The organism is Priestia sp. YIM B13552 (assembly GCF_042787775.1).
Classification (GTDB): domain Bacteria; phylum Bacillota; class Bacilli; order Bacillales; family Bacillaceae_H; genus Priestia; species Priestia megaterium_E.
The window spans coordinates 57,830-104,769 of the sequence record NZ_JBHZOU010000010.1; the positions used below are offsets into that span (position 1 = coordinate 57,830).

Sequence of the window (46,940 nt, forward strand, 5' to 3'; positions counted from 1 at the left end):
AATGTTTCCCGGAAACATAGATGTTTGTTCCACTATCCACTTATGATTAAGATGGTCGAAACATCCTAAAAAATCTCCTTCGAATACCCACTTTTTTTTGCTATTGGTGTTAAGCTTCTTAAAAAGATTACTTATTGCATCATGCGTACTTCGTTTAGGACGAAAACCGTAGGAAGTAGGTTCAAATTTAACCTCCCATTGGGGTTCAAGTGCGTTTTTTACTACGTTTTGATAGACTCGGTCTCGCATCGTAGGAATACCCAAAGGTCTTAGCTTTCCGTTTTTCTTCGGAATAAACGTTCTTTTTGCTGGATTTGGACGATGTCGAAAGACATTGCATTGAACTAGTTGTTGATAAAGTTTGATACGTTCGCTTGGTTTTGAGGCCGTATAGCCATCTACACCAGGTGTTCGCTTACCGTTATTTTGTTGTGTTACTCTGCGAATAGAAAGCAGTAGATTTGCTTTACTCCGAAGGAGTAAACGTTGAAGTTTTCTTACTTTTCTTTGTTGATTTTGTTGTTCGGCACGATAAATTCTTTGTCGTAACTTCGCTACATATTTTTGTATAATACTCCAATCAATAGAGTACCAATCTTTATGCGAGACGTGCGCCGACGCTCGTAGAGAGGTATTCATAACAGCACGCTCCTTTTCGTTAGAAGATAGCCACAAATTTGTTTTCGTGTTGAAGACCAGTGAGAAGTGGGCGCTCTTTCGAGCCTGCTATTGTCTATAAAGACGACAGTATCCGTCCAGTTATACAATATTCTTGTTTTCCTGTTCTCTTTCGAGATAACGGCTTTCGCTTTTTCTCACGTCCCATACCCTCTGCCACTTCGTTTGACTTTACAGTCATCCTACTGCTTATGCAGATGACATAGGGCTTACCAAGTTCCACATTCTACAGATACGATAGGGGTAGGCAGGTTCTTTACTCCGGGTAAGATGCGGGACGCATCAGAGTAGCTTTATGATTCTACTTTTCCTCTTACCAAGACCCAAGCGAGACTTATGCATTATCTTGAGCTAACACTGACGAAGCTTACAAACCTTCACTTTCGTTTACCATACCTATCTTCTCCTAGCAGTATTCTGGACCATGCATTTGTCCTCTGTTTCCACATTTCCTCATGCAACCGACAGACTCGTTACCAAGAATGCCGTTTCGGATGGAGATCATCTTCGCGTCTAGATGAGTAGCGTTAGTTACACTGTAAGAAAGCGACTTCTTGTCGCACCATAAAATGTATTATAAGCACGTTTACTAAAAATACATTTATTTCTTTTTATGGTAAAATAAAAATGATAATGTATAGGGGGATTCATATTGATTAAAAATTTACCTTTGCTAATTTTCATTTTAATAATTGGAGTTAGTACTTCTACAATGAGTACTAATGAGCATTTGCCTATGTTTCTTGAATGGACTTTACCAATAATAAGTATTATTTTTAATGCTACTGCAGTTGTAGGGCTATCCTTACACGTATTCGTATATAAACCTATGAAGCAAGCAGAAGATAACCTAAATGAAGTTATTAAATAAAAGAACTTTGTAAGCCATGAAACGGAGGAATAAAGAAAGTTGAACGATATGTTACATACAAAAAAACTATTTAAAGACATGATGATTTGGGAATGTGTATTATTTATACCTTCACTTTTACTCATGTCATACTTACCTTTAAATAATTTACTAGACATGTTTATTAACGTTATTATCCTTATTTTAAGTGTAATAGGAATATTTGCTATACGTACGTACATAAAAGATCAAAGAACAAATTGTATCGACAAGTAAAAAGAGCACCTTTGAACGGGTGCTCTTTTTTAAATTCAGTTACCATAAAACGTATTATCGGCAACCATAAACAAATAGCAGCTTAATTCAAGCTGCTATTTGTTATACATAATTTCCCTTTATTTGAACATTCTACTTCAGAAGGGCTAAAATATTCACTCTAATATATAAAGGTGGATTCATATAAATGAAAGGTAAAATTCATAAACATAAAGCTTTTCTTGCAATTTTCGGTATTTATGCTCTTCCCTTTACTATTATCTTTTTTACCGATTACTTAGTCCGGATAACTAAGAGAAAGTAGTTTATACTCTTATTGGATAATAAATAGGATTTTGAGCAAACTACACAAGACGCCGTGAGGCATCAGCGAAAATCCTTACTGCAATAGAGCAGAAAAAACCTACCTCTTTGGATTGGGAAGAGATAGGTTTTTTCTATTTTTAAGATGTATACTCCATACATTTTTAGTTTACATAAACACTCTTTCCGGAAGACACTACAAAAAAGAACCCTTGTCGCAGAACGGTTCCGCCGAGGGTTCTTTTTCCGGAGTATGCATCTTTTTATACACTGTTCATTTATCAACGTTTTTTCAGTAGGTGGTTGAGAAACTAATGTATAAGAAGTGCACCTTTTATACATATGCTCGTTTACTACGCTTAATTCCTTGACAAAAGACATCCCAAGTTGAAGAGATTCTTTTCTCTAAACGCTCTAATCTTCCCCCATACAACATCTCTACAAATAATCCATCTAGAATGGTGAGATAGGCTGCCGTAGCAGTATCAGCACTAAATTTAGAATGTAATAAATGATCTTTTTCTTCAAATAATGATTCTAACAAACACTCTAAACTATTCGTTAATCGATAAGATTCACGTATTATCAGCTCTTTGAGTTGTTGTGGAGGAAAATATAATGAATAAAGAAGAATTTGAATTGGCCATTAAACAACTCCCCAATATAAGATATGAATATTTTATTAAAAAGTTGCTGACCATGAAGAAATTTGGGGTTTATATAACTATCGTTGGGCAACAGCACAAGGTATCCATGGTAATATTTTGATTCCTTTCTTTCCAAAAAAATTTTAGCAAAAAATATGAATGTATATTTGCTAAAATAATTCAATATTTTTTGCCAGGATCGTTGTTTTAATTATGGAGATGGATGCTCATCCTTCACTTTTGATTATAATTGATAAACGAAGACTAATATTCATATTTTCAAAAGGATAGTCTGTATTTTAATGTTCATTAGCTTAAAAATGTTAGTACAATTTCGACAAACTCTTTTGGATATTGAAATAAAGAACCATGTCCTGCATGATTAAATATTATTATCTTACTATTAGGAATTCTATTTGATAAGTCATATGAATTTTCTGTTGGAACCATGCGATCATTATCTCCGTTTATTATTAATGTTGGCTGAACAATTTTGGATAGATCTGCAGGCTTCTCTTTACCCCATTTAGTGATTGCATCTAATTGTTTTCTATAAGCTTTTAAACTAATTGTTTTATCTCGATGTTTTTTCCTTTTTTTTATTTGAGTTAGAAATTCCTTAGCCTTTTTCTTACCATTATCTGTGGTTGGAAAAAACAGATAGGTCTTGACGTCTTTAAAAGTCAAGGCAGCACGGACAAGATCAAGATTAGTAATACGGCTGACATTAGAAATCCCTTTTCCTCCTCGAGGTCCCGTACCAACTAATACCACCTTTCTTACCAAGTTTGGTTCTTTTGAAATTAATTCTTGCGCAATCATTCCGCCCATAGACAAAGCAATCAAATCAACCTTTAAAAATCCTAATAGTTTTATAAATGTGATAGCATCATCTGCCATTTGAGGGATGTTGTTTGGTACTTCACCATTGGATAGTCCGACCCCTGTGTTATCAAATGCGATGACCCAATGACTTTTAGCAAGACCATCGATAACCCTTGAATCCCAATTATCAAGATTAGCTGATAGATGTGTCAATAAAATAATAGGGGTTCCTTTTTTTTCTCCTAATTCTCTATACGCATACCTTTTACCATTCTGTTGCTGAATGAATAAGTTAGGTGCGTCAATATAAGAATAATAAATCGACATTGCTCCTCCTCCTACTTACCTTCAAAATTTAATAACCACTTTTCCTTTTGGATGACCATTTGCAACTAAGTTTAGTGCTTCGTTAATGTTATCAATTGTAAAATTAGTAGGATCGATAGCTGGAACAATATTGTTTTCTTCAATAATGTTCGTAATTTTTTCTAACTGCTTTCCATCAGCTCTTACGAAAAGAAAGCGATATTGAACAGCCTGTTTTTTTGCTTTCCTATCAAATTTAGCACCAACTAGTCCAAAAAGGATTTGTTTCCATTTGGGAAAACCTCCATCTATTGCAAACTGCTTATTTGGTCCTGTACGAAGACTTAGTAAGCGACCACCTGATTTGATAATGGACAACTCTCTGTCAAATTCATCTGCACCGAGTGTATCAATAACATAATCAACTTTGTCTAATATTTCCCAATAATTTTCCTTCGTGTAATCTATATATTGATCCGCACCAGCATTCAACGTCCTTTCTTTAGCAGAAGGACTCCCAGAAACAATGACCTTCAATCCCATTTCTTTAGCAATTGGAACAGCCATTTGGCCAAAGCTTCCGGATCCTCCTGGAATGAACACTGTTTGCTCTTTTTTCGCTTCTAACTCTTCTGTTAACCCTTGAAATGCCGTCAAACCAGTTAGAGGTGCAGCAGCTCCAGTGACATAATCTAAATTTTTCGGCAAATGCCAGATGGCTGCTGCATCAACTGCAACATACTCTGCAAATGCTCCAATCTTCTCAATAGGGAGTCTCGTATAAATAGAATCTCCTACCTTAAATTCATGTGCATTTTCACCAACTTTTTCAACTATTCCAGTTAGTTCATTTCCTAATGTAAGAGGCATTTCATAATCTTGAATTAGTTTTACGCTTCCTGTAATATTTAATATTTCAAGTGGGTTGACCGCCGCAGCTTTGACTTTTACCAAGACTTCGTTGTCATCGATTTCTGGGATTGGAATGTCATTTACTTGGGCATGGATATTTTTTGAGTACTTGGTGATCTGAGCTGCTTTCATGAGTGTTTTCATTTTTTTATCAGCACCCTTCCGTTGAGTTGCATTTATTAAGTTTCTTTACCTTATTTTTATTATTTTTGCTGTCTGCTTCATTTTTCTATCCTCAATATAATTCTTTTTATAAGATCTTATGTTATTCCAATCATTTAGGTGGAGGGAATCTTATTTTAGGAGATGTCTGCCTCCCTATTTTAGGATCAACCCACCACCAAAAACTTAAATACTTACAACAGCATCTTTATGATCCATTTGGTACTGTTATTTTTTAGAACGTTCATTCTCAATTGATTAAATTTTTTTGAAACGATACTGTAAAGAAATTTATATTTCTCATCCTCACAGATTATTTCCGTTTCTTTAGTTTAAAACTTTTGGTGACAAATTATGCGCCTAGTATTGGATAAATTTGATCTCTTAATTTGAATTCATAGTTTACATCTACAATCCCTACCACTTTATCTCTGTCATAAAGTTCCATCATAAAACCAGCCATTTGCTTAGCTGTGTGATACATAGGGACATTTGCTTTATAATCAAATTCTTTCATATCACTTGCAGATTTCGCGAATTCTGTTTCCGTCATTGCTGGTGCTAAAATCTTCACCTTCATTTTCGCACCTTTCTGTTCGAGTTCTTTTGCAAGCCCTTCTGTGAATGCACTAACAAAATATTTAGATGCAGAGTAAGTAATACTACCAACATAAATTGCATATCCGAGTGCTGAAGATACGTTAATTAATTGAGTTCCCTCTACATGAGAATAGTCTCGCGCAAATAGTGTAGAAAGGATTGTCAATGACTCTATATTAAGACGTAACATGTTTTCTACCTTATCTAAATTCTGATCTGTTACAGAAGAGGATTCACCAATTCCAGCATTATTAATCCAAGTCTCAATTTGATACTCCTTTAAACTGTTGTACAGTGTATATACCTGATCTGTGACAGATAGATCACTTGTACGAATAATAACATCTAAATCAGGATTTATATTCTGAATGGCTGATTTAAGACCTTCTAATTTATCTAATCTTCTAGCTACAATAATTAAGTTTTTGCCGCGAGCAGCAAATTCTAGGACAGTTTCATATCCTATACCTGAGCTTGCTCCTGTAATAACTGTGTACTTCATATTCATTCTCTCCTTAAAAATATATTCAGATTGGTGTTAATTAGTTTATTTAAATAACAAGATATATCTTAGTCCAGTATTGATAAAGTCAAATCAATAATGGTTTCTAATTCTTTCTTATTATCTGTTGTTTTTGCTAATACTCGTATTCCTACAAGGGAATTATGAATAAATTTAGAAAGCCCTTTGATATCATAGTGTTCAGGGATTTCTCCTTGTTCTTGACCATGTTTCAGTAGATCAAATAATAAGGTTTCGGTCTTTATAAAAGTCTCTGTAACTTTTTCAGATACTTCTTGATCGAGTAACGATAATTCAACTGCTGTGTTTACTGTTAAACACCCTTTTGGCTGTTTATCATTTGGATAAATAACCATTTTAAATAATTTTCGTATAGCCTGCTTAACCGTTAATTCTGGTTTTATGTTATTTTTAATTCTTTCATCCATTACTTCTACATAATGACTTAGGGCTCGAATAAATAAAGTATGTTTATCCCCGAATGTATCATAGATACTTCTACGGTGAATGCCCATATAGTTCACTAAATCTTGCATGGATGTTTTTTCATACCCCTGTTGCCAGAAAAGCTCCATTGCTCTCCTTAATGCTTCTTTTTCATCAAATTCTTTATTTCTAGCCATGTACTCCCACCTTAGAAAGTATTATCTCGTATTTCTGAGAAAATATTTAGAACTATTTGACGCACTTAGAGTGCAACAATTTTATACTATTCATTCTCTCTCAATAAATTCTTTAGGTATTTTGAGAATGATCATTCTTAATTGGGTAAAAAAACTGTTAGATCTAACTTGTTTTGAGTATATCAATTTAAGAACGTTCAGTAAAGAATTTTTAACCAAAAGTTGAAGACCATTATTTTCCTAACAGCACAGAACTCATTCGTGTGTTTTCTCCTTTAAGTTTAAGATCAAAAATAACCTATTTTTCGCCACTAAATGTAAAAGATAAAACTTACTTTTTATAAATATAAGTTTTATCTTTTTTTACTCTTTGCACCAACAAAATTTGTCCTAACCACGCCAATGATAACTATATCTCTACCAATTAAGTGATAGAGTTGAAAGGATTCTTATAAGAATAAGACGCTAGCAACAATCGTATTTAGCTAAACTAAAAAATAGAAAAGAAAACATTAGAGTTACTTCTATGTTCTCTTCTCCGTTTTTAAAGTATTATTTCATACTGCAATTAAATATTACATCCCCAAAGTTAGTTACTCTCTCTTGACTTGCTTCAATTTCCAAAACCTTCTCCATATTTGTAATAATAATAGGAGTAACAATATCCTTCTTTTTACTTTTTAAATATTCTAAATTTACTTTTACTAAAGGGTCCCCTGCCTTAATAGGTTCATCGGTATTCACAAGTACTTCGAAGCCTTCTCCATTTAATTCGACAGTTTCTAAGCCGATATGGATAAGTAATTCAAGCCCTTTTTCAGAGCGAATTCCAATAGCATGTTTTGTAGGGAATACTTGGATAACTTGACCGTTAACCGGCGACACAACTTTCCCACTCTTTGGAATAATAGCAATTCCGTCTCCCATCATCTTTTTTGAAAATACAGGATCAGGAACTTTTGATAAAGGGATGATATCTCCATATAGTGGTGCAAATATTTCCTCTATTTGAGTAATATTTTTCTTTTTGAAAAGCCCTTTTAACATGATTATATTCCTCCCTTAAAACATTAGGATCATTGGATGGTCCACATATCGGATAAATATAATATTCTTGTCTCCATATATTTATCGATACAGACCTTTTAAATTGTTTGGTCATACCATCTTACGTCCGATAAGGTTGTTTTTATGTTTTCCATACTATAGTTATATTCACTATCTTCATCTTAGTTAGTAGATGAACATTTGACAGATAGCCATTTTACTTTGTTTTCTTCTCCATTGAGTGTTGGTAACCTATTGTATAGGTCAAAACAAATGACACAGAGAAAGCAACAACGTTTACAAGTATATAAAGGGGCAATTGATTATTTAAATATAGTAACATTCCAGGAATACCTGTTAGCGCCATTCCTGTGGCTTTTAAATGCAAGATAGAGGCTAGGAACCCTCCAACTCCTCCACCTATCATTGACATAATAAAAGGTTTCACTAAAGGAAGTGTTACACCAAAAACTGCTGGTTCGGTTATACCTAAAGCTGCAGACAAGCTAGATGGATAGGCAATTTGTTTTGTTTTTGGCGAAAGGGTTTTAAGTGCCACTGCCAACACTGCACCAGCTTGAGCGACATTTCCAGGTGCAATTGCATTTAACTTGTTCCAACCAGTCTGTGTAAGCATATTGATCTCTAAAAAACTTATAATGTGGTGAATTCCAAAAATACCAAGTAACTGACTAAAGCTTCCATAAATTAAACCTCCAATTCCATATGGTAACTCAAGTAAAAATTCAACCCCATGCAAAACAAGTAATTCTACTCCGTGGAAGATAGGACCAATAATAAAAAGTGCTAATGTAATACCAGAAAGTAGTGTTAAAAATGGTGTGAGTATAAGATCAAGTGAATTCGGTATTTTTGTTCGTAAAAACTGTTCGAGTTTAGATGCGACAATTCCTGTAATAAACGCAGGCAGTACAGAACCTTGATATCCTACAACTTTAATAAAGCCGAAAAACACTAATGGATCTTCTAATTTCTGTCCTACTGCGTATGCATTTGGTAATGCTGGATTAACAAGCATTAATCCTAGGACAATTCCTAATACAGGGTTACCACCAAAAACTTTAAACGTTGACCAACAAATTAGAGCAGGTAAAAAGGCGAAAGCTGTATCTGTTAAAACTTGTGTAAATAGCAACAATTCCTTCGGAACGCTTTTGGTTGTTAAGCCTACTAATTCTAGGACAGCTTCCTGGGTTATTAAACTTCTAAATCCCATAAATAAACCAGTCGCTACTAAGACAGGTATAATAGGAACAAAGATGTCTCCGAAAACCCGAACACCGCGTTGAAAGCGATTACCTTCTTTCTTAACAGAAGGCTGATTTTGAACATTTCCATCCAATAACTTCATAATTTCTGTATAGATCTTATTAACTAACCCTGTTCCTAAAATAATCTGATACTGCCCAGAATTAAAGAAACTTCCCTTTACTTTGTCTAAGTTTTCAATTTCTTTAACATTTAATTTGTCTTTATCAACAGTAATAATTCGCAGTCTTGTAGCACAATGTGTAACAGAATGGATATTTTCACTTCCACCAACTAATTCTATAATCTTTTTGGCCACCTCTTGATCTTTCATACTATTCTCCCCTTATAATGAAAAATAAAGTAATTCACCTTTTGGGTGTAACCCATCATATTTCACACTCAAATTTTCTTCCTCAGTAAAGTATCTTAATGAAAAAACGCATTCCCCATCATTCACAAATATCTCTATGGAGGAGTTATCACTAAAAATACTCATTTGTGATATACCTTGAACCTTCTTAGATTTCGTCTCCTTTTTATTGGTCGCCCAATTCTCACGCGTAACAGACAATACGTTTTTCTTACCACAATAATGAACCTCTACTGCTTCATTTCTCAAAAACAAGTGAAAGTCACTAGTGCAATTATCTCGAGTCAATTCTAGTTCAAACCGTCCACTTTCTAATTCAAAACAACCTTGTGAGGATGTAAAACTTTGTCTACATCTCCTAAGCTGCTTCACTTCTTCAATAGGTTTTTGTTTAATTTTCCCATCCTCCCATGTTATAACGCGTGGCAACGTCAAACAATGCAAATAACCATATTGCTTAGTAGGGCATAAATGCTCCTCTTCCTCGTTCATTCGTGACATCCATCCCACCATAATTCGTCTTCCTTTATGATCGGCAAAAGATTGAGGTGCATAGAAATCAAATCCATGGTCAAGTAATTCTAAAGAACCTTTTGGTAGAAATTTCTTTATTTTTTCGTCAAATTTTCCAGATATAAACGCTGCATAACTGGAAACACCTATTACGTTATCACCTTCTTCCAGTCTTACTTGAGGACAACAAACCAATATATCTGTTTCATCATTTATAGAAAACAAATCTGGGCATTCACACATGTTTTCTAACTGTTGGTCATACAAAATATTTTCATATTTCCAATCCAATAGATTAAAAGAAGAGTAGAGTGCAACCGCACCTTTTCGTTCATTTGTTTGCGCACCTACAACCATCCACCAGTTCGTTTTGCCTCTCCAAACTTTTGGATCTCGATAGTGTTCTGTAAACTCTGCAGGTGTTTCAATTACATTTTCTTTTTTTATAAAAGTCCGACCATCTTTAGAGATACTAATACACTGGTAACTTTTCCTCTCCCCGTCAATTTTTACGTTTCCAGTATAAAATAAATATATTTCTCCTTTATGTTCTATACTGCTCCCTGAATAAACACCATTTTGATCAAAATCTCTGTCTGGAAGAATTGCAGAACCTTGATTAGACCAATCAATCATATTAGTTGAAGTAAACAGCCCCCACTCTTTGTATTGATGATTGGTATCAAAACGATTCCATTGGTGGAAAAAATAATATCTATCTTTGAACCAAATTAAGCCATTTGGGTCATTTATCAAGCCTCTATCTGGCTCTATATGATATGTCATTTTATAAGGATTCTTCAAAAAACATCTCACTCTCCATCAAACATTTCTTATTTTTATAACGCTTTCATTTCTCTTTAGAAATAAACTAAAAAGACTTTATATCACAGGTGCAACAAAAAGGTGAAATTTAATAATCTTTTTATCTACAAAAATAAATTGTAGTAACAAAATTAAAAGTTAAAAATCTTTTCTATGGAAATGTTGCTTCTTATACTGATGAACGCAATCCTTTTCATATCCCATCCTCCATTAAAAGTTAGTGTTGTATTTTGGGTAAATTTTTATTAATGTATTTCTTATAATTTATAATACGGAGACTTTAATTTTCAGGCAATGGTAAATAAAATATAGAAAAGAGGGTAATATATTGTTGTCTTTAACTCATGATAAACATCAAAGTTTTCTTTACCGTCATTCAAAAGAACCATTAACCAAAGATGTTCGTATTTCTTCCATAGGGTTTGAAAAGCGTGTATCAACTGATTATTATTGGGATGGGCGAATGCGAAAAAATAACCTTAACCATTATATCTTTCAATATACTTTGAGTGGATATGGTGAAATACGAATAGGTGAACAAATATTAACTATTGAACCTGGTCAAGCGTTTATCGTAAAAATACCAAGTGATCATTGCTATTATCTACCAAAGGGAAGTCCTGAATGGGAATTTATCTTTATTACATTAGAAGGACCAAAAGCTGAGGAATGCTGGGATTATGTCATTGACCAATTCGGAATACAACTAACATTAGACGATACCTCACCGTTAATTTTTTCACTAAAAGAAATTTATCAATTTGCTGTTAAAGAGGGAATTGGAGACTCTTTTATTTCATCAGCCAAAGCATATGAGTTTATAATGAGTCTTTACCGTTTTACGAAAGGACTTGATCAGGTTAAATCTGAGATTCCAAACGACATTCTCACGGCAATTCATTTTTTGACGGAGCATTATCATGAACCTCTTTCACTAGAGGAGATTGCAGAACATACAGGTCTGTCAAAATACTACTTTACAAACAAGTTTCAAAAGTATACAAACACAACACCAATTCAATTTCTAACAACTATACGTATGGAAAAAGCAATGGAGCTCTTGCTAAAAACAAATAAAACACTCCATGAAATTGCCATAGAAACAGGATATGATAATGCAAATTACTTTAGCAAAGTATTTAAAAAGATGATTGGCATGTCTGCAGATAGTTTTAGAAAAGACAAAAAAATGTTGGATAATTATCATGTCATTATCAATTAAGAAAATCTGTTACGCATAATAGAAACCAGATAAGGCTGTCGAGTTCTTTCCGACAGCCTTATCTGGTTTCTACATAACTATCTTAAAGAAGTAACCTCAGCGTTTTTATTCATATGGATAAAGCTAAGTTTAATAATTAAAAACTATCTACTTGTAAAGGTATAGAGTAGTAGTCTTACTTTATATCCAATTATCATTCTTTCTTTCTATAGTCCGAAGGAGTGAGCTTTTTCATTTTTTTAAATGTCTTTGAAAATAGCAGTACATCATTATACCCTACTGATCGAGCAATATCCCCAATTTTAAGCTCAGAATTTGTCAGGAGAAAACATGCTTTTTCTATTCTTAAATTTAATAAAAACTCTTGCGGCGACTTATTAAGATATTGCTTAAATAATCGATAAAGATATGAACGGTCAATGGAAATATATTTAGCAATATCATTGACCGTAATATAATGCGTGTAATTCTGTTCAATGAAGAGTAACGCATCTTCAATATACTTTTGCTGTTTTACTTCCATGGCCATTTCACGATTTGGATAAAGCTCACTTAATATATATAGAAATTCATACAGCTTTGATGTTAATAGTAAATCTTTATTAGACATTAACCTTGAGGCCGTTATGATACTCTCCATGCAGTTGATTAGTTTATGGTCTTGAGTGAACGCAAGAACGGGATATTCCATACATAAATTTGATCTGTTCAAATATTCTTTTGCTTTTACCCCATTGAAACCAATCCATGTATATTCCCAAGGGTCCTCCACATCTGCTTCATAATAAATTAAAGTGTTTGGTTCAATTAAAAATCCTTCATTTTTTCCTAGATGATAGGTTTTATCGTGTACTTTAAAAGTACCCTTTCCTTTTAAAATATAGTGAAATATGTATCCATTTCGTATTGCTGGACCATATGAATGCTTACTGATACAAGCTTCCCTGCCGCATGTGTATAAATTAAGATCTAAATTGTTATGTGAATGATTAGAAAAGGTCAAAGTCATTTTGTCACCTCGAATTGAAAATGATTGCAAGTTATCACATTGTTCCATAATGAGTCTACATAATTCCATATAAATATGTAAATAAAACTAATAAAATGAATACAGAAACATTAAGCAATGCAACATATTTCACTAAATAATATCCGATATATTATAAATTAAAATAAGCGATACTTACTTATACGTGGGAGGTTATTATGACAATTTACATCGATGATGAACAACTTTTATTTCATTTGCAAGGAGAAAACACGAGCTATGTTATGCAAGTTATACGAGATGGCTATTTAGCCCACTTATACTGGGGGAAGAATGTTCGTTCGTACCGTGGGAGTAACAAAATTATCTTTATGAATCGAGAGTTTTCACCTAACCCAGATGCGCTAGATCGAACATTTTCGCTAGATACGCTACCTCAAGAATATCCTGCATATGGAAATGGTGATTTTAGAACTCCAGCGTATCAAATACAACTAGAAAATGGGTCTACTGTGACAGACCTTCGTTATAAAGAATACAAAATTTATAAAGGAAAACCAAATTTGAAAGGGCTACCGTCTACATATGTAGACGATGAAAATGAAGCAGAAACACTAGAGATTACTATGGAAGATGAATTGCTGGGACTGACTGCTACGTTAACATATAGCTTGTATGAAGAGCGAGATGTTATCACTAGATCTGTTCGATTTGATAATAAAGGATTACAAAACTTAAAATTTCTTCGAGCGTTAAGTACTAGTGTTGACTTTCGTGATGATGAATATGAATTAATCACATTGTCTGGTGCTCATAGCAACGAAAAAAATATTCAAAGACGAAAAATTGTACCAGGAATTCAAATGGTTGATAGTTGCCGCGGAGCCAGCAGTCCTCAACAAGCGCCATTTTTAGCGCTAGTAAGAAAAGGTACTGATGAAGATCAGGGTGAAGTGTATGCGTTTAACCTTGTTTATAGTGGGAATTTTACTGCACAAGTTCAAGTAGATCCATATCACAATACAAGAGTATCTATGGGGATTAACCCTTTGGATTTCTCGTGGTTATTAGAACCAGGGGAAACCTTTCAAACGCCTGAAGTGGTAATGGTGTATACAGCAAAAGGATTAGGTGATATGTCCAGTATCTATCACGAATTATATAGTAAAAGGCTATGTCGCCTGCCCTTTCGAGATAGCGTCCGTCCTATTTTAATTAATAATTGGGAAGCTACCTATTTTGATTTTAATGCAGACAAAATTGAACAAATTGCTAATGAAGCAAAAAAAGTAGGAATAGAACTATTTGTATTAGATGATGGCTGGTTTGGAAAACGTAATGATAGTAAAAGCTCATTAGGGGATTGGGTAGTCAACCATCGTAAACTTCCAAAAGGCTTAGAAGATCTTGCAAATCGTGTGCGTAATCTAGATATGGAATTTGGTTTATGGTTTGAACCTGAAATGATTTCTATAGATAGTAATTTATATAGAAATCATCCAGATTGGTGTTTACATGTACCAGATCGCCCTCATACCTTAGGAAGAAATCAACTCGTTTTAGATTTATCGAGGCAGGAAGTCTGTGACTATGTGATAAAAGCATTGTCAGATATTTTATCTAGTGCTTCCATAACCTATGTAAAATGGGATATGAATCGTCATATGACAGATGTAGGGTCAGCAGCATTACCACCTGAACGACAGCGTGAAACAGCTCATCGTTATATACTAGGGTTATATAAAATAATGGAAGAAATCACAAAAAGGTTTCCAAACATATTGTTTGAGAGTTGTTCAAGTGGTGGAGGTCGCTTTGACGCAGGAATGCTCTATTATATGCCTCAAACATGGACAAGTGATAACACAGATGCAATTTCCCGTTTAAAAATTCAATATGGTACAAGTCTTGTTTATCCACCTATCACAATGGGAGCACACGTTTCATCTGTTCCAAACCATCAAGTTGGAAGGGTTACTCCACTTGAAACAAGAGGGTATGTCGCCATGTCTGGAAACCTTGGTTATGAGCTAGATTTAACCAAGTTAACTGATGAAGAAAAAACTGTAGTTAAACAACAAATTACCTTGTATAAAGAAATTCGATCACTTATTCAGTTTGGTAGATTTTATAGAATATTTAACCCTTTTGATGGGAATGAAGCCGCATGGAATTTTGTTTCTGAAGATCAATCCGAAGCAGTAGCTAGTTATTTCAAAGTATTATCTCAACCAGCAGCTCCTATTCGAACTATAAAATTTAAAGGTTTAAATCCAGATTATGCTTATCAAAATGTTGAGACAGGAGAGCTATTTGGAGGAGATGAGTTGATGAATGTTGGTATTACGCTTCCAATAATCAAACAAGACTTTTTAAGTCTATTCTGGAGATTTAAAAAGCATATTATGTAACTTATGTAAGTAGCTTTATTAGTTTTTCTAATAACTGCTTTTATTCTGGAGATTTAAATCATGTATCTTTTCATAACAAACCTAATAAAAAAGATTATGAATATCCCTAGATGGGATATTCATATCAAATAAATTATTTTAAGAAAGGGTAATCTGTATAACCTTCTTTTCCTCCTGCATAGAGCGTATTTTTATCAGGTTCGTTTAGGGGAGCACCTGATTGAATCCGTTCTACAAAGTCTGGATTAGCTAGTACCCAAGTGCCTACTGTGATAACATCTGCAAGATTATTATCTAAATCAGACGAAAGTTGATCTAGAGGACGACCTGGACGGTTAACAAGAAGTGATTGATCCCAAAGTTGACGCACATCTTTTAGGAATTGTTCGTTTCCAAAGTGCATTAAATGCAGATATGCAAGGCTAAGCTTATTTAATTCACTTATTAAATAGTGATACATCTCAAGGCTATTTTCTCCCTCATCAATGCCTTGCAGTGTTCCTTGAGGAGAAAAACGGATGCCTGTTCTTTCTGCTCCTATTTCATCAACAACTGCCTTAGCTACTTCAATAGCGAAGCGAGAACGCCCCTCAATCGTACCACCATATGCATCTTGACGATGATTGGAGTTTTCACTAAGGAATTGTTGGATCAGATAACCATTCGCTCCGTGAATTTCAACTCCGTCTGCACCAGCTTCAATTGCTGAACGTGCTGCTAAACGAAACTCATTGATAACATCTTTTATCTCAAGCTCACTCAATTCTCTTGGTGTTGGAATTTCTTTCATTCCTTCTGCCGTGAAAATTTCTACACCAGGTGCAATAGCTGATGGTGCAACTGCTTGGCGATGGTGAGGTGTGTTATCAGGGTGTGATACACGTCCCACATGCATAAGCTGAACAAAAATATGACCGCCTTCACTATGAACTTTAGAAGTTACTTTTTTCCATCCTTTAATATGGTTTTCTGTATAAATACCAGGCGTATTAGTGTAACCTTGCCCATCGTCTGAAGGTTGGGTTCCTTCGCTTATAATTAATCCAACTGAAGCGCGCTGACCATAGTACTCTGCTACTAAATTGTTCGGCGTACCATCTGGTAAAGCTCTACTTCTAGTCATCGGAGCCATGGCTATACGATTTTTCAAATCAATGTTTCCGATACGAACTTTTTCAAATAATCTGCTCATATGAATACTCCCTTTTAATAAGAATTAGAATCAAGAAATGAATTTACATTTTCTGCGAATAGTTCTGGGAATTGAAACAGATGTCCGTGACCAGAATCAGGATAGATAATCAGCTGTGCTTTGGGTAATTTCTCTGTTAAGATATAACTGTTTTTAGTCGGTACCATCACATCATTAACCCCATTAGTAACAAGTACAGGGTGTTTGATATTTTGTAACCATTCATAATCATGATTAGATTTTTGTTTAGCCCATTTTGCAATGGCTTGTAATTGTGCCTCTTTTACTTGCTCTGAACTGTTTACTTTTTTCTGATTAAAAATTCTTTGTAGTGAAGCCATTCCTGCAGATTTACTTGTTTCGGTTTGCTCGTAGAAAAAGAACATAAAATCATTTATTCCATCTTCTTCCGTTCCGCCGTGACGATTCATTCTTTCAAAAATCTCTGGATTTGGATTAATGCCAGATTCAGGAGAAGTACCTGCCATGATAATTTTTCGTACTAAATCTCCTTCTTGTAAAGCTAGCTCTTGTGCAACCATGCCACCAATGGAAAAACCAAGAATATCGACTTGAGTTAACCCTAGTGCTTTAATAAATGTTCCTGCATCCTGTGCCATTTCAGCTATCGTAGTAGGTGTTTGCCCATCGGTCTCACCAACCCCTTTATTGTCAAATAAGATTACTGGGCGTGTATTTGCAATAGGTTCAATCATGTTTGGATCCCAGTTTTCCATCGTTCCTCTAAAATGAACAAGAAATACTACTGGTATACCATCTTGTGTACCAAATTTTCTATATGCGTAACGAATTCCATCTGCTTCAATAAATTCTGATTCTGTTGGTATTTTAAAATTTGTCATTTTTGTGTTCCTCCTTAGAAATTAAAAATACGATTTTATAAGTATGCATTATGATGGTTTGTTTCATATTAATTTTAGAACGATCATTCTAAAAAAGGTAAAAAAAAGAAAGCTAGTCTAACACTGAAAGTGCTAGAGCGATGATGCCTTCTAATTCTTTTTTATCATAATTAGTTTTTATTAGTACTCTTATACCTACCAAATTGTTGTGTAAGAAACGAGATGTGTTATCAGAATCGATCTCTTTTGATAGTTCTCCACTATTTTGGCCCCGTTTTATAAGGTTATTAAGCATATCTTCAGTACGGTTAAACATTTTTGTAACTATGCATCCAATTTCTTTGTCCACCAAGGATAATTCAACGGCTGCATTTACTGATAGACAACCTTTTGGGTATTGTTCAATGGCATTCAGTATGAACATAAAAACATCACGTATCGCCTGTTTAGTGGATGAAGTGCTGCTAATTATGCTTTCCATCTCCTTGACGATGAGCTCTTCATAGTGATTAAGGGAAGCTAAAAACAATGAACGCTTGTCACCAAATGTGTCATAGATACTCCTGCGGTGTATCCCCATATAATCAACCAAATCTTGCATGGATGTTTTTTCATAACCCTGTTCCCAGAAAAGCTCCATTGCTTTTCTCAATGCTGCTTTTTCGTCGAATTCTTTGCTTCTACCCATTTTATTTCTCCTTAAAAAAATTCATGAGTCAATACTAACAAAAACAAACGTCATAATCCATTATAGAATGAACGTTCTAAAATAAAGACATGAATTTCAAACCATGATTAAACAATAACATTTCTAGAACGATTAGTAAAGAATTATAACTGACCAATAATTTCTAAAAAATCTGCTACATATCGTAATATTATCCATTAACTTTCACTTAGGGGTACCGCCAAACATATCTTCTATTCGTTTAGTTTCTTCAGGATTGTTTTCTCTCACTGTTTTAATTAATGGATCAAACTCTTCTACAGATGCACTCATACCAAATAAACAAGAAATAGCAAGTAGAAAAAAACATCTGATTTCTTACTCAATCAAACTGCGCCTTTAATTGTATAAGAACCTGAAAGAAGAAGAGGAAAATTAAGACAAGAAGAATTAAAAGGAACCCTTGACTTTATTCCTTTAACATTTTGAAACAGGATCAAATACATCGTCCGTAAAAGTATACTTTTACGGACTCTTCCTTTTTATAAGAAATCTATCATTTTTATCGTTCATTTAAGTTTGAAAACAAATTACGAACGTCTTTTTAGATTCGTGCACATTTACGAACGTTTCTTTACAAAATAAGAGAAAATTAAAGTTGGAAATTTTATCTTTCTTTGTACAAGACAAGTATCCAATCTACAAAATATGTATTTCATTAATACTTTTTTCTATTTCATTATCTATAAATACATATTTCAAGTTTTTGATATTATTATAAGTAAAAAAATTCAAATTAAATGTATAATTAAGGAATGTGTATGTTGTAAAATTATCAAGATCTTCATGAAGAAAAATACAATGTTTTATCAAATGCTGGATACAGCTGGTATAAAGAATATTACATAAGATATACAAACCAATTAATTAACTAATGAATTTAAAAGTAATAAAGTATTAGATATATTCAAGCAAGATCATTTTTTTTATGAGGAGTGAAAGTAATTTGTATAAGGTTATTTATTTCGACGAAGGTTCAGCAACAGATTTCTTACAAATTTATTATGGAGGAAATATTGAGATAGTTGATGAAGACAATGGTAAATTCACTTATAAAATGAGTGGATCTGCTGAAGGAAAAGCAGGGATAGGAAATAGCTTTTTATCATTAATAAAGGCAAGTATTTCTCTAACTGGTAATGCAAATATAGAAAAATCAAAGGATTCTTTGCTAAAATCTACTATTACAAATACTCTATTAGCAGACTTCGTTAAGTTTGCTAACAGCCATGATAACAAAAATAGCATTGAAATATTTGAAGGTTTTAAAGTGAATTCAATAAAAGATTCCTTTTCATTTATCAAAATGTATTCTCCTTATATTAAGATTTTAAAAGAGGATACAGAATATACACAAGAACTAGCAGATTTTAATTTTATGGAGATTGATGAAATTCTTAAAAGCGCTAAAGGATACTACGAACTATTAGCCGTTAAGGGAGAAGAAAAATCAATCCTTCGTTTCAATATTAATTCCTTTAGAAATAGTTATACGCTAACAGACCTAACTAAAATGAATCTAACATACTATGGAATAAAAGTTGGTGAATGCAGTTTAGAAGACTTACTTATTGAGAATGAATTCCCTAAAAATGTTGAGCCTAGAGAGTTGACTGCAGAAGAAATCCTTAATGGTGAGACGGAAGTACATACAAAAAATAACTTAGCAGTGTATGATGTACTGCTAGCTGGTATTCCGGGTGAAAAAAATGAAGTTTAAAATATTTAATGGCCCATTAGAACAGTTTGAAGAACTTATACCTATAGAACATACAAATTCACTCACAAAAGTTGTTACTTCTATGGACTTAGCCTTAAGAAAAGATGAATTGAACTTGGAATCTTTTCATTCACTTATTGTATATTCTGATGAATATTCAGCTGTTAAAGAACATTTTATAGAAGGATTTGTAAATTATATATTGCTTTATAAACAATATTTATTGTTTGAAGAGGTATTTTTACATAACCCTCCTAAGAAAATTTTAGAACAATTAGAGAGTCATAAACTAGAAATTGAATTAGAAATCGAAAACTATAATTATAAAGCAGTGACTATTGAAAACTTAAAAAAGATAAAAGAAGAATTTGATTCCAATGTTCTTGGGCAGGAGCATGTGAAAACCGAAATTCTACAAACGATATACCCCCTAATAAATTCATTAAGTAATAAGCCGAAAGTTATTATGTTATATGGTCCTCCTGGGGTTGGGAAAACTGAAACTGCAAAGTTAATAAATAAGATTCTTAGTGGGAGAAAATTATTTAGAAAACAATTGTCTATGTTCCATAACGATAACATTTACTCTTACATCTTTGGAGATAATGTTTTTTCTCTTGCAAAAGATTTGATTGATAGAGAAACAAATGTATTGCTATTAGATGAGTTTGATAAAGCACACCCTTTGTTTTATAGCGCCTTTTATGAAATGTTTGATGAAGGAAAATTTGAAGACAAATATTACAAGGTAAACTTAGAAAATACTATCATACTATGTACGTCTAACTACGAATCTGTTGGTGAAATTAAAGATAGACTGGGTGCTGCTTTATATTCTCGATTTGATAACTTCATTCAATATAAAGAGTTATCTGAACCTGCTAAATTAACGATACTAGAAAGAACCTATGAAGAAGAACTGATGAAATTTAACGAAGACGACCGACAGTACATACAACAACAAGACATATTAGACAAAATGAGAAAAGTTATAAACAACTATGATAATGCAAGAGAAATTCAAAGAACTTTAACGAAGGTATTAACATATCCTCTTGTGGAAAGGTTATAATTATCTTTATATAAATTAAATACTGGTTTTTAATAGTGACTTCCTATAATCAAACTTATGGTGCGACAAGAAGTCGCTTTTATATAGTGTGGCTTACGCCACTGGTTTAGACGCAAAAACTGTCCCCGTCCAAAACTGCGTGCCTGGTAACGGGCTCGTGGGTTGCATGCGGAAATGCGGAAACAGAGAGTCAGTGCACGACTCGGAACACTGCTAGGGGAAGATGAGTATGGTGAACATTAGTGAAGGTTTGTAAGCTTCGTAAGGATTAGCTCAGGATAGTGCACAGATTTGCCTGGGTATTGGCAAGAGGAAAAGCAGATTCATAAAGCTGCTGTGACGCGTCCCGTATCTTGCCCGGAGTAAAGAACCCACCTAACCTCGTCGTATCTATAAGATGCGAAACTTGGTAAGCCCTTTGTCATCTGTATAAACAGTAGGATGATTGCAAAGTCAAACGATGTGACAGAGGGTAAAGGATACGAGAGAAAGCAAATGCCGTCATCTCGAAAGAGAACAGGAAAGCAGGAAACTGTATAACTGGATGGATACTATCGTCCTTAGGGACAAACCCATGATAGGCCCGAAAGGGAGCTGACTTCTCGTTGGTCTCTCGTAGGAACATAAGGTTGTGGCTATCTTCTGACGAAAGAAACGTACTGTTATGTATACCTCCACTTGGAGCGTCGGCGTACGTTTTACTTACCGTTATGGTGTGTGATGAAGATACGACAGCAAATGGACCTGCAATGGGAGGCTTGAGCCGTATGAGTTGAAAGGCTCACGTACGGTTCTTAGGGGAGTCAGGGGCAGTGATGCCCCTCGCTTACCCGATTAAACCCAATTTTTTCTAATACAAAAGCTTACCCTATTTTTGGGTAAGCTCATTATTACTACTGTTAATAGTAGAGCAGTAAAAACGGAAGGGAATTCCCTAGCACAAACTAGATAAAAAAATCTCAGATCCTCATCACGATTATTCTCTACTTATTCATGACTAAACTTTTTATTAGAAATCCAATAATTTGTTATAAAGAGTGTCAATAAAATCCAAACGAATGTCAATAGTAAATTACCTACTGCATTTGAATCTACTAATCCCGTCATTAGTGTTTCCATTGCATGCTTACTCATACTGGCTGGATTTAATTGATCCATTATTGGGTTCAGACCGACGATTATCCTACAACCTATAAGGAAAATAATTGAAATTAATGCAATAATACCTTGACTGTAAAAAATAGCACTTATCATTGTTGTGAAAGATACGATAAAAAGAACCCATACTAGATAAAATATTAACCCAGTAATCATGTGTGAAAATGGAACAGCAGTAAAAAGATAATTTACATATAGGTAAGAGGTAAAGTATCCAATTGTTACACTAAAAGCTGCCATCAAATAATTTGATACTATTTTTCCACCTATATATGAAGTAACAGTAACAGGTCGTGTTAAAATAAAGGCCAGCATACCGTTGGCTTTATCTGTTTGAATGATACCCATCATAGAAATTGCAAGAATCATAAGACCAAGCTGATCAAACTGAGATCCTAAAGTACTTGCTAGTACTTCTCCTCCTTTTTGTGCTGTCATACTCGGATCAATGGTAATTCCCTGACCACCGCCTCCTAATGCTTCTAGAATTGATGGCAAGTAATGAGTTATTACTGGCTGCGTTGCCCCTAAAAATATAAAAACAATCGGTAGCCAAATTACCTTAAAATCACGTAACATTTGAACATATTCTTTTTTTATCAGTACAATTAAGTTATTCATTTCTGCACCACCAATTTTAAGAAGATTTCTTCTAAAGTATCGTTATTCATTTCAAATTTAACGATGTCCACTTTATGTTCGAGTGCATTTTGCAGCAATAAATTTTTATTTTTTTCGATACTTTCAACCTTTACTTTGACTTTAAGCCCAATAACTTCTACGTCCTTTACGTAAGGCAGTTTTTTTACATGGTCTACCCACTTTCGGTCCTTCGCTGTGATTTCCACAATTAACTTATTTTCGCTATTGCGGTTTAAAAGTTCGGTAATCTTTGTATCTTCTATTTTTGTTCCATCTTTCATAATGACAAATCGTTCACAAATTTCTTCCGCATCGCTTAATATATGGGTTGATAATAAAATGGTTGTATCTTTTTTTATTTCTTCAATCAGGTTTAACACTTCTCTTCGACCGATTGGATCTAATGCGGATACCGGTTCATCCATAACAATAAGAGAAGGTTTATGTAGTAAGGCTTGTGCTATACCAAGTCGTTGTTTCATTCCTCCAGAAAATGTACCAACCTTTGAGTTTTCTTCGCCCTTTAGCCCAACTTTTGTCAGAATCTCCGGTATCGAGTTTGTTAATACTTCTTTTTTCAATCCCGAAAGTTGACCCATAAACGTAAGAGTTTCTCTTGCTGTCATCCAATGAAAAAAATTAGGGTACTGTGGTAGGTAACCAATTTCTCTTTTCATTTTAGATATTTTTTTCCCATTCAATAAAACTTCACCAGTATTTGGATCGATGATATCTGAAATCACTTTTATTAATGTAGATTTGCCTGCTCCATTTGGCCCGATTAACCCGACACATTCCCCTGATTTCAGTTCCATCGAGAAATTATTGACAGCAATTTTCTCTTTAAATGATTTTGTTACATTTATAATCTCTAATTTCAAGAGTTCTCACCATCCTTTCTCCCTATAACAAAGTAAAGAATAGGTCCAAGTGTATTAACAAAAAGAATAATTAGGGCCCATATAAGGACATTTTCTCTTGTCTTTCTATGTCGGTATAAATCAATTAGTGCGATTAAAACTAAAAGCGTCCCCACTGCAATAACTGGCAATATAACGGGCAGAAAAGCCATAAAATCAAGATCTTTAAGGTCGTTTAATCCATAATGTAGTTGCATTTTCAACATTCCTTCCTAATCTCATTATCATTATTAATAATGATAAATCAAATGCAGATTCGTTGCAATCATTATTCTCATTATTTATAATAAGAATTAAATTTAATAAATAATAAGGTGATTGGATGAGTACTAAAGTTGAAATATTAATGCATCCGGTGAGAATAAAGATTTGCCAAGCATTAATGAGAAATAGAGAAAATGGGTTAACACCATTAGAAATGGTGAAAATTCTTAAAGATGTGCCCCAAGCAACTCTATATAGGCATCTTCAAACTATGTTTGATTCTGGTATTGTTTGTGTAATTAAAGAAAAAAAAGTAAAATCGGTTTCCGAAAAATATTACGCTATAAATGAAGAAGAGGCAAAAATTGACGGAAGTGAATGGAGGGAATTATCTAGCAAGGAAAAGTTAGACTATATTTCTTATTACCAGTTATCACTTATGACACAATATCAAACTTATCTTAAGAAATTAGGGGAACAAAACAGCCAAGAGGACGGGGCAACTTTTTCTGTAGTGGAATTAAAGATAGATGAGGAACATTTTATACAATTTCAAAACGAATTAAACGAATTAATGACTAAATACTACCATACCCAGAGTAAGGGAAACGAAAAAGAAGCCCCAGTTCGGACCATCGCTATTACAATTATTCCAGATACTTAAACTAAGTAAATATTTAGGGGGATTTGGTAATTAGAATACCGGACAAGTACCCATTATTTACTCGACATTCAATTGATCGATTATGGTAGCTTTAAATCTTATAAAAATATAGGCTGATGATTCCTTAGCGCAGGAGTCATCGGCTTTCTTTTTGTCTAATCTTGCTAGGCTTATGTTAGCAGGGACCCTTACAAAAAGTCGTAAACAAACAACTAGAAATCCCTTAACCTGTTTTAGCAGAAGATTAAATGTAACAGGTTAATTCCACCTTCAATTTTCATGTTTCTTTTTATACCAGCCCTTAGTGTATAAATTCTCATATAATTCATTCGTAACTGATCCCTCAAAGATAAAAAATATGTAGAAATCCTCTTTTACTAAAAAACCATTTATTTCATCTTATTTTTTCTTTTGAATTCAAAACTCACCATATAAGCTATTCCTAACGAAATAACAGCAGCAATACTAATCTTTATGTAAGAAATCTCTAAAGCCCAAGGACCGTATTTATGTGGGTTCAAACGATACATAGACCACCACTGTCCATTTTCACCTTTAAAGAATGAGACGATAATCCATAAAAGAACTAAGAACAAAAACCATGAAAAAAAGATAATATAACTAGACAGTTTTTTATTCATTGATCAACCCTCCGTCTTCTCAATTCATATACAATGTTCTTCTCTCTTATTATAGTAACAATAATCGGGAAAACTTTAGAGTTTTTGTTGAATAAAGAACGTTTGTTCGTATATAATGAATGAAACAAACGTTCTTTTATTTAAGGAGTTCTTTTAATGGATTATGGGCAGCTACCAAACAGAATCATTATTTGTATCGACATGAAATCGTTTTTTGCCTCAGTCTCCTCTGTCATACGGGGGGTAAATCCATTGAAAACAAGGCTTGCGGTGGTAGGAGATACCAAAAGGTCAGGATCGGTTGTGTTAGCTGCCACACCCTTATTAAAGAAAGAAGGGATCAAAACAGGAAGTCGCCTTTTCGACATTCCTAAAAGGAAAGATATCCATGTGGTGAATCCATCCATGGAGAGATATATCAAGGCTTCGAACTATATTTCGAGTTTAGTGTTACAGTATGTGGCTCCTGAAGACTTTCATGCCTATAGCATTGATGAGTTGTTTATTGATGCGACAGCTTCTCTGCATTTGTTCGCTCAAACACCAGAAGAATTAGCTCACAAAATCATCAATGAGATTTATCGTAAGACACGGCTGACAGCTACCGCAGGCATCGGTCCGAATCTCTTACTGGCGAAGGTGAGCTTAGATCATGAGGCCAAGAATAGCCCAACAGGAGTTGCGTATTGGCGATATGAGGATATTCCCTTTAAGTTGTGGTCCATTCATCCGATGAAGGATTTCTGGGGGATCTCGTCTGCTACGGAAAGGCGCTTGAATCGTTTGGGCATTCACTCCATAAAAGAACTCGCTCTTTCTTCTGTAGAGATGTTACGTAAAGAATTTGGTGTCCTGGGGGAAGAGTTGCACCAACATGCGAATGGGATTGATTTTAGTCGTATTTCTGATGTGTACATTCCTAGCTCTCGTTCTTTCGGAAAGAGTCAAATTTTGTTTCGGGATTATACAAACCGAAAAGAAGTGGAATTATTGCTGTTGGAGCTATTGGATGATGTGTGTTTTCGTTTACGCATGCATCAAGTGGTGGCTCAAACAATCCATTTATCGATTGGCTACAGCAAACAAACAGGTAGAGGCTTCTCCAGACAAAAGAAAATGGGGAGAGCTTCGAACTTGAGCCAAGATATCTTTCCGTATTGTTTAACTATTTTACATACGCATGATAGTGGAATGCCGATTCGCTCCATTGGCATTTCATTATCCAATACAAGCATCCAGGAAGAGGAGCAAATGAGCTTATTTGAGGATATTGACCAACGTGAAAGAGCCTATGCTCTTGCTAAAACGATTGATGACATTCGGCTGCGTTATGGGAAGAATAGTGTACTACGTGCGTCTAGTCACCTTCCTCATTCAACAGCTCGTTATCGAAATGGCCTTATGGGTGGCCATAAAGCGTAAGGAGGAAAAAGAGATGGAACCTAGAGGAATGAAAAAATGGCGGCCATTCGCCACTATGCCAGAGCAATACATAGGGTTAAAGGAGATTATAAATAAGCAAGTAGAAGTAGCTCAACCTGTTTTAACAGAAGAGCAAATGAAACAAATCAATTTCATCTTGATTGAAGCCTTACATACAAATAAACAAGTATACCTTACCTATTACAAGAAAGGCCAATGCATAACAGAGACAGGATTCATTCAGTTTGTTGATTCCCTTGGGGATTTATATTTTAACCAGTGTGACACCTAAAAGAAAGCTGCCTCTTTATACATTCCGAGGTAGCTTTCTTCTTTGATTCTAATTCTCTCTAACTGGTTTTTTATAGAAGTTACAGGTGCATCAATCCGTATTGTAATTCCACCATGATACCTTCTTTATAAGGATAATTTCAATTTATAAACTTTAACTTCTCTTTTAGTTCTTCAACTTTCCTTTATCCAATTCTTCTCTCAAATGATTTTTCACATAGTCGTTCACAAACTCCTTCATATTATGGACATTCACTTTAATTGGGAACGTCTTACCTAATATTGAAGTAAAATCTAATGCGTATAAATAAAAAAAGATGTCTATAGATATTTAATTAAGATCCTTGTTTTATTATTATAAAATCATTGGTGTTATCTTTTAATTTTATAGAATTAGTCACCTTTTTCTGTTTTAAATCATATTTTTCAAGAGTTTTACTTTCTGTGAGATAATAAAGGCTATCTTTCCAGTATTTTGTTTTAATGATTGCTTTATTAATTTTTAATTCTGTTTGATATCTATAACTATCATTGTAAAGAACAAATGTTGTAGTATTTTTAGATGTATTATGTTTTATTAAAAATCCTTCTTTTAATGGAATAACTTCATTACCATTATTATATTTTAAATGAATCTCCCTTAGCTCGTTACTTTTGAGATTATAAATCAAAACTTTGCTTTCACTTTGCTTACCTTCTTCTAAATTAAACATTGTTAGATAAATTTTATTGTGTTTAACGTTCATATCTGACAGAGCGTATGGAATGCCTAATTGCACTTTCTTTAAGACTCTTAAATCTTTTGCCGAAAGAATATTCAAAGAAAATTGCTTATCTATGGGTTCATTCATATTTCTAGCTACAGTATATATTTTCTTACCGTATTCCTGTACTGAAAATGGTATGCCTTCTAATCTTTTGCTAACAAGTTCACCAGAGCTTTTTTTTAATTCATAAGTATAAAAATTTATATCATTTTTTTTATCAAAATTATAAACCATCAGTTCCCAATTACTATTATAAATACTAAATAAGGGATAAGGTAAAGAGGAATTTTGTTTCTTTACTTTTTCATTAGAAAGAGTAATTATTTTAGAATTATAGCTAGACAGTATATTGTACTCCTCTTCATCATAGGATATTTGAGTTAAACCTGATTCGTTTATATTTTTAGTTTTTATATTATCCAGTTCTTTGTCTAAAATTGTAACTTTGCTATTATTGCTATCTAAATCACTACTTAATACAGCTATAAATTCTCTGTGATTAGTACACCCGGTTAAAATACTTAAGAGTATACATATTATGGTTATATTCTTATACATTAAAATACTCCTAATTAAAAAGAAAGCGATATAAACTCATCGCTTTCTTTTTTTATAATATTACTTCAATTTATTACTTTTCCGAATATCAACAGGGAATACACCTGGGACACTACTTGAATCTAAATCATACCCTTGTTCTTTCCAAGCTCTCCATACCAACTGTGAGCAATACCATGAATCTGTTTTATTCTTGGAAGCAAAATTATAATTGTATGGCTCATATAGCTGAGCTTTAGTATATTTGACAGCTTTTGCTCTTTGAGAGGCCGTAGAATTTTTTACTCTTTGTACCTTCGCATCTTTCCATCTATTTTTCCAATTGTTGGACCAATAGCGTACTCCATCTTTAGATGGCCCTTTATTTCCATAAGCTTCAATGGTGTTAGCTGAGTCTACGACTATTGCAGCATGACCTCCTGGCCAGGCATTGGCGGTAGAACTACTTCCTTTCATAGTAGTCAATACATCCCCAGCACTTCCCATGGAACCAGACACAGCCGACGCATGATAATTATTTTGCTGGTCTGAAGATAATGACTCTTTTCTTATTTGGTTAACAGTTTCTTCTTTGACACTTTTTAGTTCTTTACTGTATTGACTGGAAAAATCACTATACTGTAATTCTTCACCCTTTTTTTGGTAGTAATCATCAGAATTTATTTCTTCAGCACTAGCGCTATTATAATTTCCCATTAACAAAGAAGTGCTTAAAGATAAAGTAATTATGGACAATAAAGCAGTTTTTCTGTTCATATAACATATCCTCCATTTTATTTTTTACTTAAAGATCCGTTACCACTTGTACCTTTGACATAAGGTGACATATTAAGTTGTTGTAACCTAATTGAATATGTACCATTTGTAAGAGATACTGTTTTGTTCAAGCTCTCTCCTGATTTTAGAGTCCAAAATTTAACTTCTCTATCAGGATAGCTATCGTAGGGGAACATTATAGAAACTCGCATACTAGCCTTTCCAGTGTTCTTAGCTTTGATAACGGCTGTGGTTTTTGTTTCTTTAGGCTTCGTAGAAAATATTTTCACCCATGACCCACTCGAACTAGTCTGGTTAGAAGTTAATTTTGCACTAGAACTGGCAGCTTGAGCTAGTGATGACGAAGTAAACACTAGAACAAGCATTAAAATTAATGCAGTTACCAACTTTTTAAATTTTGTAATTTTCTTTATAATTTATCTCTCCTTTCCATTTAACATATTACAAAAAAGTAAAATAATTGTAAATGGTATTTTGTTATTTTTTGTTATTTATTAGTTCAAATGTGATATATTCATTGTCGTATATTAAGATAAAATGGGAATGAAAATGCATTTAGTGTAAATTTACACTTTATGTATTGAAAATAAGCGCATATCCTGTATAATCTTAATAGTAAAATAAATCCAAAGGAGTATTAATAAAGATGAAAAGTATTTTTATTACTATCTTGTATTTAATTATAATAGTTGGGCTTATATTAATTTTTATTAATGATTTTTTTATGGTAAATCCAAGCATATTTCATTTTTCTGTAACAGAGAAGTTAGGGATTTCCCAATATAGCTATCTGGCTATATTTCTAGCTGTTTTTGTCCTTGCTTTATATTTACGCTTTGAAAAAAAGTTTTCGTTAAAGAAAACTATGATCATATCTTTAATTTTGTGTGTAATTATTATTCTAATTATGTTGATATTGATAGGAAGCGTTGCTGGTAATATATAAGCTATAAATTATATACCTATTCTAATGATAAGCATTTTTAATCAACATTTTATAACTAGAAGGACAAACATGAACAAAGATAATCAATTTTGTTCATGCTTGTCCTTTTATATACATGGAGAGAAAAGAGAGAGTACATATAAGGCTCAAAGAAAAGATATGTCAGATAGAAATACTATATAAAAAATAGCTGAAAAATTTAAATAGTAACGGGGAATAGAAAAGAATCATTTCTGTAATGCCTAACTTTGTTAGCTTCTCTTGAACAATCCTTCCTTCTTCATTTTTCTTTTATTTTTGCAACTTAACTTATAGCTTATAATTCGACTCATTTGTAACTCCCACTGCAAATATAAAAATTATTTTAAAAACCCTCTTTTCTCAGGAAACACTGTGCTAATCTTATTTTTTCTTATAAATCCAAAACCCATAATATAAGATATTGCTAACAAGATAACAACAGCAATAATAATCTTTATGTAAGAAAACCCTAAAGCCAAAAGACTGTGTTTTAGAAGATTAGACCCTTTGAAAACTAAGCTTGCTGTTGTAGTAGATACTAAATGGTCGAAATCTGTTGTATTAGCTGCCATACCATTAATAAAGAAACATATGCTTTTTGCTTTGGTGAAGAATACTACTCCTCTCCATCATATTTAATTGCTACCCTACTTTCCTTTTTGATCATCAAGATGAAGAAAAGCATTTAATTATAAATGTTGTAATAAAAGGAGAAGGCAAGTACCTTCTTTTTTATATAGCTATGTTTGTTTTTTAAATCTGGGATCTAGAATCTCTGACCAGCAAAAGAAAGCGTTGACATTTTCTTATATCATAAACTATAATAAGCGAAAGAAACCGGTTCCAAGTTAACTTCTTATTTACGAAATTGGCTCCTATGAAAGGAATCATTTAATTATATATATGTTGTTTTTTTAGTTTTTTTGGAACCGGTTCCTATTTGTTTGGGCTATATATTTTATAGATAGCAAGAAATATAGTCACAATCGAATCAGAAATATTAGTTTTTTTCTTATCAAAGTTTCGTTATACTATCATCACCAAAGGGGTGTTATCATCAAGTGGAAAAGGGTTACAAAGACATAGCTAGCAAAGTAGTTGAGGCAATAGGTGGAAGAGAAAACATTTCATCATTTGCTCATTGTGCAACAAGATTGCGTATTATGGTACATGATCAAACAAAAGTAAATCAAGAAGCAGTCGAAAATATAGAGAAAGTAAAAGGTGCATTTTATAATTCAGGACAATACCAAATTATCTTTGGTACAGGAACTGTTAATAAAGTATATGAAGCAGTGAATGAGTTGGGTATTAAAGGCACGTCTACATCTGAAGTAAAAGCAGAAGCTAAGAAACAAGGAAACGCTTTTCAACGAGCTATCCGAACCTTTGGTGACGTTTTCGTTCCAATTATTCCAGTTCTTGTTGCAACCGGATTATTTATGGGTTTACGTGGGGTACTAACGCAAGAAGCAGTGTTAAATTGGTTGGGTTATACACCCAATGATATCCCTGAAAACTTTATAATGTTTACACAAGTTGTCACAGATACAGCTTTTGCATTCTTACCAGCATTAATTGCATGGTCAGCCTTTAAAGTATTTGGTGGAAGCCCTGTTCTAGGAATTGTCTTGGGATTAATGTTAGTAAATCCAGCACTTCCAAACGCATATGCAGTAGGCTCAGGAGACGCACATCCTATTCACTTCTTTGGATTTATTCCAGTTGTAGGGTATCAGGGTTCTGTTTTACCAGCTTTCTTTGTAGGTCTTTTAGGGGCAAAATTAGAGCGTTGGATTCGTAAAAAAGTGCCCGATTCCATTGATTTAATACTCACGCCATTTCTAACATTATTGATCATGATTACATTAGGTCTCTTCGCTATCGGACCAGTTTTTCATTCATTAGAAAACATAATTCTAACAGGCACAAAAGCAATTTTAGATTTACCATTTGGTTTAGCTGGTATTATTATTGGTGGCCTACAACAAGTTGTTGTAATTACTGGCGTTCATCATATATTTAATTTACTTGAAATTCAATTATTAGCTGATACAAAATTTAATCCATTCAATCCATTAATCACTAGCGCAATCGTAGCTCAAGGGGCTGCAACGCTAGCAGTTGGATTGAAATCTAAAAATAAAAAAGTGAAAGCATTAGCATTCCCATCAGCATTTTCAGCCTTTTTAGGAATTACAGAACCTGCTATATTTGGAGTAAACCTAAGGTTCTTTAAACCCTTTATAATGGGCCTTATAGGAGGAGCAGTAGGGGGATTCTTAGCCTCGATTTTTCATCTAAAAGCAACAGGAATGTCTGTTACAGCTATTCCAGGATTATTATTGTACTTGAATAATCAGATTTTTATCTATATTTTCGTTAATTTGATTGCCTTTGCTGTATCATTTATTCTGACATGGCTGTTTGGTTATAACGACAAGATGCTTAAGAATCGGTAATTATATATAAATTATAAATTGTAATTAATAAACTACAATGAATGACATTAGAAAAATCCTTATATCTAGATCCAGTATAAGGCCTTTTTAGCAAAGCTCAATCATTGATGTTGTAGGAAAAGAGAAGATTAAAGCCCTTCTCTTTTTTATATAATTTTATTTACTTATTTTTAAAATCTGAAATATACAATCCTTCACGCTGCCACTGTTGCTCATTATGTTCTACTTTAGACGGTATATGTTAACTTTCTCGTATGGTATATAACGACATTTCCATCACGCAAATGACCTTCTACCGGAAAGGAGTAAAAGGTTTTTTGTTATCAATTATCATCAACATCTATACTAATTGCTAAATTAACTACATTATTTAAAGTAGCTTTATTTTCACTGTCTAACTTATTGCGCAAACGAAATAATATGTAGCTTTGTTGATTTTTCAATCTCCATCATTATTTCAGCCTTATTAATCAGGATTACATGTTATTTTTCCATACCTCAATGCATCGTAAATAGCACATCCATCGCTTGAAGTTGTTTCTGTAAATTTAATAGGCAATAGCGAGAAGACAATATAATAAACAGAAAAATAGACAAACTGGTAAGAAAAGAGACTTGTTGAAAGAATGTCATCCATAACTAAACCATTTATAAGGAAAATAGAAGCTAAATTAGCAATGGCACCTCCAGCATAGACACAAGCATGGGTAAATCGATTGTCGTATTTTAGTTTTTCATATACACAAAAAGAATCCAAAAAATAAACGGATTTTATTTTAATTTTCTTCCATTTAAAAATCGTTTTTCCTTTTCCAATGGTAAAATCCACTCTCCCTCCGAAAAAGATCGCCATGATAGAATGACCTAATTGATGAACAAGAGACACAAGTGGTAGTACAAGTAAGAAAGAAAACAAGAACTTAGGCATATCACTGAATCCAAACACACTTCCATCTCCTTTATTATGAAATGATTTACTAAATGGTTCGCTTATTAAAATAGATAAAATCTACGTAATAGTGGACAGACTTTTTTTAACAGAGGTTGTGCCTTTTTTAATCATATGTACAATCCTCCGTTTGGCACTCTGAAAGGCCTTTAGTCAAAAGCTAGAGCCAATTAATTTTTAATAAAGCAGTAGTTAAAGGGATTAATAATCTTTGAGCATTGCCTATAAAGAAGAATATCTTCGCTGTGTTTTTGAATATTCTCCATAACAATAAACGACCCTATGTATCGTAAACAAAGTTACTAAGGTCGCTTATGCTATATTCTGATTTATTATTTTTTTATCTTTTTCTTTGTAACGAAATATCTGGTTTCTCATTAAGTTTCTGACAGAACTTCACTATCATGATTAATTTGATCGAACAAATAAGTAAGGTAAGATTCTAATTCGAATTGATCATCTTCAACAAAATCATCTAACACAGGCTTACTTTCTTCTCCCATTTTTAATCACTCCAACTTAATTTTTTTCGGTTTATTTTGCATGATGACCATGATTGTTTTTTTGTCCCATTTTTCTTAGAACAAAGCTTACAATTAACACCAGAATGATTGCTCCAATAATGGCTGGAATGATGGCAAAACCACCAACGACTGGTCCCCAACTTCCCAAGATCAGACCACCTAACCAAGAACCAATAAAACCAGCGATAATATTACCAATAATGCCTCCAGGAACGTCACGCCCTGTAATTAAACCGGCAAGCCAACCGATAATTCCACCTACAATTAGCATCCATAGAATTTCCATATACCATTCTCTCCTTTTAAAATAGTTAGTTGACTTTACCCTCGTCTAAAATCCATTAATCCTGTTATTTTTTTCCTCAATAAAGTTTTTCTCCTGATGTACTAAGATCATATAGCTCTGCTTGCAATCTATTTTTGTTCTTTTGGACACCTTCTAACGTCTCGTCCATTTTATGAAAAATATAAGTGACTAGACTAACCCCCAGCGTATAAATTGCTATCTTATAAACCATGACATCAATATAGGCTTTTTTTCATACTATATTTTGGGGGTGAGTAAATGGCAAGAATAAGTTACCGAAGTGCAGACATTAACTTAATGGCAAGGATGATGCGAGCAGAAGCTGAAGGTGAAGGAAGACTAGGGATGTTATATGTTGGAAATGTAATTGTTAATCGTCTTGCAGCAAATTGTATAGACTTTAAAAATTTAAGAACCGTTTCACAAGTCATTTATCAAGTACAGGGGGGGAACTTTTCGTTTGAAGCTGTTCAAAAAGGCAATGTATTTTATCAAAGAGCGAGAGGTGTTGAAATAAGATTAGCAAAGCAGAATCTGGATTATTGGAGACAACACCCAGCGAAATTTGCTCTTTGGTATTTTAATCCACATGCTCCGTGTCCTCCAACATGGTACGGTCAACCTGCATCTGGTCAATTTAAAAATCATTGTTATTATGAACCAAAACCTGATACATGTGCTAGTGTTTATAGAGGTTAGATTATCAAGAAGTTATGATTAATTCTGGAGTAATATGGGGGATCTGCGAATATAACATTTTAGTCGTAAGTGCTGGTAGCTAGCGTTATTTATTCAATGCAACTCCTATAGATTATGTGACAGTAGTCCGTTTAAAAAAACTTCCCCCCCACTGTAGCCTATTTCTTTAATCTTTGTTTTGATGTATTTTTATCTTGCGAAATAAAAAGGGAACTTCCTAGTTAGTAGGTATTCCCTTGTTTCGCATAAGCAGTTAATCAAATGAAACAAGAAATAGTACTAATAAGGTAAATAAATCATAAAAAAAGAGGAAGAAAGTTCTCTTCCTCTTTTTTATAGCGTTATCATTAACATTCCCTGTAATAAGCATATTAAATAATGTAATTACACGATGATAGACTTAATGAATTTCAGTAATGCCTGATAAACGAATAGAGAATATATTGTGTTGTTCATCCTCTAGAGAAAGAGTTTGATCATGAAGATTAAGATCATTTACACGTCCCTTACATGTTTGTAATAAACCGTTTTGATAATAGTTAATGGTAATGACACCTTTCTTTCTTAATGCTTTCAATATCATGCTCCGTTCCCCTTTCTTCCTAATAACTAATGTAGGAATGTGTTATTCAAATAAGTAATTATCATGCAGAATTTGTGAGAAAATCATACAAGTTAAAAGTTATATTGTTTTATATTATTTAGTATACAATAAACCTATAGGAAACGCTTACATTTTATTGTGTAAACTTTGTGAACTTTCAACAGGAAGAAAGCTCAAAGAATAAAAGAGGAAAAGAAATATATGTCTAGAATCTATATCTATGTTTCAATCCATCTATTGTACCTTCTTATAAATGAGCTTTTATTTAATGCTTAAAATATCATTCCGATTTTTAGCGCAAATTCTTTTTAATTGTTTAACAGGTGGAAATTCCCTGTACTTAATTCGTTTTAACTTCCATACTTTATGTATGTAGCATACCCTTGTCAATTTACCTCATTGCTTTAACTCGTAAGAGCATTGGTTTTAGAATCCTTCTAATGGATACACAAATTAATAATTGTACTTGGAAACGGAGCGATACGATGAATAAGACGTATGATGTCATCATTACCGGTGCTAGAGTTGCCGGCTCTACTCTTGCTATTTATCTTGGGAAGGCAGGTTTCCGTGTGTTGTTAGTAGACCAAGCGACCTTTCCAAAGGATACTTTATCAACCCATACTTTTTTCAATAATACTGTCGCTCTTCTTCGAGAGATCGGTGTCATGGACAAATTATTGAAAACAAACGCCCCACCGGTACAGGATATTAAATTTCAATTTGAGGATACCGCGATAGAAGGACTCATCCCTAAGGTTGACGGAGAAGAAAGTTGTTACTGCATTAGAAGAACTTATCTCGATCAGATCCTACTTGAACAAGCCAAATCACAAATGAATGTAACTGTTCTAGAAAGGTTTCGTGTGACGGATGTTATTCATGCTGACGATACAGTAGTAGGGGTGGAAGGTCTAGATGGCAATAACGAGAAACAAGAATTTTTAGCTGGCCTGGTAGTCGGGGCGGACGGCCGATCCTCAATTATTCGCAAGCTGGTAAAAAGTGAACTCAAAATAAGCATTTCGGCAAAAGTCGGCATCTATTTCGGGTACTTCTCTGAATTTCGCCATGACAATGTCCCTAAATTTGAAGTATACAAGATAAAAGATAACACAGCCATTCTCTTTCCAACGAATGATAATTTATATGTTATTGCCGGCATTTTCCCATTAGAAAATAAGGAATTGATAGGACGATTGAAATTAAATCCAGAAAGCAGTCTACGCAATTTCTTAACAGATAACTTTCCGAATACAACAATAGGGACGCGTTTAAAAAATGCGGAATTAGTAGAACCGATTAAAGGCATTCTCAGATATAATAATTACTGGTATAAAGGAATGGGAAAAGGGTGGGCGTTGGTTGGAGATGCAGTTTGTTTTAAAGATCCTGGCATGGCACAAGGTATCCATGATGCTATATGTGGAGCACGTATATTATCCAATATTCTCTCAAAATATAAGGGACAATCCAATCAATCAAATCAAATATCTGAAGAATATCAAAAGGCAATAGAAGACGAGTTTATGGTTCGGTTTCACATGGGATGTCAAATTTCGCAGAATGAACGCATCTCTGAACAACAGAATGCTGTCAATAAGCTAATCAGTTCTCATCCAGAGGCTATAGAGAAGTTTTTAGGGATTTATAATTACTCAAACGAGCCCGATGCTTTAGAAAAAGAACTCACACGAATTATGCAATCAATCTAGCAATGAGGGGAAGGTAAACCGAGAGCAGGAAGGGATATATCGAAAACAAAGATTTTATTCTGTTACGATTAGTACATTTTATCTAAAACATACTCAATATAAAGAGCCACTTGTTTCATACAAGTGGCTCTTTGTTACGTTGAATACATTAAATCATTCCCATCACTATTAGAGAAGTTTATGAATCTGCAAAGAATGGTGTTAGCTAATAATAGTCAGATAGCAATGGAAGAGAAATAACGGCAAGAAATAGCAAGAGCAAATGTGTATGTGTGTGATTTATAGGATGGCATATACACACATAATAATGAAAATAGCCAATACATAAAGTTCCACCATGTAAATATAGTACTTTCTCATTATTTCATATAATAAGTAACTAGCTCGTAGCAACGTTCTCTAGTCATTTCGTGTAAAATTCGAGCTTCTTCAGCATAAGCTAAAGTTCCTCCTCCAGCTTCTTTCAACTCTTTTTGAGAAGCAGCATCTCTATCTTTAATCCATTGGCGTTGTTTGATTTTCAAGTTGTTCATTTCTGATGCAGGTAATTGATTCTTTAATTCACCATAGATATCATTCAACATCTTGTCCCACATTTGATAATTTTCCCCTGAAGCTTGTCTTCTGTCACCATCAATCTGATCGTTAACTGGTTGTACTTCACTAGCTCTAGTCTGCTCTAGTAAATCAAAGTAATAAGCTTTTTTGCTATTAGTTATTGTTGTAGCTGGACTATTTGTTGATGGAGTGCTTGTAGTTGGACCAGTCTTTGATACAGTAGTAATCGGCCCATTTTTAGCTATATCAGTCAAGTATAATTGATTATTGATAAGCACGGCTGTGTACATCCAATTGTATTTATTTGTTTTTTGAGATCCATCTGGTTGTATAACAGATACGGTCTCTACAGTTTGTATTTTATAAAGAGGCCCATCAGAAGAGTTACCTGCTTTCGTAAAATTCACTACAGAATAATCTATCCAGTTCTCTTTAATACCCTTCTTATATAAATTGCTTACTAATGATTGTTGGTCACTATATAACGAACCTTTTAAAACATGCGCAACGTTACTGAACTGGCCTGTATTAATTGCAGTTGTTAGTCCATTTATGTAGTCATCCATTACTAGAGCTGCTGTATCTTTAGTAACAAAAGCGTCATCGGAGACTGTATTTGAATTAGTTGAGTTTTGCTGATTACTATTTTTGTGAACAACACTCGCATGATCGCTACCTTTTATAGTTGAAGGTTCCCCAGTATTATTTTCTGTAGCACTGTTACTATCTTGATTCGCTTTATTAGCACTATTATCACTGGTCTCCTGGCTACTAACCTCTCCAGTTTCCCCTGATTTCGAATCAACCTTTTCTTCTTGTTGACAGCCAGAAACCAGTAAAGAAGTTGCCGTAATTAATAAAAAAACACCTTTTTTATACATAGCTGTTCCCCCCTCTAAAAGTTGTTAATTTCCTGTGTATTTTACCAATATTAAAAGATAGTATAACAACGTTTTATTCCTTAGTAATGATATTATTTAGCAGTGAAATATTATAATTTTTTCAAAACAGTTTATTAATAATTAATTCGTAAAAAACAGTCTCAAAGTAAGAGACTGTCATCTTATTCCTTATGCTAGAGCAAGAATACTTTATAAATAGGAATTAGTTTTTAATCTTCCCATAGCTCATTCATCAGGTCTTCAATTTCTTTTTCTCTTTTCTTAGTTTCTTGCCTATCAATCGTCACTTTATTTCCTGTAATGTAAACAACATCTCCAACTTGTGTATCCTCAGGAAAGATATCTTTTGGATAATCTTTTGTTATGCCTTCAATTTCAACAACGGCAAATCCCTCTTCAAACCGATCAATAATCCCTTTTATCTTTTTCATAATTACCTCGATTTTTTAACAGAATAAGATGTTCCATCACCAGTGATAATAATCGTACCACTTTGGTCTGTTCGCAGAATACTTGCTTTTGAATTTTTTAGTAAGTTCACAACCTGAGAAGTAGGGTGTCCATAACTATTTTTACCCACACTAATGACTGCATACTTAGGCTTTACAGCGTCTAAGAAGTTTTTACTTGTAGACGTTTTGGCTCCATGATGGCCTACTTTCAGTACATCTGCACGTAGTGTTTTCTTCGCCTTAATCATGTCTGCTTCTGCTTTTGTTTCAGCATCACCTGTAAATAAAAATGTATTCTTCTTGTAAGCCATGTGTACAACAGCACTCCAGTCATTTAAATCACTGTTAGCATATGTTTTAGTAGGCCCTACAATTTGAGCATTTACATCTTTAACAGGTAACTTTACGCCTGCTTGTGCCGTTTTAATCGTTAATTTTTTCTTTTTCACAGCATTTAAAAAGTCTTTGTAAGCTTGCGTGTTATTACTTACTTTTGGTGCATAAACATTTTCTACTTTGAATGCATTAATGACTTCATCTAACCCACCAATGTGATCAGCATCAGGATGAGTAGAAATTAACACTTCTATATCATCGACTTTTCGTTTCTTTAAATAACTTACAACTGCATTTCCTTTACCTTTGTTTCCACCATCAATAACAATGTCCTCACCATTGGGAGCTTTAATATAGATACTATCTCCTTGACCAACATCAATGTAATGTACTTTCATGGTTTTAGGCGTTGCTGCGTATGAGGAAGCAGGAGCTGCAGCAATTCCTATTCCTATAGCAAGTGAAGAAACAATTTTGAAAACACGACTTTTCATTGTTTTATCCCCTTTTGATAAATGTATTTTTATTTGTATTGTTCGTTTATAGCAAAATTAATTTTACTATATGAAACCATCTGTTAATACATAAAAATTGAATATTTTTACTTATAAAAGTGAAAAAAGTCATGTTATATGTAAAGATAAGTAACAAAATGGAGGTAAATAGTAATGAAATGTGCTATTTTAAGAATTAGGTGAGATTGACATTTCAGGAGAAGTGGATCTTATGATCAAGCTACTACATATAGTTAATCGTAAATTCTCCAATATATATAATTAGCTTGAAAGAGAGGTGCTTTCGGATATTATGTTACTTTCGAATAGACAAAGATTATAATATAGAAGAGTAACAAAAAAGTGTTTTTTATAAAAGATGTTTCTATGCTACATATCTAGATAAATTTAAGCTCTGGCGTAACCGTAATGTGATTTATTTTAAAATTTTATAAAGGTGGCATGTAAATGGGGAAAGAACTCTTATTTGAATCGTATGTCTTGCTGTTTGATATTGAAATAACACTTGTCAATATAATAGAAAAAGAAATGACCACACATTACGGACATTTATGGCGACAAATTTTTTTCGCTGAAGGTGGAACTCAACTCTGCGATAATCTCCCCTTATTATTCCGATTAAATCTTCTTCAAGATATCTTCACTGATCATGAATTACACGACCTATGTATATTATCAGATATAAAAAACGCTTTAAATCAACAATCAACTATTTCTCGGGGTGATTTTGACTACCTGAAGTATTTCTCTCACCAACTAAACAGAAAAAAATTCCTCTCATTATCTGTCTAACTTTATTCAAAGTCAAAAATCTTATAAACACCTAAGCATAATAAGAATTAAATAGGGGTTATACTTTTAAGAACTTAATGAATATGAAAAGCCTACTTATATAAGAACAAGTAGGCTTTTCTGCTACGTTAAAGTCTATAAAACATTTATGGATCATTCTCAAAACAATTACAGCATCGTCTATTTACATTTGTAGAAAATCTTCTACTTTTACATCTTTCTTTAATCTTTTTAATCCTCTATTTATTTTATGCACAGTTGAGAACTTTGGTATGTACTGCTTATCGTTACACAATCTTGAAATCGTATGACGGCTCAGATTTGTTGCTTGTTCTAGTCCTAATTGGTTTATATCCTCTTGTTTATCTAACCATCTTCCAAAACGTGTTCTTTGTTTTCCTAAGCCTAGCATTACTATAACTCCTTTTTAGACCCAGTATGTCCTGTATGTTGTTTTTTTAAACTTTGGCAAAAAAACAACATATAGGACAAGCATTAGCTCATATCATAAATTAAGACGTCAAACAGAGACGTCAGATAAACCATCAGGAATGGAGCGAATAAGATGACAAAGGAACTAGCAATCTCGTTATTAAGTCGAAAAGACGTCTATTTGACGCTAAAAAGAAAACAGATGTTAGAGGATATGTTGAAAGAGAAAAACGTCTATGAAGAAAAATAAGAAGTCTAAAAATCACGTAGACACCTATAGACCAACCGTGCGGTATCATTCTATTTATCGTACATATGTAGATAATCTGTTTCAAGCTACGAAATTAGACCGAAATCAAATTATGAGGTGTGCGCTTTTTACAGCAGCGCACAACCCTGTTTTTTTAGAATTAATGAATCAATACAAAATGAGTGACGTCCCTCTCCCCTCCTCTCCATGGCAGCCTTCTTCCCACCCGTTATGGATGGAACAAGAGCCCAACATCGAAGAGAAAGGAGGAGGAGAACATGATGACCTTGAGAGAAAAGGAACGTCTGCAAACACTTCTACGTTACTTAGAACATCAACAGACAGCCAATCAATCTCTGGAACAACTATTGAGTCTAAACAACAACCCTCTAGCCATGAAAAGGCAGCACGAATTACGAGACGTCAACAAGCGATTGAGAGACGAACAAGGGCGGTTCCTACCTTACAATTATCAAACAATGGAGGAATTAGACTTGATTTTAGATAAAGAAGTGGAAATACAACGAAAACTGAAGATAGAGCCAATTGAAGGTTCTTATAATAGCTATCTAGTGGATGAGAAAGAAAAGAGAGATTGGAGTGGAAATATATATTTAGCATGTGTGGCGGCGATTTTAGTGATAGCTTTTTTTACCTGACGTCTTTTTAGAATAGTGTCGATATTTTGGTCATAAACATATAGCATGAATACAGTTAAGACCGCCTTATACACTATAAGTAATGGGCGGTCTTTGTTGTAATTATTCCATATATTTGTCAGGTAAAGACTTCCCAATCATCCAATCGTTCCAAAACGAAAGGTCAATGTTACCCTTATTTATTGCCTTTAGATTATGTTTAATTTCCTTTTGAGGAAGAGGGTTTGTTTTAACATCCTCCGGAAAAGAACGGTTTCCTGATGGATCATCCACTAATTTCAAAGCTTTTTGAAAATCTCGGTAAGTAGATGCTATCTTTACTTCCTTCCAAGTTGAACTATTCTTTTCTTTTTGTCCTATATAAACAGGAGAGTTTTTTTCATTAGCATGGATAAAGACAGGCAGCGTATATTCAATTGTACCAATAACTAACCAGTTACCGTTCCATGCCTTTGAGGGAACCCCCTTTTCACTTACAGCGTACTGAACTTGTCCGGCAGGAATTTCTTCATTTCTGTATACGGTTAATGAATTAGCAAAAAGGTCCGCCATTTCTAAATCAAAACTTTTTCTTTGATTTTTAAAACTTTGAGGGACCGATGCATTTCCACCCTTTCGTTCAAAATGTATTGGTACTCCTTTATAATTGGATCCCTTGCTATAAACGATAGTAGCAGGAGAATACGTAACATTGAGCTGATTGTTGTGTATATCTGCCTCAAGATGTGAATCACCTTCAAGCATTCCGTAGGAAAGGATTTCTTTCTCATCTTTACCGTGATGAGTTAAAGTCAATTTATATCCAAAATCAGTAGTAGCTCCACAGTTTGTTTGATGGACTTTCATTACATAGCCACTCTTCATTTCTATTCTCTGAATGACATCATCGCTACATCCAATCTTTTGTACCATTACAAATAAGTATTTGCCACCCATCAATAAGATAAGGATACTTACAGCGATAGCTAGTAGTATTTTTTTGTTCTTTCTCACAAGTTTCCCTTTTCTCCTTATCATGTTTTAGTTTAGAGCAACGATTGATATATTGGTTAAAGAATCACAGTGAGAAGCCTATAATTCTTACTTTTGATATTCGTAAACAACAGGAACTTTATCCATTTTGACGGTTTTTGCCACAATATAACGACGATAGCCATCTTTTAAGACCTTTGAATCTTTTTCAATCGTCAACGGCTCATCTAAGCGACCTGTACGTTTTACAAAATCAATGACCTTCTGTGTTTTTTCAAGATTTGGGCGTGTTTTTAAAAACTCTTCAGGTACGATAATGTCCTCAAAGTTCAACAGATCCTGTGTTCCTTTTGGTTGATTCGGTAGGGTTTTAGGTTTTGGCTCAGCCTTTTTCTCTTGTACAGGTGTTTCTTCGGCTTCTGGTTGTACCGTTTCTACTTCTTTCTTCTGTTCATCTGCTACAGGTTTAGAAACAGGTGCTTGTTCTTCTCCCTGTTTAGTAGACTCTGTGTTCTTTTGTTCTTGAGAAGGCGCAGAATCCTCTTTTTTAGGTTCTTTTTTCGCATCTGACTCATTCTTCTCTTTGTCATTTTTGTTGGGGAGAACAGTAATCTGGAAACAGATCACCCCTACTTCACCAGGACATTCATCAATCGGAATATCCAGCGTTGGTTCCCCTTGAATTAAAATTTTTTCATGCATGATGCTTTTCTTCGTAAGCCCTGTTTTATTAAAGGCTTTCTTCGCAACAAACACCGTATACGAAATAAAGGTACTCTTCTTTAATCCTTTAGGCGCAGATGGTGACCCTTTTTCACGCATATCAAAGGCAACATAGCGATCATATTCTCGTAAAGGTCCTGTGGCTGATCCGGTTAAGGTAATTTTATGTGGCATAATAGTCTCCTCCTGCGTAGATTAGTAGTTATTGTTTATTTAGAACACAGTTCTAAATAAACATATTCTATTAAAACATCAGCTTCTAAGAGATTCCTACTTTTTTGATTAGGAAGCTGTGTCTTTTAACTGGTTGTGTTGATGCAAACATTCTTGTTCCTCTGGCGTTAAAGCTTGTCCTAAGTCTTGCTTTACCTGAGCTATCTGCAACAAACTATACGTAGAGCTATGCTCTTGCAACAAGTTCTCTTCTTCTCGTGTTAGCTCTTGCCCTAAATCTTGCTTTAACTGAATCATTTCAAGCTGTTGATCCAAAGAAATCTCTGTTTCTTTTGGAGCTTCTTCTTGCTGCTGTTCAGCTTTTAACCAATTTGGAACTAGCTCCTTACGAATAATCCGTTTTGGTGTAGCGAATGTTGTTGTTTGACTTTCGTTATGTATAACTTCTTGTTGTGTTGCGTATACTGATGAATAATCCTGCTCTTTAGGCTTTGTTAATTCATAGAATTGATTTTTCGCAATCTGATAGATTAATCTACACATATCCCGTAGGGATAACGGGTTGCCTTGTTGATTGGCTTCATGCACATATTTATCTAATCCTACAATGGATGTATACGCAATATCATGTACTTGTTCTTTCTCAATCTTAATCTCTGTATCTTTTTTTACTGTTTTTGCAGCGTTTCGAATACGAGCATAGAAGTCTTGTAGTTGATGTCCATATTTACCTGCATAGACTTGATTGACTTTCTTAGGCACACCTTTGATGTAGGTGAATGCCTGTGAAACAGACATTAAATGATTATTTATATGATTTACAGGTAAATCAAGGTTAATAAAGGCATTCGGTGATTTATCGACCTCTAAGCTTGGTGTATCAACGTTTTCAGCACTTTCTGGATGCGTCACAGGACGTGTCACAGGAGTGGTCATTTCTTCTTGTTGAAGCGTTTGTATACCTGTTGTATCATGGGCAAAAAAGATTTCGTCGCAAATGTGATGAAAGTTCTTATGACTTTTAAGGATAAATACATAACTGTCCGGATGAGTACCTGTTGTATCTTCTTTAATGTAACGAGCGATAAGGATAAACGGTGTCGCTTTTAACGAGCGTACAAAACGAGAAACGGTACTTTTAGACACATTAAATTTCTTCATAAGCGTTTCAGAACGGATCGCTTGAATGCCCGTAGCCACTAGGTTATAGATGACATGATCGAGCATTTCCATTCTCTTTTTAGGAAATTCTTTATGTATAGCAGATTGTTGTTGTTTAAAGTGGGTACGAAGACTTTCTAAAAACTCTTCTTTCTTTTTACGAAGCGTGGACTTGTTGCTCCATAACCATTTGAACCGTCCATTGAAGGTATCTACATCTTTTAAATAACAGGTTAATATTTTTGTCATTTGTTCATCGTCTCCTTTAAGGAACACAAAAAAGACACTGTTTCCCTGGGAAAAGGAAAACAATGCCTTGATTTTGATGAACTAAGCCCTTGAAATAGATGTCAATTTCGTATAAAATAAAAACATAAGTTTTATTTTATAGAAAAACTAACTCTATTAACAAGAGACTTCGACAAGTGTTTTCCCTACCGTAACTAGGGGGAACGGTTTAAGAGTGTTGACAGCACTTCTTAAACAGTTGAAGTCTTTTTTCTATTCCGGTCCTTTTTGTTAGTTTTATTATAGCGTTAACTAGTCTCATAATTCAATAAAAATTAGCAAAATATATCAAAACGAGTATTTTAGGCTAATCTTTTTCATTTAGATAATAAATAATTTTAAAATTATTTATCTGAAAAATAAAATCTTTCTCTCTACTCTCAACCAGCATGCAAAGTGCAATTTTTAGTTTCAATAAAAATAATCTTCCAAATGAAAGAGGCATTGCCCTTAGTTAATTCAGCTTAACTAAGGGCAATGCCTCTTTCATTTTTTATCTTTCACTAAAATTAGGTTAATCATTGATTTTATTTCATGTTATACTCTCTTTCAAGTCGATCTACTAAATGTTCACTTATGTAATCTTCGATGAAAGCACGTTTTTTATTATGATTTTCTTCCCTTTTAAAACTAAACAGACCAGTTTTCACAGTGGTAGTCCGTTCCTCTTCAGGTAAAATGCCCCATTTTTCAATGGCTTCTTTTTTTAATTTGTTCCTAATTTTCAATTCGTTTAGACGTTGCTCTTTTTCCAAGATTCTTTGGTTGTTTGTAGTTGTAGATGTTTCAGGAAGTGCCTTTAGTACATCTTGAAATTGAGATAAAATTTTTTGATTTGTTTGTCCACTTTGATTCATAAATGTTGTTAAAACCTGAACCATAGAATCAATTTTCTCAGTTGCCTCTGCTAATTGTTCTTCTAAATTCACTATTTTCTTCTCAAAAACTGTTTTCATAGGTTCATTCTTTTCTAACATCTCTGATGTTGTTTCTCCATTAAAATGTGAACGGATTTGCTTAATAGAATAACCATGTTCTTCTTTTAATCTCTTAGCCTCAAGTAACATATCAATTTCTTCTCTTTTGAAACGACGATGACCACCTTGAGTACGAATTCCTTGAATATTAAAGTCCTCTTGATATCTTCGAATTGTTTGATCAGACAGTCCAGTAAGTTTTATTACTTCACTTAATTTGAATTCTTCCTCAGTTTGTTTCAAATTAACCCCTCCTCTTCTCGATTATAATAACAATAAATTTGTTGTTATTATAACAGAACTGACATCAAATTTTGAGAGATTTAATAATGGATTTTTTGTTAGATTTACAGGTTCTTTTGCTATTTTTGATAGAATAGGCAATTCAAAGTCATAGTTCATTATAACAAAGTTCTTAAGAAGGCTAAAGAGATGAAATCTAACTGTGAATCTATAGTAAGTGACTGTTAAGTTTGGATTGGAGAAGGCTAAAGAGATGAAATCTAACTGTGAATCTATAGTAAGTGACTGTTAAGTTTGGATTGGAGAAG

General features: G+C 33.7%; 46 protein-coding genes and 2 pseudogenes (1 of these 48 cut by a window edge). 18 read left to right on the forward strand and 30 right to left on the reverse strand.

Features of this window, described 5'->3' with window-relative positions; translation table 11 throughout:
* Nucleotides 1-639: the 5' portion of a group II intron reverse transcriptase/maturase gene (ltrA, locus tag ACFX40_RS25260; RefSeq protein WP_328253118.1), read on the reverse strand. The gene continues 1,011 nt to the left of window position 1, outside the view; only the first 639 of its 1,650 coding nucleotides appear in the window; its start codon is at nucleotides 637-639; its stop codon lies off the left edge, out of view.
* A gap of 691 nt (nucleotides 640-1,330) precedes the next feature.
* On the opposite strand from ltrA, the gene ACFX40_RS25265 reads away from it, so the two are divergent.
* The 3 genes from ACFX40_RS25265 to ACFX40_RS25275 all read left to right on the forward strand — a co-directional run bounded on the left by ACFX40_RS25265 (nucleotide 1,331) and on the right by ACFX40_RS25275 (nucleotide 2,875).
* Nucleotides 1,331-1,549 carry a hypothetical protein gene (locus tag ACFX40_RS25265; RefSeq protein WP_098366527.1) on the forward strand — a complete coding sequence of 73 codons (219 nt, stop codon included), beginning with the start codon at nucleotides 1,331-1,333 and terminating at the stop codon, nucleotides 1,547-1,549.
* 48 nt (nucleotides 1,550-1,597) lie between these two features.
* Nucleotides 1,598-1,804 carry a DUF6007 family protein gene (locus ACFX40_RS25270; RefSeq protein WP_371400302.1) on the forward strand — a complete coding sequence of 69 codons (207 nt, stop codon included), beginning with the start codon at nucleotides 1,598-1,600 and terminating at the stop codon, nucleotides 1,802-1,804.
* 921 nt (nucleotides 1,805-2,725) lie between these two features.
* On the forward strand, nucleotides 2,726-2,875 hold the full coding sequence (locus tag ACFX40_RS25275; RefSeq protein ID WP_377256959.1) for a hypothetical protein: 150 nt from the start codon (nucleotides 2,726-2,728) through the stop codon (nucleotides 2,873-2,875).
* A gap of 188 nt (nucleotides 2,876-3,063) precedes the next feature.
* Here ACFX40_RS25275 and ACFX40_RS25280 read toward each other — a convergent pair whose 3' ends face one another.
* The 7 genes and pseudogenes from ACFX40_RS25280 to ACFX40_RS25310 form a co-directional block, all read right to left on the reverse strand.
* Nucleotides 3,064-3,906: an alpha/beta fold hydrolase gene (locus tag ACFX40_RS25280; RefSeq protein ID WP_377256962.1), complete on the reverse strand. Its 843-nt coding sequence runs from the start codon at nucleotides 3,904-3,906 to the stop codon at nucleotides 3,064-3,066.
* Nucleotides 3,907-3,927: 21 nt separating this feature from the next.
* Nucleotides 3,928-4,941: an NADP-dependent oxidoreductase gene (locus ACFX40_RS25285; RefSeq protein ID WP_377256965.1), complete on the reverse strand. Its 1,014-nt coding sequence runs from the start codon at nucleotides 4,939-4,941 to the stop codon at nucleotides 3,928-3,930.
* Between the two features lie 370 nt (nucleotides 4,942-5,311).
* Nucleotides 5,312-6,061, reverse strand: a complete 750-nt coding sequence (locus ACFX40_RS25290; protein WP_377256968.1) for an SDR family NAD(P)-dependent oxidoreductase — start codon at nucleotides 6,059-6,061, stop codon at nucleotides 5,312-5,314.
* A gap of 68 nt (nucleotides 6,062-6,129) precedes the next feature.
* Nucleotides 6,130-6,705, reverse strand: coding sequence for a TetR/AcrR family transcriptional regulator (locus ACFX40_RS25295; RefSeq protein WP_377256971.1), 576 nt, complete (start codon nucleotides 6,703-6,705; stop codon nucleotides 6,130-6,132).
* A 552-nt stretch (nucleotides 6,706-7,257) separates the two neighbouring features.
* A pseudogene (locus ACFX40_RS25300) lies at nucleotides 7,258-7,707 on the reverse strand (PTS sugar transporter subunit IIA); the annotation flags it as partial.
* 262 nt (nucleotides 7,708-7,969) lie between these two features.
* Nucleotides 7,970-9,355 (reverse strand): PTS transporter subunit EIIC, encoded by a 1,386-nt coding sequence (locus ACFX40_RS25305; protein ID WP_377256974.1) that lies wholly within the window; start codon nucleotides 9,353-9,355, stop codon nucleotides 7,970-7,972.
* A 12-nt stretch (nucleotides 9,356-9,367) separates the two neighbouring features.
* Nucleotides 9,368-10,711: a glycoside hydrolase family 32 protein gene (locus ACFX40_RS25310; RefSeq protein WP_377256977.1), complete on the reverse strand. Its 1,344-nt coding sequence runs from the start codon at nucleotides 10,709-10,711 to the stop codon at nucleotides 9,368-9,370.
* Between the two features lie 352 nt (nucleotides 10,712-11,063).
* Between ACFX40_RS25310 and ACFX40_RS25315 the strand changes: the two genes are divergently transcribed.
* Nucleotides 11,064-11,954 carry a helix-turn-helix transcriptional regulator gene (locus ACFX40_RS25315; protein ID WP_377256979.1) on the forward strand — a complete coding sequence of 297 codons (891 nt, stop codon included), beginning with the start codon at nucleotides 11,064-11,066 and terminating at the stop codon, nucleotides 11,952-11,954.
* Between the two features lie 193 nt (nucleotides 11,955-12,147).
* Here ACFX40_RS25315 and ACFX40_RS25320 read toward each other — a convergent pair whose 3' ends face one another.
* Nucleotides 12,148-12,963 (reverse strand): AraC family transcriptional regulator, encoded by an 816-nt coding sequence (locus ACFX40_RS25320; RefSeq protein WP_377256981.1) that lies wholly within the window; start codon nucleotides 12,961-12,963, stop codon nucleotides 12,148-12,150.
* Between the two features lie 197 nt (nucleotides 12,964-13,160).
* Here ACFX40_RS25320 and ACFX40_RS25325 point away from each other — a divergent pair, with 197 nt between their 5' ends.
* Nucleotides 13,161-15,353: an alpha-galactosidase gene (locus tag ACFX40_RS25325; RefSeq protein ID WP_377256984.1), complete on the forward strand. Its 2,193-nt coding sequence runs from the start codon at nucleotides 13,161-13,163 to the stop codon at nucleotides 15,351-15,353.
* Nucleotides 15,354-15,486: 133 nt separating this feature from the next.
* Here ACFX40_RS25325 and ACFX40_RS25330 read toward each other — a convergent pair whose 3' ends face one another.
* From ACFX40_RS25330 to ACFX40_RS25340, 3 genes are all read right to left on the reverse strand, one after another.
* Entirely contained in the window at nucleotides 15,487-16,545 is a 1,059-nt protein-coding gene (locus ACFX40_RS25330; RefSeq protein ID WP_377256987.1) for an alkene reductase, read from the reverse strand.
* A gap of 14 nt (nucleotides 16,546-16,559) precedes the next feature.
* On the reverse strand, nucleotides 16,560-17,408 hold the full coding sequence (locus ACFX40_RS25335; RefSeq protein WP_377256990.1) for an alpha/beta fold hydrolase: 849 nt from the start codon (nucleotides 17,406-17,408) through the stop codon (nucleotides 16,560-16,562).
* A 112-nt stretch (nucleotides 17,409-17,520) separates the two neighbouring features.
* Nucleotides 17,521-18,096: a TetR/AcrR family transcriptional regulator gene (locus tag ACFX40_RS25340; RefSeq protein WP_377256993.1), complete on the reverse strand. Its 576-nt coding sequence runs from the start codon at nucleotides 18,094-18,096 to the stop codon at nucleotides 17,521-17,523.
* 985 nt (nucleotides 18,097-19,081) lie between these two features.
* Between ACFX40_RS25340 and ACFX40_RS25345 the strand changes: the two genes are divergently transcribed.
* Together ACFX40_RS25345 and ACFX40_RS25350 are read left to right on the forward strand one after the other, a co-directional pair.
* The gene (locus ACFX40_RS25345; RefSeq protein WP_377256996.1) at nucleotides 19,082-19,855 is read left to right on the forward strand and encodes a DUF6414 family protein; all 774 of its coding nucleotides are present in this window, start codon (nucleotides 19,082-19,084) and stop codon (nucleotides 19,853-19,855) included.
* Complete coding sequence (locus tag ACFX40_RS25350; protein WP_377256999.1) at nucleotides 19,845-20,927, forward strand: AAA family ATPase; 1,083 nt, start codon at nucleotides 19,845-19,847, stop codon at nucleotides 20,925-20,927. The genes ACFX40_RS25345 and ACFX40_RS25350 overlap by 11 nt, the downstream gene beginning before the upstream one ends.
* A gap of 987 nt (nucleotides 20,928-21,914) precedes the next feature.
* Here the strand turns inward: ACFX40_RS25350 and ACFX40_RS25355 are convergent.
* From ACFX40_RS25355 to ACFX40_RS25365, 3 genes are read right to left on the reverse strand one after another with little or no spacing between them, the layout of a single operon-like run.
* A complete protein-coding gene (locus ACFX40_RS25355) occupies nucleotides 21,915-22,706 on the reverse strand; it encodes an ABC transporter permease (protein ID WP_377257002.1) in 792 nt (263 codons plus the stop codon).
* Nucleotides 22,703-23,608, reverse strand: a complete 906-nt coding sequence (locus ACFX40_RS25360; protein WP_230185300.1) for an ABC transporter ATP-binding protein — start codon at nucleotides 23,606-23,608, stop codon at nucleotides 22,703-22,705. The genes ACFX40_RS25355 and ACFX40_RS25360 overlap by 4 nt, the downstream gene beginning before the upstream one ends.
* Nucleotides 23,605-23,844, reverse strand: coding sequence for a PLD nuclease N-terminal domain-containing protein (locus ACFX40_RS25365; protein ID WP_192101212.1), 240 nt, complete (start codon nucleotides 23,842-23,844; stop codon nucleotides 23,605-23,607). Before ACFX40_RS25365 ends, ACFX40_RS25360 begins: the two co-directional genes overlap by 4 nt.
* A 125-nt stretch (nucleotides 23,845-23,969) precedes the next feature.
* On the opposite strand from ACFX40_RS25365, the gene ACFX40_RS25370 reads away from it, so the two are divergent.
* The gene (locus ACFX40_RS25370; RefSeq protein ID WP_230185299.1) at nucleotides 23,970-24,515 is read left to right on the forward strand and encodes a transcriptional regulator; all 546 of its coding nucleotides are present in this window, start codon (nucleotides 23,970-23,972) and stop codon (nucleotides 24,513-24,515) included.
* A 389-nt stretch (nucleotides 24,516-24,904) separates the two neighbouring features.
* Here the strand turns inward: ACFX40_RS25370 and ACFX40_RS25375 are convergent, their stop codons facing one another.
* A complete protein-coding gene (locus tag ACFX40_RS25375) occupies nucleotides 24,905-25,156 on the reverse strand; it encodes a hypothetical protein (RefSeq protein ID WP_377257006.1) in 252 nt (83 codons plus the stop codon).
* A gap of 156 nt (nucleotides 25,157-25,312) precedes the next feature.
* On the opposite strand from ACFX40_RS25375, the gene ACFX40_RS25380 reads away from it, so the two are divergent.
* Nucleotides 25,313-26,578, forward strand: coding sequence for a Y-family DNA polymerase (locus tag ACFX40_RS25380; protein WP_377257009.1), 1,266 nt, complete (start codon nucleotides 25,313-25,315; stop codon nucleotides 26,576-26,578).
* A 13-nt stretch (nucleotides 26,579-26,591) separates the two neighbouring features.
* Complete coding sequence (locus tag ACFX40_RS25385) at nucleotides 26,592-26,870, forward strand: YolD-like family protein (protein WP_377257012.1); 279 nt, start codon at nucleotides 26,592-26,594, stop codon at nucleotides 26,868-26,870.
* A gap of 334 nt (nucleotides 26,871-27,204) precedes the next feature.
* On the opposite strand, the gene ACFX40_RS25390 is transcribed toward ACFX40_RS25385, so the two are convergent.
* Together ACFX40_RS25390 and ACFX40_RS25395 are read right to left on the reverse strand one after the other, a co-directional pair.
* A complete protein-coding gene (locus ACFX40_RS25390) occupies nucleotides 27,205-28,194 on the reverse strand; it encodes a hypothetical protein (RefSeq protein ID WP_377257015.1) in 990 nt (329 codons plus the stop codon).
* A gap of 60 nt (nucleotides 28,195-28,254) precedes the next feature.
* On the reverse strand, nucleotides 28,255-28,950 hold the full coding sequence (locus ACFX40_RS25395; protein ID WP_377257018.1) for a YiiX/YebB-like N1pC/P60 family cysteine hydrolase: 696 nt from the start codon (nucleotides 28,948-28,950) through the stop codon (nucleotides 28,255-28,257).
* A gap of 667 nt (nucleotides 28,951-29,617) precedes the next feature.
* Here ACFX40_RS25395 and ACFX40_RS25400 point away from each other — a divergent pair.
* The 3 genes and pseudogenes from ACFX40_RS25400 (at nucleotide 29,618) to ACFX40_RS25410 (ending at nucleotide 32,400) form a co-directional block, all read left to right on the forward strand.
* Nucleotides 29,618-29,917 (forward strand): hypothetical protein, encoded by a 300-nt coding sequence (locus ACFX40_RS25400; protein ID WP_377257021.1) that lies wholly within the window; start codon nucleotides 29,618-29,620, stop codon nucleotides 29,915-29,917.
* 519 nt (nucleotides 29,918-30,436) lie between these two features.
* Nucleotides 30,437-30,526: pseudogene (locus ACFX40_RS25405) on the forward strand (hypothetical protein); the annotation flags it as partial.
* Nucleotides 30,527-30,999: 473 nt separating this feature from the next.
* On the forward strand, nucleotides 31,000-32,400 hold the full coding sequence (locus ACFX40_RS25410) for a sucrose-specific PTS transporter subunit IIBC (protein ID WP_057242571.1): 1,401 nt from the start codon (nucleotides 31,000-31,002) through the stop codon (nucleotides 32,398-32,400).
* Between the two features lie 466 nt (nucleotides 32,401-32,866).
* On the opposite strand, the gene ACFX40_RS25415 is transcribed toward ACFX40_RS25410, so the two are convergent.
* The 3 genes from ACFX40_RS25415 to ACFX40_RS25425 form a co-directional block, all read right to left on the reverse strand.
* The gene (locus ACFX40_RS25415; RefSeq protein ID WP_377257024.1) at nucleotides 32,867-33,346 is read right to left on the reverse strand and encodes a site-2 protease family protein; all 480 of its coding nucleotides are present in this window, start codon (nucleotides 33,344-33,346) and stop codon (nucleotides 32,867-32,869) included.
* Between the two features lie 380 nt (nucleotides 33,347-33,726).
* Nucleotides 33,727-33,852 (reverse strand): hypothetical protein, encoded by a 126-nt coding sequence (locus tag ACFX40_RS25420; RefSeq protein ID WP_016765074.1) that lies wholly within the window; start codon nucleotides 33,850-33,852, stop codon nucleotides 33,727-33,729.
* Between the two features lie 31 nt (nucleotides 33,853-33,883).
* The gene (locus ACFX40_RS25425; RefSeq protein WP_280157767.1) at nucleotides 33,884-34,159 is read right to left on the reverse strand and encodes a GlsB/YeaQ/YmgE family stress response membrane protein; all 276 of its coding nucleotides are present in this window, start codon (nucleotides 34,157-34,159) and stop codon (nucleotides 33,884-33,886) included.
* 279 nt (nucleotides 34,160-34,438) lie between these two features.
* Here ACFX40_RS25425 and ACFX40_RS25430 point away from each other — a divergent pair, with 279 nt between their 5' ends.
* Nucleotides 34,439-34,879: a cell wall hydrolase gene (locus ACFX40_RS25430; protein ID WP_377257027.1), complete on the forward strand. Its 441-nt coding sequence runs from the start codon at nucleotides 34,439-34,441 to the stop codon at nucleotides 34,877-34,879.
* A gap of 400 nt (nucleotides 34,880-35,279) precedes the next feature.
* Here the strand turns inward: ACFX40_RS25430 and ACFX40_RS25435 are convergent, their stop codons facing one another.
* A complete protein-coding gene (locus tag ACFX40_RS25435; RefSeq protein WP_029324141.1) occupies nucleotides 35,280-35,462 on the reverse strand; it encodes a YolD-like family protein in 183 nt (60 codons plus the stop codon).
* A gap of 506 nt (nucleotides 35,463-35,968) precedes the next feature.
* Here ACFX40_RS25435 and ACFX40_RS25440 point away from each other — a divergent pair.
* On the forward strand, nucleotides 35,969-37,198 hold the full coding sequence (locus ACFX40_RS25440) for an NAD(P)/FAD-dependent oxidoreductase (RefSeq protein ID WP_377257030.1): 1,230 nt from the start codon (nucleotides 35,969-35,971) through the stop codon (nucleotides 37,196-37,198).
* A gap of 359 nt (nucleotides 37,199-37,557) precedes the next feature.
* Here the strand turns inward: ACFX40_RS25440 and ACFX40_RS25445 are convergent, their stop codons facing one another.
* The 3 genes from ACFX40_RS25445 to ACFX40_RS25455 all read right to left on the reverse strand — a co-directional run bounded on the left by ACFX40_RS25445 (nucleotide 37,558) and on the right by ACFX40_RS25455 (nucleotide 39,940).
* Nucleotides 37,558-38,637, reverse strand: coding sequence for a lysozyme inhibitor LprI family protein (locus ACFX40_RS25445; protein ID WP_377257033.1), 1,080 nt, complete (start codon nucleotides 38,635-38,637; stop codon nucleotides 37,558-37,560).
* Between the two features lie 230 nt (nucleotides 38,638-38,867).
* A complete protein-coding gene (locus tag ACFX40_RS25450; RefSeq protein ID WP_377257036.1) occupies nucleotides 38,868-39,089 on the reverse strand; it encodes a DUF3006 domain-containing protein in 222 nt (73 codons plus the stop codon).
* 2 nt (nucleotides 39,090-39,091) lie between these two features.
* Nucleotides 39,092-39,940 carry a ComEC/Rec2 family competence protein gene (locus ACFX40_RS25455; RefSeq protein ID WP_483879842.1) on the reverse strand — a complete coding sequence of 283 codons (849 nt, stop codon included), beginning with the start codon at nucleotides 39,938-39,940 and terminating at the stop codon, nucleotides 39,092-39,094.
* Between the two features lie 468 nt (nucleotides 39,941-40,408).
* Here ACFX40_RS25455 and ACFX40_RS25460 point away from each other — a divergent pair, with 468 nt between their 5' ends.
* Complete coding sequence (locus ACFX40_RS25460) at nucleotides 40,409-40,753, forward strand: hypothetical protein (protein ID WP_377257039.1); 345 nt, start codon at nucleotides 40,409-40,411, stop codon at nucleotides 40,751-40,753.
* A 184-nt stretch (nucleotides 40,754-40,937) separates the two neighbouring features.
* Here the strand turns inward: ACFX40_RS25460 and ACFX40_RS25465 are convergent, their stop codons facing one another.
* Nucleotides 40,938-41,165: a helix-turn-helix domain-containing protein gene (locus ACFX40_RS25465; RefSeq protein ID WP_108674990.1), complete on the reverse strand. Its 228-nt coding sequence runs from the start codon at nucleotides 41,163-41,165 to the stop codon at nucleotides 40,938-40,940.
* Between the two features lie 256 nt (nucleotides 41,166-41,421).
* On the opposite strand from ACFX40_RS25465, the gene ACFX40_RS25470 reads away from it, so the two are divergent.
* On the forward strand, nucleotides 41,422-41,943 hold the full coding sequence (locus tag ACFX40_RS25470) for a hypothetical protein (RefSeq protein ID WP_377257042.1): 522 nt from the start codon (nucleotides 41,422-41,424) through the stop codon (nucleotides 41,941-41,943).
* A complete protein-coding gene (locus tag ACFX40_RS25475) occupies nucleotides 41,930-42,094 on the forward strand; it encodes a hypothetical protein (RefSeq protein WP_279621200.1) in 165 nt (54 codons plus the stop codon). Before ACFX40_RS25470 ends, ACFX40_RS25475 begins: the two co-directional genes overlap by 14 nt.
* 102 nt (nucleotides 42,095-42,196) lie before the next feature.
* Here ACFX40_RS25475 and ACFX40_RS25480 read toward each other — a convergent pair whose 3' ends face one another.
* From ACFX40_RS25480 to ACFX40_RS25495, 4 genes are all read right to left on the reverse strand, one after another.
* Nucleotides 42,197-43,087, reverse strand: coding sequence for a hypothetical protein (locus tag ACFX40_RS25480; protein ID WP_377257045.1), 891 nt, complete (start codon nucleotides 43,085-43,087; stop codon nucleotides 42,197-42,199).
* Between the two features lie 87 nt (nucleotides 43,088-43,174).
* Entirely contained in the window at nucleotides 43,175-43,963 is a 789-nt protein-coding gene (locus ACFX40_RS25485; protein WP_377257048.1) for a ParB N-terminal domain-containing protein, read from the reverse strand.
* Nucleotides 43,964-44,071: 108 nt separating this feature from the next.
* Nucleotides 44,072-45,373, reverse strand: a complete 1,302-nt coding sequence (locus tag ACFX40_RS25490) for a replication protein (RefSeq protein WP_377257051.1) — start codon at nucleotides 45,371-45,373, stop codon at nucleotides 44,072-44,074.
* Nucleotides 45,374-45,939: 566 nt separating this feature from the next.
* On the reverse strand, nucleotides 45,940-46,632 hold the full coding sequence (locus ACFX40_RS25495; protein ID WP_345936446.1) for a helix-turn-helix domain-containing protein: 693 nt from the start codon (nucleotides 46,630-46,632) through the stop codon (nucleotides 45,940-45,942).
* Nucleotides 46,633-46,940: the final 308 nt, after the last annotated feature.

Coding starts and splice junctions, on each gene's coding strand:
- ACFX40_RS25285 (WP_377256965.1), bottom strand. CDS start 4,941: ATGAAAACACTCATGAAAGCAGCTCAGATCACCAAGTACTCAAAAAAT.
- ACFX40_RS25420 (WP_016765074.1), bottom strand. CDS start 33,852: ATGGGAGAAGAAAGTAAGCCTGTGTTAGATGATTTTGTTGAAGATGAT.
- ACFX40_RS25400 (WP_377257021.1), top strand. CDS start 29,618: ATGAAAAGTATTTTTATTACTATCTTGTATTTAATTATAATAGTTGGG.
- ACFX40_RS25280 (WP_377256962.1), bottom strand. CDS start 3,906: ATGTCGATTTATTATTCTTATATTGACGCACCTAACTTATTCATTCAG.
- ACFX40_RS25450 (WP_377257036.1), bottom strand. CDS start 39,089: ATGAAAAAGATAAAAGGGATTATTGATCGGTTTGAAGAGGGATTTGCC.
- ACFX40_RS25370 (WP_230185299.1), top strand. CDS start 23,970: ATGAGTACTAAAGTTGAAATATTAATGCATCCGGTGAGAATAAAGATT.
- ACFX40_RS25275 (WP_377256959.1), top strand. CDS start 2,726: ATGAATAAAGAAGAATTTGAATTGGCCATTAAACAACTCCCCAATATA.
- ACFX40_RS25385 (WP_377257012.1), top strand. CDS start 26,592: ATGGAACCTAGAGGAATGAAAAAATGGCGGCCATTCGCCACTATGCCA.
- ACFX40_RS25465 (WP_108674990.1), bottom strand. CDS start 41,165: ATGCTAGGCTTAGGAAAACAAAGAACACGTTTTGGAAGATGGTTAGAT.
- ACFX40_RS25340 (WP_377256993.1), bottom strand. CDS start 18,096: ATGGGTAGAAGCAAAGAATTCGACGAAAAAGCAGCATTGAGAAAAGCA.
- ACFX40_RS25320 (WP_377256981.1), bottom strand. CDS start 12,963: ATGACTTTGACCTTTTCTAATCATTCACATAACAATTTAGATCTTAAT.
- ACFX40_RS25335 (WP_377256990.1), bottom strand. CDS start 17,408: ATGACAAATTTTAAAATACCAACAGAATCAGAATTTATTGAAGCAGAT.
- ACFX40_RS25270 (WP_371400302.1), top strand. CDS start 1,598: ATGTTACATACAAAAAAACTATTTAAAGACATGATGATTTGGGAATGT.
- ACFX40_RS25470 (WP_377257042.1), top strand. CDS start 41,422: ATGAAGAAAAATAAGAAGTCTAAAAATCACGTAGACACCTATAGACCA.
- ACFX40_RS25375 (WP_377257006.1), bottom strand. CDS start 25,156: ATGAATAAAAAACTGTCTAGTTATATTATCTTTTTTTCATGGTTTTTG.
- ACFX40_RS25325 (WP_377256984.1), top strand. CDS start 13,161: ATGACAATTTACATCGATGATGAACAACTTTTATTTCATTTGCAAGGA.
- ACFX40_RS25430 (WP_377257027.1), top strand. CDS start 34,439: ATGGCAAGAATAAGTTACCGAAGTGCAGACATTAACTTAATGGCAAGG.
- ACFX40_RS25380 (WP_377257009.1), top strand. CDS start 25,313: ATGGATTATGGGCAGCTACCAAACAGAATCATTATTTGTATCGACATG.
- ACFX40_RS25330 (WP_377256987.1), bottom strand. CDS start 16,545: ATGAGCAGATTATTTGAAAAAGTTCGTATCGGAAACATTGATTTGAAA.
- ACFX40_RS25490 (WP_377257051.1), bottom strand. CDS start 45,373: ATGACAAAAATATTAACCTGTTATTTAAAAGATGTAGATACCTTCAAT.
- ACFX40_RS25445 (WP_377257033.1), bottom strand. CDS start 38,637: ATGTATAAAAAAGGTGTTTTTTTATTAATTACGGCAACTTCTTTACTG.
- ACFX40_RS25455 (WP_483879842.1), bottom strand. CDS start 39,940: ATGAAAAGTCGTGTTTTCAAAATTGTTTCTTCACTTGCTATAGGAATA.
- ACFX40_RS25355 (WP_377257002.1), bottom strand. CDS start 22,706: ATGAATAACTTAATTGTACTGATAAAAAAAGAATATGTTCAAATGTTA.
- ACFX40_RS25425 (WP_280157767.1), bottom strand. CDS start 34,159: ATGGAAATTCTATGGATGCTAATTGTAGGTGGAATTATCGGTTGGCTT.
- ACFX40_RS25390 (WP_377257015.1), bottom strand. CDS start 28,194: ATGTATAAGAATATAACCATAATATGTATACTCTTAAGTATTTTAACC.
- ACFX40_RS25395 (WP_377257018.1), bottom strand. CDS start 28,950: ATGAACAGAAAAACTGCTTTATTGTCCATAATTACTTTATCTTTAAGC.
- ACFX40_RS25290 (WP_377256968.1), bottom strand. CDS start 6,061: ATGAAGTACACAGTTATTACAGGAGCAAGCTCAGGTATAGGATATGAA.
- ACFX40_RS25295 (WP_377256971.1), bottom strand. CDS start 6,705: ATGGCTAGAAATAAAGAATTTGATGAAAAAGAAGCATTAAGGAGAGCA.
- ACFX40_RS25350 (WP_377256999.1), top strand. CDS start 19,845: ATGAAGTTTAAAATATTTAATGGCCCATTAGAACAGTTTGAAGAACTT.
- ACFX40_RS25460 (WP_377257039.1), top strand. CDS start 40,409: ATGGGGAAAGAACTCTTATTTGAATCGTATGTCTTGCTGTTTGATATT.
- ACFX40_RS25365 (WP_192101212.1), bottom strand. CDS start 23,844: ATGCAACTACATTATGGATTAAACGACCTTAAAGATCTTGATTTTATG.
- ACFX40_RS25440 (WP_377257030.1), top strand. CDS start 35,969: ATGAATAAGACGTATGATGTCATCATTACCGGTGCTAGAGTTGCCGGC.
- ACFX40_RS25485 (WP_377257048.1), bottom strand. CDS start 43,963: ATGCCACATAAAATTACCTTAACCGGATCAGCCACAGGACCTTTACGA.
- ACFX40_RS25305 (WP_377256974.1), bottom strand. CDS start 9,355: ATGAAAGATCAAGAGGTGGCCAAAAAGATTATAGAATTAGTTGGTGGA.
- ACFX40_RS25435 (WP_029324141.1), bottom strand. CDS start 35,462: ATGATATTGAAAGCATTAAGAAAGAAAGGTGTCATTACCATTAACTAT.